Source organism: Paenibacillus vulneris (assembly GCF_039543185.1).
Lineage (GTDB): Bacteria > Bacillota > Bacilli > Paenibacillales > NBRC-103111 > Paenibacillus_S > Paenibacillus_S vulneris.
Window position 1 is genome coordinate 114,525 of the sequence record NZ_BAABJG010000004.1, and the last position, 57,671, is coordinate 172,195.

53 protein-coding genes and 1 riboswitch (1 of these 54 only partly in view) are annotated in these 57,671 nt (G+C 52.9%); of the genes, 27 read left to right on the forward strand and 26 right to left on the reverse strand.

Translation table 11 applies throughout. The features are described 5' to 3' along the window. Positions 1-68 precede the first annotated feature (68 nt). Positions 69-428 (forward strand): group I truncated hemoglobin, encoded by a 360-nt coding sequence (locus tag ABEA66_RS04730; RefSeq protein ID WP_345586523.1) that lies wholly within the window; start codon positions 69-71, stop codon positions 426-428. Between the two features lie 75 nt (positions 429-503). Here the strand turns inward: ABEA66_RS04730 and murI are convergent, their stop codons facing one another. Next, positions 504-1,271 (reverse strand): glutamate racemase, encoded by a 768-nt coding sequence (gene murI, locus ABEA66_RS04735; protein ID WP_192702994.1) that lies wholly within the window; start codon positions 1,269-1,271, stop codon positions 504-506. A gap of 201 nt (positions 1,272-1,472) precedes the next feature. On the opposite strand from murI, the gene ABEA66_RS04740 reads away from it, so the two are divergent. Beyond that, positions 1,473-2,600 (forward strand): FtsW/RodA/SpoVE family cell cycle protein, encoded by a 1,128-nt coding sequence (locus ABEA66_RS04740; RefSeq protein WP_225948233.1) that lies wholly within the window; start codon positions 1,473-1,475, stop codon positions 2,598-2,600. A gap of 377 nt (positions 2,601-2,977) precedes the next feature. On the opposite strand, the gene ABEA66_RS04745 is transcribed toward ABEA66_RS04740, so the two are convergent. Further along, the gene (locus ABEA66_RS04745; protein ID WP_079911178.1) at positions 2,978-4,600 is read right to left on the reverse strand and encodes a response regulator transcription factor; all 1,623 of its coding nucleotides are present in this window, start codon (positions 4,598-4,600) and stop codon (positions 2,978-2,980) included. Next, positions 4,563-6,365, reverse strand: coding sequence for a sensor histidine kinase (locus ABEA66_RS04750; protein ID WP_345586527.1), 1,803 nt, complete (start codon positions 6,363-6,365; stop codon positions 4,563-4,565). Before ABEA66_RS04750 ends, ABEA66_RS04745 begins: the two co-directional genes overlap by 38 nt. A gap of 197 nt (positions 6,366-6,562) precedes the next feature. Between ABEA66_RS04750 and ABEA66_RS04755 the strand changes: the two genes are divergently transcribed. Genes ABEA66_RS04755 through ABEA66_RS04775 form a run of 5 tightly spaced genes read left to right on the forward strand, consistent with a single transcriptional unit; the run spans position 6,563 to position 12,562 of the window. Beyond that, positions 6,563-8,104, forward strand: coding sequence for a spore germination protein (locus ABEA66_RS04755; protein WP_345586529.1), 1,542 nt, complete (start codon positions 6,563-6,565; stop codon positions 8,102-8,104). Beyond that, positions 8,101-9,201, forward strand: coding sequence for a GerAB/ArcD/ProY family transporter (locus ABEA66_RS04760; RefSeq protein ID WP_079911181.1), 1,101 nt, complete (start codon positions 8,101-8,103; stop codon positions 9,199-9,201). Before ABEA66_RS04755 ends, ABEA66_RS04760 begins: the two co-directional genes overlap by 4 nt. Continuing rightward, positions 9,198-10,316 (forward strand): Ger(x)C family spore germination protein, encoded by a 1,119-nt coding sequence (locus ABEA66_RS04765; RefSeq protein WP_079911182.1) that lies wholly within the window; start codon positions 9,198-9,200, stop codon positions 10,314-10,316. Before ABEA66_RS04760 ends, ABEA66_RS04765 begins: the two co-directional genes overlap by 4 nt. A 36-nt stretch (positions 10,317-10,352) precedes the next feature. Beyond that, complete coding sequence (locus ABEA66_RS04770; protein WP_079911183.1) at positions 10,353-11,453, forward strand: GerAB/ArcD/ProY family transporter; 1,101 nt, start codon at positions 10,353-10,355, stop codon at positions 11,451-11,453. Further along, positions 11,450-12,562 (forward strand): Ger(x)C family spore germination protein, encoded by a 1,113-nt coding sequence (locus ABEA66_RS04775; protein ID WP_345586533.1) that lies wholly within the window; start codon positions 11,450-11,452, stop codon positions 12,560-12,562. The genes ABEA66_RS04770 and ABEA66_RS04775 overlap by 4 nt, the downstream gene beginning before the upstream one ends. Positions 12,563-12,692: 130 nt before the next feature. Here ABEA66_RS04775 and ABEA66_RS04780 read toward each other — a convergent pair whose 3' ends face one another. The 5 genes from ABEA66_RS04780 to ABEA66_RS04800 all read right to left on the reverse strand — a co-directional run bounded on the left by ABEA66_RS04780 (position 12,693) and on the right by ABEA66_RS04800 (position 16,719). After that, positions 12,693-13,238 carry a glutathione peroxidase gene (locus ABEA66_RS04780; protein ID WP_079911185.1) on the reverse strand — a complete coding sequence of 182 codons (546 nt, stop codon included), beginning with the start codon at positions 13,236-13,238 and terminating at the stop codon, positions 12,693-12,695. Between the two features lie 3 nt (positions 13,239-13,241). Beyond that, positions 13,242-13,691: a MarR family winged helix-turn-helix transcriptional regulator gene (locus ABEA66_RS04785; RefSeq protein ID WP_345586535.1), complete on the reverse strand. Its 450-nt coding sequence runs from the start codon at positions 13,689-13,691 to the stop codon at positions 13,242-13,244. A gap of 455 nt (positions 13,692-14,146) precedes the next feature. Continuing rightward, entirely contained in the window at positions 14,147-15,121 is a 975-nt protein-coding gene (locus ABEA66_RS04790) for an aldo/keto reductase (RefSeq protein WP_345586537.1), read from the reverse strand. A 212-nt stretch (positions 15,122-15,333) separates the two neighbouring features. Next, the gene (locus tag ABEA66_RS04795) at positions 15,334-15,654 is read right to left on the reverse strand and encodes a hypothetical protein (protein WP_079911188.1); all 321 of its coding nucleotides are present in this window, start codon (positions 15,652-15,654) and stop codon (positions 15,334-15,336) included. 27 nt (positions 15,655-15,681) lie between these two features. Next, positions 15,682-16,719, reverse strand: a complete 1,038-nt coding sequence (locus ABEA66_RS04800; RefSeq protein ID WP_192703004.1) for an LLM class flavin-dependent oxidoreductase — start codon at positions 16,717-16,719, stop codon at positions 15,682-15,684. A gap of 163 nt (positions 16,720-16,882) precedes the next feature. Between ABEA66_RS04800 and ABEA66_RS04805 the strand changes: the two genes are divergently transcribed. Continuing rightward, positions 16,883-17,440, forward strand: a complete 558-nt coding sequence (locus tag ABEA66_RS04805; protein WP_345586542.1) for a GNAT family N-acetyltransferase — start codon at positions 16,883-16,885, stop codon at positions 17,438-17,440. 49 nt (positions 17,441-17,489) lie between these two features. On the opposite strand, the gene ABEA66_RS04810 is transcribed toward ABEA66_RS04805, so the two are convergent. Further along, positions 17,490-17,801 carry a hypothetical protein gene (locus ABEA66_RS04810; protein ID WP_345586544.1) on the reverse strand — a complete coding sequence of 104 codons (312 nt, stop codon included), beginning with the start codon at positions 17,799-17,801 and terminating at the stop codon, positions 17,490-17,492. Positions 17,802-17,877: 76 nt separating this feature from the next. Beyond that, complete coding sequence (locus tag ABEA66_RS04815) at positions 17,878-18,303, reverse strand: Rrf2 family transcriptional regulator (RefSeq protein ID WP_079911192.1); 426 nt, start codon at positions 18,301-18,303, stop codon at positions 17,878-17,880. A gap of 291 nt (positions 18,304-18,594) precedes the next feature. Here ABEA66_RS04815 and ABEA66_RS04820 point away from each other — a divergent pair, with 291 nt between their 5' ends. From ABEA66_RS04820 to ABEA66_RS04835, 4 genes are all read left to right on the forward strand, one after another. Continuing rightward, positions 18,595-19,044 carry a MarR family transcriptional regulator gene (locus ABEA66_RS04820; protein WP_144027887.1) on the forward strand — a complete coding sequence of 150 codons (450 nt, stop codon included), beginning with the start codon at positions 18,595-18,597 and terminating at the stop codon, positions 19,042-19,044. A gap of 29 nt (positions 19,045-19,073) precedes the next feature. After that, positions 19,074-20,840, forward strand: coding sequence for an ABC transporter ATP-binding protein (locus ABEA66_RS04825; RefSeq protein ID WP_345586548.1), 1,767 nt, complete (start codon positions 19,074-19,076; stop codon positions 20,838-20,840). Then, positions 20,833-22,701, forward strand: coding sequence for an ABC transporter ATP-binding protein (locus ABEA66_RS04830; protein WP_377740917.1), 1,869 nt, complete (start codon positions 20,833-20,835; stop codon positions 22,699-22,701). Before ABEA66_RS04825 ends, ABEA66_RS04830 begins: the two co-directional genes overlap by 8 nt. A gap of 248 nt (positions 22,702-22,949) precedes the next feature. Next, a complete protein-coding gene (locus ABEA66_RS04835; protein ID WP_345586550.1) occupies positions 22,950-23,423 on the forward strand; it encodes a hypothetical protein in 474 nt (157 codons plus the stop codon). Positions 23,424-23,637: 214 nt separating this feature from the next. On the opposite strand, the gene ABEA66_RS04840 is transcribed toward ABEA66_RS04835, so the two are convergent. Further along, the gene (locus tag ABEA66_RS04840; protein ID WP_345586552.1) at positions 23,638-25,080 is read right to left on the reverse strand and encodes an NAD(P)/FAD-dependent oxidoreductase; all 1,443 of its coding nucleotides are present in this window, start codon (positions 25,078-25,080) and stop codon (positions 23,638-23,640) included. Between the two features lie 173 nt (positions 25,081-25,253). Further along, positions 25,254-25,353, reverse strand: a riboswitch (purine riboswitch). Between the two features lie 318 nt (positions 25,354-25,671). Between ABEA66_RS04840 and ABEA66_RS04845 the strand changes: the two genes are divergently transcribed. The 4 genes from ABEA66_RS04845 to ABEA66_RS04860 are packed head-to-tail and all read left to right on the forward strand — an operon-like array spanning position 25,672 to position 27,145. Further along, the gene (locus ABEA66_RS04845; RefSeq protein ID WP_079911196.1) at positions 25,672-25,866 is read left to right on the forward strand and encodes a DUF6199 family natural product biosynthesis protein; all 195 of its coding nucleotides are present in this window, start codon (positions 25,672-25,674) and stop codon (positions 25,864-25,866) included. Between the two features lie 27 nt (positions 25,867-25,893). Beyond that, the gene (locus ABEA66_RS04850) at positions 25,894-26,343 is read left to right on the forward strand and encodes an aminoacyl-tRNA deacylase (protein ID WP_345586555.1); all 450 of its coding nucleotides are present in this window, start codon (positions 25,894-25,896) and stop codon (positions 26,341-26,343) included. Between the two features lie 41 nt (positions 26,344-26,384). Continuing rightward, positions 26,385-26,843 carry a GNAT family N-acetyltransferase gene (locus ABEA66_RS04855; RefSeq protein WP_345586557.1) on the forward strand — a complete coding sequence of 153 codons (459 nt, stop codon included), beginning with the start codon at positions 26,385-26,387 and terminating at the stop codon, positions 26,841-26,843. 32 nt (positions 26,844-26,875) lie between these two features. Further along, a complete protein-coding gene (locus ABEA66_RS04860) occupies positions 26,876-27,145 on the forward strand; it encodes a hypothetical protein (protein ID WP_345586559.1) in 270 nt (89 codons plus the stop codon). Positions 27,146-27,256: 111 nt separating this feature from the next. Here the strand turns inward: ABEA66_RS04860 and ABEA66_RS04865 are convergent, their stop codons facing one another. The 5 genes from ABEA66_RS04865 to ABEA66_RS04885 all read right to left on the reverse strand — a co-directional run bounded on the left by ABEA66_RS04865 (position 27,257) and on the right by ABEA66_RS04885 (position 32,110). After that, positions 27,257-27,553 (reverse strand): ferredoxin family protein, encoded by a 297-nt coding sequence (locus ABEA66_RS04865; RefSeq protein WP_179136039.1) that lies wholly within the window; start codon positions 27,551-27,553, stop codon positions 27,257-27,259. After that, positions 27,553-28,848: an FAD-dependent oxidoreductase gene (locus ABEA66_RS04870; RefSeq protein ID WP_345586562.1), complete on the reverse strand. Its 1,296-nt coding sequence runs from the start codon at positions 28,846-28,848 to the stop codon at positions 27,553-27,555. Before ABEA66_RS04870 ends, ABEA66_RS04865 begins: the two co-directional genes overlap by 1 nt. After that, entirely contained in the window at positions 28,832-29,866 is a 1,035-nt protein-coding gene (locus ABEA66_RS04875; protein WP_345586564.1) for an electron transfer flavoprotein subunit alpha/FixB family protein, read from the reverse strand. Before ABEA66_RS04875 ends, ABEA66_RS04870 begins: the two co-directional genes overlap by 17 nt. Then, positions 29,863-30,693 carry an electron transfer flavoprotein subunit beta/FixA family protein gene (locus ABEA66_RS04880; protein ID WP_079911202.1) on the reverse strand — a complete coding sequence of 277 codons (831 nt, stop codon included), beginning with the start codon at positions 30,691-30,693 and terminating at the stop codon, positions 29,863-29,865. The genes ABEA66_RS04875 and ABEA66_RS04880 overlap by 4 nt, the downstream gene beginning before the upstream one ends. A 154-nt stretch (positions 30,694-30,847) precedes the next feature. Then, positions 30,848-32,110, reverse strand: a complete 1,263-nt coding sequence (locus tag ABEA66_RS04885; protein WP_079911203.1) for a Glu/Leu/Phe/Val family dehydrogenase — start codon at positions 32,108-32,110, stop codon at positions 30,848-30,850. Positions 32,111-32,331: 221 nt separating this feature from the next. Between ABEA66_RS04885 and ABEA66_RS04890 the strand changes: the two genes are divergently transcribed. Next, the gene (locus ABEA66_RS04890) at positions 32,332-34,968 is read left to right on the forward strand and encodes a sensor histidine kinase (RefSeq protein WP_345586568.1); all 2,637 of its coding nucleotides are present in this window, start codon (positions 32,332-32,334) and stop codon (positions 34,966-34,968) included. Next, a complete protein-coding gene (locus ABEA66_RS04895) occupies positions 34,955-35,659 on the forward strand; it encodes a response regulator transcription factor (protein WP_079911466.1) in 705 nt (234 codons plus the stop codon). The genes ABEA66_RS04890 and ABEA66_RS04895 overlap by 14 nt, the downstream gene beginning before the upstream one ends. Positions 35,660-35,717: 58 nt before the next feature. Here ABEA66_RS04895 and ABEA66_RS04900 read toward each other — a convergent pair whose 3' ends face one another. Further along, the gene (locus ABEA66_RS04900; RefSeq protein ID WP_079911468.1) at positions 35,718-36,623 is read right to left on the reverse strand and encodes a LysR family transcriptional regulator; all 906 of its coding nucleotides are present in this window, start codon (positions 36,621-36,623) and stop codon (positions 35,718-35,720) included. A gap of 110 nt (positions 36,624-36,733) precedes the next feature. Between ABEA66_RS04900 and aroA the strand changes: the two genes are divergently transcribed. Next, positions 36,734-38,089 (forward strand): 3-phosphoshikimate 1-carboxyvinyltransferase, encoded by a 1,356-nt coding sequence (gene aroA / locus ABEA66_RS04905; protein ID WP_079911205.1) that lies wholly within the window; start codon positions 36,734-36,736, stop codon positions 38,087-38,089. Positions 38,090-38,319: 230 nt separating this feature from the next. Beyond that, positions 38,320-39,183, forward strand: coding sequence for a stalk domain-containing protein (locus ABEA66_RS04910; RefSeq protein ID WP_345586571.1), 864 nt, complete (start codon positions 38,320-38,322; stop codon positions 39,181-39,183). A gap of 294 nt (positions 39,184-39,477) precedes the next feature. Here the strand turns inward: ABEA66_RS04910 and ABEA66_RS04915 are convergent, their stop codons facing one another. From ABEA66_RS04915 to cidR, 8 genes are all read right to left on the reverse strand, one after another. Continuing rightward, positions 39,478-40,668, reverse strand: a complete 1,191-nt coding sequence (locus ABEA66_RS04915) for a YncE family protein (protein WP_345586573.1) — start codon at positions 40,666-40,668, stop codon at positions 39,478-39,480. A 101-nt stretch (positions 40,669-40,769) separates the two neighbouring features. Next, positions 40,770-42,239, reverse strand: coding sequence for an S-layer homology domain-containing protein (locus ABEA66_RS04920; RefSeq protein WP_345586575.1), 1,470 nt, complete (start codon positions 42,237-42,239; stop codon positions 40,770-40,772). 232 nt (positions 42,240-42,471) lie between these two features. After that, positions 42,472-43,269, reverse strand: coding sequence for a delta-lactam-biosynthetic de-N-acetylase (pdaA, locus tag ABEA66_RS04925; protein WP_345586577.1), 798 nt, complete (start codon positions 43,267-43,269; stop codon positions 42,472-42,474). A gap of 57 nt (positions 43,270-43,326) precedes the next feature. After that, a complete protein-coding gene (locus ABEA66_RS04930; protein WP_345586579.1) occupies positions 43,327-44,619 on the reverse strand; it encodes a polysaccharide deacetylase family protein in 1,293 nt (430 codons plus the stop codon). 14 nt (positions 44,620-44,633) lie between these two features. Continuing rightward, on the reverse strand, positions 44,634-45,821 hold the full coding sequence (locus ABEA66_RS04935) for an MFS transporter (RefSeq protein ID WP_345586581.1): 1,188 nt from the start codon (positions 45,819-45,821) through the stop codon (positions 44,634-44,636). Positions 45,822-45,883: 62 nt separating this feature from the next. Then, positions 45,884-47,020, reverse strand: coding sequence for an MGDG synthase family glycosyltransferase (locus ABEA66_RS04940; protein ID WP_179136040.1), 1,137 nt, complete (start codon positions 47,018-47,020; stop codon positions 45,884-45,886). A 456-nt stretch (positions 47,021-47,476) separates the two neighbouring features. Then, positions 47,477-49,009, reverse strand: a complete 1,533-nt coding sequence (locus ABEA66_RS04945; RefSeq protein ID WP_345586585.1) for a helix-turn-helix domain-containing protein — start codon at positions 49,007-49,009, stop codon at positions 47,477-47,479. A gap of 917 nt (positions 49,010-49,926) precedes the next feature. Next, on the reverse strand, positions 49,927-50,817 hold the full coding sequence (gene cidR / locus ABEA66_RS04950) for a cidABC operon transcriptional activator CidR (RefSeq protein WP_345586587.1): 891 nt from the start codon (positions 50,815-50,817) through the stop codon (positions 49,927-49,929). Between the two features lie 108 nt (positions 50,818-50,925). On the opposite strand from cidR, the gene ABEA66_RS04955 reads away from it, so the two are divergent. Together ABEA66_RS04955 and ABEA66_RS04960 are read left to right on the forward strand one after the other, a co-directional pair. After that, the gene (locus tag ABEA66_RS04955; RefSeq protein WP_345586589.1) at positions 50,926-51,297 is read left to right on the forward strand and encodes a CidA/LrgA family protein; all 372 of its coding nucleotides are present in this window, start codon (positions 50,926-50,928) and stop codon (positions 51,295-51,297) included. Beyond that, complete coding sequence (locus ABEA66_RS04960) at positions 51,294-51,971, forward strand: LrgB family protein (protein ID WP_345586591.1); 678 nt, start codon at positions 51,294-51,296, stop codon at positions 51,969-51,971. The genes ABEA66_RS04955 and ABEA66_RS04960 overlap by 4 nt, the downstream gene beginning before the upstream one ends. Positions 51,972-52,249: 278 nt before the next feature. Here the strand turns inward: ABEA66_RS04960 and ABEA66_RS04965 are convergent, their stop codons facing one another. Next, positions 52,250-53,089, reverse strand: coding sequence for a helix-turn-helix domain-containing protein (locus tag ABEA66_RS04965; protein WP_345586593.1), 840 nt, complete (start codon positions 53,087-53,089; stop codon positions 52,250-52,252). 110 nt (positions 53,090-53,199) lie between these two features. Here ABEA66_RS04965 and ABEA66_RS04970 point away from each other — a divergent pair, with 110 nt between their 5' ends. The 5 genes from ABEA66_RS04970 to ABEA66_RS04990 form a co-directional block, all read left to right on the forward strand. Further along, positions 53,200-54,744, forward strand: a complete 1,545-nt coding sequence (locus tag ABEA66_RS04970) for a GMC family oxidoreductase (RefSeq protein WP_345586595.1) — start codon at positions 53,200-53,202, stop codon at positions 54,742-54,744. Between the two features lie 17 nt (positions 54,745-54,761). Then, a complete protein-coding gene (locus ABEA66_RS04975; RefSeq protein ID WP_345586597.1) occupies positions 54,762-55,175 on the forward strand; it encodes a gluconate 2-dehydrogenase subunit 3 family protein in 414 nt (137 codons plus the stop codon). A 35-nt stretch (positions 55,176-55,210) separates the two neighbouring features. After that, positions 55,211-56,020 (forward strand): substrate-binding domain-containing protein, encoded by an 810-nt coding sequence (locus ABEA66_RS04980; protein ID WP_345586599.1) that lies wholly within the window; start codon positions 55,211-55,213, stop codon positions 56,018-56,020. Next, positions 56,014-56,289 (forward strand): type 1 periplasmic-binding domain-containing protein, encoded by a 276-nt coding sequence (locus tag ABEA66_RS04985; RefSeq protein WP_345586601.1) that lies wholly within the window; start codon positions 56,014-56,016, stop codon positions 56,287-56,289. Before ABEA66_RS04980 ends, ABEA66_RS04985 begins: the two co-directional genes overlap by 7 nt. Before the next feature lie 81 nt (positions 56,290-56,370). Then, positions 56,371-57,671 carry the 5' portion of a sugar ABC transporter ATP-binding protein gene (locus ABEA66_RS04990; protein WP_345586603.1) on the forward strand. The gene runs 241 nt beyond the window's last position, so 1,301 of the gene's 1,542 nt are visible here — the first part of the coding sequence; its start codon is at positions 56,371-56,373; the stop codon falls past the right edge of the window.

Sequence of the window (57,671 nt, forward strand, 5' to 3'; positions counted from 1 at the left end):
AGATAAGCCAGTCCTAATAATGCTAGAATTGGTAAGTACATAATGAATAACCGGGGAGGTACTGCCAGGTGACAACCACACTTTATGAACAATTAGGCGGAGAAGACGCGATTTCCAAGGTCGTAGACGAATTTTACAACCGAATTTTGGCCGATGACTCGATAAACTCCTTCTTCACCAAAACCGATATGGAAAAGCAGCGGAGGCACCAGGCGAAGTTTATCAGCTTTGCGTTGGGCGGTCCGAATCAATACTCCGGCAAGTCTATGGAAAAAGCCCATGAAGGAATGAACCTTCAGCCGGAGCACTTCAATGCCGTGGTCGGCCATCTTCATGATGCGCTTGCCCATTTTGGCGTCGGCGAGGAAAAAATCGATGAAGTATTGACCCATGTAGCCACGCTTAAGGACAGTATTCTTTATAAGTAGCCGCATGCCAAAAAGCAAAGCCCTTAGCCTTCCCCACACAGGGAAAAGACTAAGGGCTTCTCATTTGATTCCCGTTTACAGCATTTCCAGCAGCCGATGATATTGGGACAATAAGACCCCGTCCTCAACCTTTACACCGGAAGTATAAAAGGTGACCTGACCTGTTCCATCCCCGGTTTGGCCGCTTGCTTCCAGCACCCTTTTCAAATGCTTCACCGTACCGACGCTCCCGTCCATCAGCACCACATCATCAGGAAACAGCTTCCTGATGGCTGCTTTAAAGAAAGGGAAATGCGTACAGCCCAGAACGACCGTACCGTACTGCTTCAGGTCAAACGGAGTGAGCTGATCCTCCAGATAACGGATGACGTCATCCTCCTGAAATTGATATCTCTCGGCAAACTGGACCAGATTCGGCAGCGGCAGCTTGTCGACAATGGCATGGCTGTCAATCCGGTCCACCAGGTCATGGAACTTCTTCTCCTTGAGCGTTAGCGAGGTCGCCAGCACCAGTACCCTCTTGCCCATAGCTTCGCTAGCTTGCACAGCCGGCTTGACTGCAGGCTCGATGCCAAGCACAGGAAACGCATACTTCGCTCTTAAGTCCTCCACCGCTACGCTGGTTGCCGTATTGCAGGCGATCACAACCGCCTTCACTCCTTGCCGGGCAATAAAATCTACCGCTTCGAATATATATCGTTTGACTTCTTCCTTCGGCTTCTCGCCATATGGAACGTTCTGTGTATCCGCGTAATAAATATAATCTTCATTAGGCAGCTGCTTCAACGCCTGGTGAAGTACCGTGACTCCACCGATACCTGAGTCAAAAATGCCGATTTTCAAGACATTCACTCTTTTCTGTCACAAGTTCTTATTCTATGGTTTCGGCTTCGAACAGCCTTTTCCTTCAGCCCGCGGGCTACCCGCGTAAAAATGTATAATCGCTTCATAATATGTTACACTGAATAAACCGTCCTTACTAATTTATCCGTTTCAGGAGATCGCTGGTTACCAGCACGCAGCAAAAGGAGATTTGCAACAGCCATGATTCGTAATATCAAAAAACTGGACTATCACATACTCATTCTTCTTTTCTTGTTCATGATCATCAGCACCCTGCTCATTAAGAGCGCCACCACGTATGATGAACAGTATCATAATCTTTATATCAAAAATATGATCAATTACGCCATAGGCTTCGTGGTGCTCATCGTGACCGCGCTGTGGGATTACCGCTTGGTCGTCAAGATGTCGTACTACATCTATGGCATTGCCTTGCTCCTGCTGGTTGCCGTCTATAAGCTGGGCAGCAAAATTAACGGAGCTACAGGCTGGTTCGAGCTGCCGTTCGGGTTTAACTTTCAGCCGGCTGAGCTGATGAAAATCGTACTGATCCTATCTATTGTAAAGCTGCTTGAGAAAAAAAACTACGACCCTCTGCAAATCACCCGCGATGTCGTTCCTATGGCTTTGATGACTCTAATTCCCTTCATTCTGGTACTGAAGCAGCCGGATCTCGGAAATGCCGTCATTTATTTGGTTATTCTTTTCGCCATGCTGTGGATGGGGAATATGAAATACAGGCACATGCTTCTCCTGATTCTTCTCATCGCGGCTTCTCTGATTGCGTTTGTCTACAGCTATATTCATTATCATGATTCGATAGAGCGGTATTTGCTGGACAAGAAGCTCGGTCACTGGTCGGAAAGGATCGACACGTATTTAATGCCGGATCAAGCCTCGGACGATGCAGCCTATCATGTCAAAAAAACGATTACCGCCATCGGCTCGGGCCAACTGAGCGGAGAAGGCTTCATGCAGGGCAGCTCCAAGAACCGCGGACGCATCCCGTTCGCGTACTCCGATTCCATCTTCGCCGTCATCGGAGAGGAATTCGGCTTTATCGGCTGCTCGGCACTCATTGCCCTCTATCTGATCCTGATCAGCAGGCTGCTGTTCATGAACACCGGCTCTGCTTATATAGCGGGAATTATGGCGGTAGGCGTGTCCGCCGTCCTCCTGTTTCAAATCTTCGAGAACATCGGGATGCTCATGGGCCTGATGCCGTTGACGGGGATAACGCTGCCCTTCATCAGCTACGGAGGCACCTCGATAATTATCAATATGTTCTCTATCGGTCTTATCCTTAGTGCTCAGATTCATCGAGATTGAGGCGCAGCCCTCTAATTAATGTAGAAGGCTGCGACGGTTGGGAAGCCTGAAATCCAAAAAATCGCTCCGGTACCCAGCGGGGTATCCCCCTCCGGCCGCTGTTGTTCTCGGGAAATATTGATTACATTAGATTATAGCGGATATTTCCCGAGAACAAAGGCGGACGCTATCGCTCCTCCAGGGGACACCCCGCCTATCACCTTTCGCGATTTGTATGCGCAGGCATCACAACAATCCACGCCCTCTAAATCTTCTAGAGGGCTTTTTGGGAGATAGGAAAGCGCCAGCTTATCGGAGCACGGCGCGTACCTATCGATGTGCATCCTCCGATGAACGGGGGCTGCGCAATTCGCCCAAAGCATCGGCACACGTTTGCCTCAAGTTTCTGCAAGCCCTGCGCTCTGACGAAATTCCGAAGGCGTCATCCCCGTCACTTTCTTGAACACGTCGCTGAAGTAGCGACGCTCTTCGTATCCCAGCGCGGAAGCCACCTCCTGGATCTGCTTGTTCTGAAGCAGCATCTCCTTCGCCTTGTCCATCCGCGTAGCGGTGACGTATTGGCTGAAGCTCATCCCAGTCACCTTCTTGAACAGATTGGCGAAATAGCTCCCGCTCAAATGCACCTGCGAAGCGCAATGGGCCACGGTAAGCTCTGCAGACAGGTGCTGCTTGATATAGGCTATCGCCTGCTCAATGATCAAGTGTGCCTGCGAAGCGCTGCGCTCCTCCACGATGCTGCAGCCCCGCTCGCAAATTTGCTTCAGCAGCCCGTAAATATCGTGAACGGTACGGCCGCTGCTCGCCTCCATTTCCTGCAGCAGCTCCTCCAGAGGCTCGATATCCTCATAGGAGAGCTTCTCGAGCAGCACCCGCACCAGCATGTTGGCAAATCCATGGAGCAGCAAGGCCAGATACCGCGGCTGCGGCCGCGGTTGAAAGTGAACCAGCTCCTCGTACACCTCTTCGAGTATGACGAGAGTCCGCTCCCTGTTGCCCGACAGCAGCGCAAAGGCAATGTCCTGCACCCGGTCCGCCGGATATTTGGGGAGCCGCTGCTTGTCCTCTATCACGTCGCCATAGCATACGACGCCATTGCCGCCGGTGTAGAAATGGTACGACATAGCCGTAGTCGCCTGCTGATACGACAGCGGCAGCTCATGGATTCTGCTTACCCGGCTGCCGACCCCGATGGAGACCGTGTACTTGGCGTAACGGGCGATATGATCACAGCAGCGTTCCGCCAGTGCGGACGGACTTTCCGCTTCGTATTCGTTATGGATGACTACGAACCTTCCGTCCGAATCGCGAAAGACCACGCCTTTGGTATAGGCATGGATCGTTTCCTCCAATATATTTTGCATAGTGAACCGCAGCAGCTCGATTTCGCTGACTGGCCAATCCTTGCTCAGCTCCTGGAACCGGTCGATCTCGAGCACCATGACGACGAAGTTCTCCCGGTCCAGTCCGACCTGGAGAAAATCCCATCGTTCACGAATTTTGTTCTCATGAGCTTTGTGATGAATGAGCAAATTGAAAAACTCCTGCCGCAGCACCGGCAAGCTCTCCTTCACCCGCCGCTCCATTTCCTGAATATTGGATTGCTGCCGCTTCAGTTCCAAGACCGCCAGCCGTGCCTTCTGTACCGTCTCGACGATGTCCTCCAATGAAAACGGCTTGGTCACGAAATCAAAGGCGCCAAGCCGAACGGCCTCCTGAGCATATTCAAAATCGCTGTAGCCGCTGATCAGGATGATCTTGCATTGCGGCAGCGCTTCGACAATAGCGCGCGTCATCGTCAGCCCGTCCATCTTCGGCATCCGAATATCAGTCACGATGATATCCGGCTTTTCCTGCAAAGCCAGCTTCAAGCCGTCTTCGCCGTTGAGACAGGCTCCCGCAATGGCAATGCCGTATTGCTCCCACGAGATCCCGTTAACAAGTCCGTCTACAACGTCCTTGATATCATCTATAACGATCATTCTGATCATCGTCGAATCCATCGTCTGCCCCTCCTCTGTCCCAAGGTATCCTCAAGGTTACGATCGTTCCCAAGCCCGGCGTGCTGTGAATCGTCATGCTCGCTTCGTCCTCATAATACAGCTTGAGACGCTCGACAATGTTATGAAGCGCGTAGCTGTCCGACGATTCGGCGGCCTGTCGTATCGCGCGCAGCTGCTCCTCGTCCATGCCGTGGCCGTTATCTTCGATTGTGAATATCAGGTGATCTTCCACTGGCTCCAGCCTCACTATAATGAGGCCCCCGGTCTGCTTGTCCTTGAAGCCATGAAGGATCGAATTTTCGACCAGCGGCTGAAGCAGCACCTTCAATATCGAATGCTGTTGAATGTCCTCGTCCTGCGGAGCTTCGATCCGATATTCAAACAAATTCTCGTAGCATCTCTGCTGAAGCGACAAATATTGCTCCACGTGCAACAATTCTTTCTTGATTGTTGTCAGTTCTTTGCCGTTATTCAAACCCAGCTGGAACATCCGTGACAACGACATGACCATCCGGCCGACCTCATCCGATTTTTTCAGCTGTGTCTTCCAATAAATGGTGTTCAATGTGTTGTATAGAAAATGCGGGTCAATCTGCGCCTGCAGCGCCTTGATTTCCGCCTTGTGCTTGTCCTTTTCCACCCGGTGGTTCGCCTCAATTAATTGTGCGATCTGCTCCAGCATCCGGTTGAACTGCTTGCCTACCTGGGCCACCTCATCATTACCGCCGCTTTCGAAGCGTACGCCCAAGTCGTTATCCCCCGCGCGCCGCATCAGCTTTTGAAGCTTGGTCAGCGGATTCGCCAGCAGCGTACTTAAGGCGTTGGACACAAGAAAGCCTATGATAATGCAGACAATCATGACGAGCAAGGTTGCCCATTTGATGCCGTTCGCCTGGCTCATCAGCTCATCGGTCGGTTTGACGCTGATGTAGGTCCACTTGTTGTCGACGGTGGATTTGACGAAGTTCACCAAGTACGTCTCGCCTTGAAAGGCATAATTAAAAGCGCCCTGCGCCTTGGACCCGATTCGCTCCCGGAACTCCGGCTCTTTGAGCATATCCCCGTACAGATACGGCTTTTGCATGAATACCGGCGTACCATCTTCCTTCATGATCGTAACGCCTTCACGCCATTCGTTAATATTATCGGTTAAAAAATGAAGCAGTCCTTCCTCCCTCAAATTCACAATAATATAGGATTCAGGGACCACAAAGCTTGAAATCGCGTTAATGACCAGTGATAAAACCGGAACCTCCCCGGCGAAAAAGGGATCTTTATGCCCCTCAATCCATATCGCATGCCGTTCTTCCCGGATTCTGTCGTACATAGGCGTATCAACAAAATGGTTCTGGGCTTGTCTAGGCGCATCCGCAGGGTAAAAATCGCCTATCGGCGTCGTAAGCAGCACCGATTGCAGCAGCCGCTCATTCAGCTTCAGCTGCATAAACGGCGTTTGCAAAGCCGCATAATGAGCAAAATAGTTCGAGTTATTTCCCGTAACGACATCTTTCATCGCCTGCTCGTAGGAGCTGCTGATCACCAGCGTCATTAGGGACAGAGCAACATGGTTCAGCTTCTCATCGAACGCCTGGGAGGATTTATTCAATGCATCCTGACTCAGCTTCAGGGCGTTGTCCTGCACAACCTTCGCAGAAATTTGGTAAGTGGTCCATCCAACGGTCAGCACGGATAAAATAATCATCAAGGCAAAGGCGATACGAAGCCGGTGCTTGAACGGGTATTTGTGCAAATAATGACGAATCAAATCCAGTTCGTTCCCTTCCTGCAGTCACTCCGGCCTTCTTTCATCAGGCCTGGTTTATGCTATAAATCATACCACGCTCGTGTCGGATTGCAAAAACAAGCCTGACGCAGCCTGGCCGGACAAATGAGCCATTTCCGCATAAATTTTTCATCCCATGCCATATTAAACAATAAATGAAGGATCGGAATGGAGTCATCATGAGCTTTCTTCACTGGTTGAAATGGAAAAGTCCTCAGAATCCGTCGGCCCACCCAACGTACGAGAAGCTGACTGGTACCATAAGCCCCTCTCTGGCGGCAAATATAGCGGAGCTAAGCGCTCTTTTCAGCCTGGCTCCCGATCTTGTCATCCGCCATCTTGTCATCCAATCGACGGGTGACGAAGCTGCGCTCGTATACATGAATGGGCTTAGCGATAAAAACTCCATTAACAATAATGTGATCCGTTCGCTTCAGACGGGAACATCCGGCGGAAGCCCCGGTTCTGCCCCGGCCGTCACTATTGGATACATTATGAAGCTGACGCGTTGGGAGGACATTGAACAGGCTCTTTTCCAAGGCTACAGTATTCTGTTTACGGAAGGGCTGACGGAGGTTCAAACCTTCGACACCCAAGGCTGGCCGCAGCGGTCCATCGAAGATCCTCAGATAGAGGCTTCCCTGAAGGGGGCCCACCAGGGCTTTGTAGAAACGGGAACCCAGAATATCGCCATGATTCGCCGGTATATTCCGAACCGTGAGCTCAAAATAAGGGAAATTACGGTTGGCCGAAGAGGCAGAACAACCGTATCCATTCTCTATTTGGCCGATGTCGCCCATCCGGAGGTTCTGAAGGAACTGGAAGACCGCATCCGGAGGCTGGATGTAGACGCGATATTGAACACCGGGGAGCTGGAAGGGTTCATAGAAGACAACCCGTACTCTCCTTTCCCCCAGTTCTTATCGACGGAGCGTCCGGACGCCGCGGCTTCCCAAATATTGCAGGGCAGGTTCGCCGTTGTCGTCGATCGCTCCCCAAGCGTGCTGATCGGCCCTACGACCTTTACGTCCTTCTTTCAAAGCTTGGACGATTACAGTACGCGCTGGCTCCTTGCCACGTTTATCCGGCTGCTGCGTTTCGTCGGCTTCCTCGTCGCCGCCTTTCTGCCCGCTCTGTACATCGCGGCCATTTCATTTAATTACGAGGTCATACCGATAAAGCTGATCTTATCGATCGGGGAATCCCGGGAGCGTGTTCCTTTTCCCCCTATCGTCGAGGCGTTACTGATGGAAATTACGCTGGAGATGCTGCGGGAGGCCGGGATTCGGCTGCCTTCGCCGATCGGGCAAACCGTAGGCATCGTCGGGGGTATCGTCATAGGCCAGGCCGCCGTACAGGCCGGCATCGTAAGCAACGTAATGGTTATTGTTGTGGCGGCGACGGCGATCGCTTCATTCATTATCCCGAATTACGATATGGCTTCCGCCATTCGTTTGATCCGATTCCCCATGATGATCATTGCTTCCATGTTCGGCATTGTCGGAATCGTTATCGGGTTAATGACTCTCATCGCCCATCTCATTTCTCTTGAATCGCTCGGTACTCCCTATGGAAGCCCGCTCGCCCCGATGCGTTTCGCAGATTGGAAGGATACGTTTATCCGGGTACCGCTATGGAAAATGACCAAACGTCCGGTGAGCGCGCGGCCTGTGCAGGATAAACGGCTGGGCCCCAATCACCCTAGAGGTGACGGCAAATGAAGAAATACCAGTATAACGAAATCACGCTGATGCAGTATATCTTTTTCATTCATGGTACTCAGCTGGGGAGCGGCCAGCTAGCTCTCCCCCGCTTGTTGGCCGAAAAGGCCGGCGTCAGCGGATGGATATCGCTCCTGATGGGCTGGGCAGGGTCCGTAGCCGCCAGTCTATTCATCGTCTCTATCATGAAAAGATATCCGGATGGAGCCTTTCCCGATTTGCTGGTTCATTATTTCGGCAAACCTATCGGCAAAATAGCGGTATTGTTGATGACGATGTTTTACGCCTTTTCCAGCCTGACCAGCATCTTCGCAACGGGTTTGATGATTCAGCAGTGGATTCTCCCCCATACGCCGCTGTACATTTTAATCATTTTGTTCTCGATACCGACGTATCTGATCACCCGCAACGGTCTTCGGGTTATAGGCCGGTATACAGAGCTGATTTTTTTTCTGACGATAGGGATGATCTTCTTCATGCTGGTCCCGTTAAAGAACGGGCATCCGTTGCATCTGCTTCCGATCCTTGGAGAAGGATGGGGCCCTTTGCTTCAGGGGACTCTGGTTACGGTATTTTCGTTCCTTGGCTTCGATTCCGCCCTGATCGCGTATCCGTTTCTGCAAAAAAAACAAGCTGCCGCCACAGGGATCATCATAGCCAACACCTTGACGTTGCTCATTTTTCTGATTAACGTGCTATCGTGCTTTGTTTTCTTCAGTCCGGATGAAATCACGCAGTATCAACAGCCAACCCTCGATTTGCTGAAGGTGGTCGAATTCAAATTTGTTGAGCGGCTGGAAATAGTATTTTTATCCGGATTTTTGACCGTCATTTCCGCGACATGGATCACTCTGATGTATAATACCGTCTTTTGCACAAGCTGGCTTCTAGGCAAACAAGATCATCAAAGCCACGTGCTCGTCCTGCTGGTCCTTACCATCCTGTCTGCTTATTTCCTAGATCCTTCAACGGATCAAATGGAGGATTGGTACAGCTGGCTGACCAAAACGGGCTTTCTGTACGCCTTTGTCATGCCGGTAGGCTTATGGCTGTACCTAAGGGGAAAAGAGCTGTCCCAAGGAAGGAGACGCACATGAGGAAACCCATCCAATTGGCGGTAATCATCGCCCTGCTCGCTGCCCTTCTTACCGGCTGCAGAGACCGGCACAATCTGGAGGATCTTACCGTCATCCTTATGCTAGGGATCGATGTAGACGGCAATAACAACCTGGTGTTCTATGAATCGAGCCCTGTCTTTAATAAAGAAGCGAAGGACAAGGAAGAGGAGTATGGAGTCAAGGCTGCCACGTTTCATGAAGCCAGGGAAGTGTTCGATGCCATGGTTACGGCCCTGACGGTGGAAGGGAAGGTCCAAATTATTTTGCTCAGCCATCGGCTTCTGAAAAGAGGGGACTGGTTCCCGCTTTTCGATACGTTTTACCGTGATACCAAGAACAGCCTGTCGCCCAAGGTAGTTGCTGTCGACGGATCCGTCTCGGACATCATCCACTTCACTCCGAAAGATAAGCCGCTGCTTCCCATGTTTATTACAAGCCTTATCGAGCAAAACCACCGGAGCAACATTACGGTAAAAACAAACTTGCTGGATTTGCACCGGCAAATGACCGATAGGGGGATGACCCCCTTTATTTCGGAAATCAAGAAGGATAAGGAGGTTGAGCTTACAGGGACGACCTTGCTGCAAGAGGATGGAAAGTACGCCGACTCGCTTAACCTGCAGCAAACCACGCTCCTGCGCATTCTTCAACAGCATCGGCACGGGGAGCAGAACGTTACTCTTTCCTTTCCTGCCGGTGAAAAAAAGGGGCCCATTGAACAAAACAGGCTGAGCTTTCTCATACAGCGACTCTCTAATAAAACGAAAACGGCTTACGAACAGGGACGCTTTCGTTTCGATACGCAGGTCAATATGACAGTTACACTGACAGAACGGCTCTTTCCCTATAACATGAGAACCGAAAGCCGCAAGCTGGAGCAAATGATGGAGAAGGAGCTGCAAAAGCAGCTGCAAACTCTCATTAAAAAGATGCAAAAGCATAAAGCCGACCCTGTAGGCTACGGCGACTTGGCCAGAGCTTATCAGTATAAAGCTTGGTCCAAGGTCGGGCAGCAGTGGGGTGAAGCCTGGTCCAAGGCTGAAGTGAATGTATCGGTCAAGGTCAAAATCAAAAGCAGCGGCCCCATCATTTGAGGCCAAGGACATATAGTGGAAGGAGGCAGCTAGGGAGTGAACAAATATGCCTATAACGATATCACGTTTATGCAGTACACCCTTTTCATTCACAGCTCACAGGTCGGTATAGGCATCCTTCAGCTGCCTCGCCAAATTGCCGCGTCTGCCGGGACTGCCGGATGGATGTCCATCCTTATCGGATGGGCTTTATCCGTAGCGGCCAGCCTTGTCCTGATCCAGGTGATGAAGAAGCATCCCGGGGATACGATCATCGATTTGCTGCCGCGATATTTCGGTGTATGGATCGGCAGGCTATTCACCCTGGCTTTTGCAATTTATTTTGGAATTTTGGCTTATACCGTTATGAGCCGTGCCAGCCTGTTCATCACTTCATGGATTCTGCCTCAAACGGCGGACTATGTCTTGATGCTTCTCTTCTGCATCCCTACTTACATGGTGGTTAGAAACGGCTTACGCGTGCAGGGCCGATACTCGGAGCTGGTGTTCTTCCTCTCCTTGTGGATGCCGTTGTTTTATCTGCTCCCTTTGAAGGATGCCCATTGGAACTACCTACTCCCGCTGGTCAAGGACGGATGGAGTCCCATTGTGCAGACGACTTCCCTGACGGTCAACTCCTTTCTCGGATTTGAAACCGCCTTGTTTCTGTATCCTTTTTTGAAGAACAAGGAGACCGCCGTTCCGGGAATCGTGATCGCCAACACATTGTCCATGCTGGTGTTTCTTTTTGTGACCCTTGCCTGCTTTGTCTATTTCAGTCCTGAAGGCATCCTGCAATTTAACGAGCCTACCCTCAATATATTAAAGGCCATTCAGCTAAGCTTCCTGGAACGTCCGGAGATCGTGTTTCTCGCCTTTTACTTGGTGATCATTTCCACCACCTGGATGCCTAACGTGTACTGGTCTATCTTCTGTACCAGCCAGCTGCTGGGCAAGCAGAATCATCACCGTCATCTGGTCATCTTTCTGCTTCTATCTATTGCTATAACATTCTTCTACAAGCTCTCATTCGATAAAAACGACCAGTTACAGCGTATTATCGGTATGGTGGGCGTTGTGATAGCCTTCGTTCTCCCCGTCATCTTATGGCTGTATATGGCGGGGCACAGGCTCATCCGAAGGAGGAGAACTCCTTGAAGCGGCTTCACTGCTTGTGTATTGTCATACTGCTATTGCTTCCGGGATGTAACGATCGTCTGGATCTCGAGAATATGGCGATAGGACTTTTGATGGGGATTGATTTGGAGGGGGATGACCGCCTCGTCTATTATTTATCGAGCCCCGTATTCAATAAGCAAGCCAGAAAAAGAGAGGAAGAAGCCCAGGCCTTCACATCGACGGTCGTTCAATCCGAGAGGAAATTGGACAGCCTGACAAATGCTCTGACGGTACGCGGGAAAGTACAGGTGCTCCTCCTCGGCAAACGGCTGCTGCAGCATGAGGACTGGTTCCCCTTGCTGGATGTGGCGTTCCGGGATGCCAAATTCACGGTCAACGCGAGAGTCGTTGCGGTGGATGGCCCCCTCATAGAGATTTTTCAATTTCAGCCCAAAGACAAGCCGAGACTGCCGGTATTTTTGTCCAAGCTTATAGATACGGCTTACGAAAGAAACATTACGGTGAAAACAACACTGCAAGAGCTGCACCGTCAAATGTTCGAGAAAGGAACCACGCCTGTTATATCGGAAATTAAAAAAGAGAAAAGCATCGAGGTTCAGGGCACCGCCCTGCTGAATAAGCAGGGAAAATATGTCGCATCGCTATCCAAAGAGGAAAATGCCCTGCTGCAAATTCTGCAGCGCAAGACCGGTGAAGATCTCTCTCTGACGATACATGTTCCACAAAAGCAGCCTGATGGAAGTATCCTTAAAAAGAAGCTGGGCATTCTGCCCGAGAAGCTGAAGCTGCGTATCCGCAGCGCATACAATAAGGACCGGTTCGAGTTTCATATTCTCGGAAGAATCAGCTTCAGCCTGCTCGAGAAGCAGCTACCCAGGTTTGCTGCATCGATTCCTTCCCCCAAACTCGAGTCCATTGTGAACGAAGATTTACAAAAGAGGTGCGCCGATTTGATCGGGAAATTCCAGAAGGCCCGGATTGACCCCATCGGACTCGGATTGTATGCCCGAGCCTATCATAATGCCCAGTGGAAAGAGGTGCAGGACCAGTGGGAAGAGGCATTGTCCCGCGCTGATGTCCATATCTCCTTCCAAACGGAAATCACGAAGCTGGGTCCTATGCGCTAATCCCCCCACAAGCAGGGCGAATCCGTTGAAAGTCCTGTTGGGGTTGAACTATGGCCATGATATGAAAAAACTGCAGGACGTATAGCCTAATCGTCCATGCAGTCTTTTCCTGATTTGGATAAAGGATTCATTACAGCAGCGATTCGATTGCGGGCTCCATGTCCATCGGCTCCACTGCCGGCTCAAACCGTTCTACGATATGGCCGTCGCGGTCCACAAGGAATTTCGTAAAGTTCCATTTCACTTCGTCCCCGACCAGCAGCTCAGGCTGCTTCTCCTGCAGAAAAGCGTGGAGCAGCCGTCCGCTGGCATTGCTCAGATCGAAGCCCTCGAAAGGAGCCTGCTCCGTCAAATAGCGGAACAATGGGTGAGCGTCCCTGCCGCGCACATCTGTTTTTTCAAACATCGGGAATTGGACGCCATAGTTCACTTGGCAAAACGACTGAACTTCCTCGTTGCTCCCCGGCTCTTGTTCGTTGAACTGGTTGCACGGAAAGCCTAGAATTTCCAGTCCTTGCGAATTATAGCGCTCGTACAGCTTTTGCAGATCGGTGTACTGCGGCGTAAACCCGCATTTGCTTGCCGTATTGACAATGACCAGTACTTTCCCCTTGTACTGCTCAAGAGATACTTCTTTCCCTTGAAGCGTTACTGCCGAAATATCATAAATAGACATGGTTCATTCCTCCGTTTGCATGTGATGGATTGTATGCAGGAGCGCCGTTAGTCTTTCACGCCACTCCGCTGCTTCTTCCTGCTCTATCCCCATCCGGCAAAATAAGCGGCCAGGGATGTCATAAGCCTGTTGCTTCAGCCTGGTTCCCTGCTCTGTCAGGCGGATTCTGACCTGACGTTCGTCCTTGCTGTCCCGCACGCGCTTTATTAGCTCCATCTGCTCCAGACGCTTCAATAGCGGCGTCAGGGTGCCGGAATCCAAATACAGTCGGCTGCCGAGCTCCTTCACCGTGACCCCGTCCTCTTCCCACAGGGCCAGCAGCGTGACATACTGCGTGTACGTTAGACCCAGCTCATCCAACAGCGGCCTGTACAGCCGCGTAATTTCTTTGGAGCAGGCATATACGGCAAAGCACAGCTGGTTCTCCAGCTTCAGCCAGTCATCCTTGTTCATCCGCACCTCCACTATGTATTTCGCAAAATTAAATTGTGTACAATTTATTTGTTTCAAAGATATCATGGTCTGCTGTTCTTGTCAATCCGGATTTTGGGCATCTGTCGTTCCAGGTAAGAACAAGACTGGAGCCGGCGCCGCAAAGCAGCTCCTTGGTTTCGAAGCCGAATTATGGGAAAAAGCCGATGCCATAAGGCATCGGAGAGTCTGTCGAGAAACCTAGTTTTGCGAGAACTTTGCTAAATATGGAGGTGGGGTATTCCTCGGAAGAGTTTACGTCCGCCTTTGAAACCCGTGAAAATACCACTAAATCTGATCCCTTTCACGGGTTTCAACAGCGGCTGGAGGGGCATACCCCACCGTAGTATATTAGCAATAGTTCAAGCCTTATAGGTTTCTCGACAATCTGGCCGATGCCATAAGGCATCGGACTTTTTTTCATTAGCCGAAAAGTTCTATGGAAGCCGGTATAAAGCGAACGGAGCCCCATAACGAAACGGCTCGCTGATAGAGCTCAATTCCTGCTGATGCTCCGCTGTAAGATCGACGGATAAGCTTCGCAAGTTTTCCGTTACTTGTTCTATACGCGTCGCACCTACAATCACAGTGGATACGGCAGGCTGCTGCATCAGCCAAGCAATCGAAAGCGCACTCGGGGAGCAGCCCGCTTCAGCTGCAAGCTGACTTACTTTCGTGCCCAACGCGATTCTGTCCTCGCTAAGAAACCGGCTGAAATTCGGATCCGTTTGCGCGCGTGACCCTTCGGGAGCGGCGTCCAGAGCATTGTATTTGCCGGTAAGAATGCCCCCGGCCAGCGGAAAATAAGGAATAATCCCTACCCCTTGATCCAGACAAAGCGGGACCAGCTCCTGCTCCGGCGTCCGGTCGGCTAAGGAATAGCTGATTTGTGTAGAAACAAACCGGTTCAGGCCCAGACGCTCGCTGATGCCAAGAGCCTTCATGAGCTCCCAGGCCGCATAGTTGGAAGCCCCGATATACCGCACCTTCCCGGACCGCACCATATCGTCCAGCGCCCGAAGCGTTTCTTCAAGGGGCGTATCGGGATCAAACGTATGAATTTGATACAAATCCACATAGTCCGTCTTCAACCGGCGCAAGCTGTCCTCCAGCTCCCGCTGGAGATGATATCTTGACGAGCCTCTTTCATTCGGCCCCGGTCCGCGGACCAGGCCGGCTTTGGTCGCCAGAACCACCTCGTGCCTTCTGCCCTCCAGAGCCAGACCAATGATTCGTTCCGATTCGGACTGGGCGTAAATATTGGCGGTATCAATGAAATTGATTCCGTTGTCCATTGCATGATAAATGATCTGCGTGGAAGTCTGCTGATCGGCCCGTTTGCCGAACGCATTGGTCCCCAGACCCAGAACGGACACCTTCAACCCGCTATTTCCTAAACGTCGAAATTGCATAGCATGTACTCCCTTCCTTTTCCAACATAAGATTTGGTGTCTCTTGACCTCCACCGACAGGCCCGAGCCGTACCGGGTACTGCTTAAGTAGCTTGAAAGGCGTTTCTCGCAGAACTGCGGTTTCCAAGGGGACGGGAGAAATCGATCACAGAGACGAATACACCGGAGAAAGTAAAGGCAGAGCATCCGCTCCGCCTTCCGATGTTCCCGGTTTATTTAGGATGAAACAACCCCTGCTTCACGATAGCGTCCGCCAGCTCCGCATCTTTCAAGGTAATGTCCATATCAGGAATTTTAACGACAAACCGGCGTTTATCTGCATCATACAGCACCCCTCCCACCGGATGAAGCTCGTAGAGCGGCATGTAGTCCGAAGGGATTTTTTTCATTTGTTGAATGATCGAGAATACCTCGCCCCAAAAAGGCAAATCGGTACGCCGCCTGCATTCGGCGATCGTTCGCTTCAGCTGCTCGCTGAGTGTGTCCCGGCTGACTGACCATAGCATCTCTTCTCTCTCGCTGTGTGAATTCATGGAACCCTCCCTGGTTAGTAACGGGACTTAAAGGTCGAAAGCATCCGCAAGCAGCCGGTAGGACCGCAGCTTGGCTTCAAAGTCGTATGTGATCGTCACCAGCATAAGCTCCTCCGTCCGGTACTGCTCCGCCAGGCGTAACAGCCTTGCCTTGACCTGCTCCGGTGTCCCTACGATCATCCGTTTCCGGTTATCCTCTATCCGGTTTCGATCATAGGGCGTATACGGATAACGCTTCGCTTTTTCAATGGAAGGCGTGCCTGTTACGGAGCTGCGCCCTTTTTCAAACAGCAGCAGCCTCAAATCCAGGCTGGAGGCTATCTCATTAGCCGCCTCCTCCGTCTCCGCGCAAATGACGAAAACTGCGAGCAGCGACTTCGGCTTGTCTCCAAGAACGGACGGTTGAAACCTCCGCTGATATCCCCGCATCTCGTCGTCTCCGCCAAAGCCGTTAATAAACTGTGCGAACGCAAACCCCGCACCGAATTGTGCGGCCAACCGGGCGCTCTCACCGCTAGAGCCGAGCAGCCACAGCTCCGGAGCCGTGTCCACGATCGGGGTGGCACGCAATCCCGCATAAGCGTGATCATCCGGAAGCGAATCATGCAAATAATCGATCAAATCCTCGATTTGCTTCGGGTACAGATCCAGCGCGGACGTCTTGCCTTCCTGCAGCGCCCTGGTGGACAGCGGCATTCCTCCCGGCGCCCGTCCTATCCCGAGATCGATTCTCCCGGGGTACAGCGCCTCCAATAACCGGAAATTCTCCGCTACTTTAAATGCGCTGTAATGCGGCAGCATAACGCCTCCCGAGCCAATACGTATGCTGGAGGTCCGGGCTGCCAAATGACTGATAAGCACCTCAGGGCTCGAGCCGGCCAGGCTCATCGTAAAATGGTGCTCCGCTACCCAAAACCGGGAATATCCCAGCTGCTCGGTCTCCTGAGCCAGCCTTGCCGTCAGGGCCAATGCCTCTGACGCACTGCTGCCTTCCGCAATGGGAGACTGGTCCAACACGCTTAACCTCACAGCAATTCCCTCCTTCCTGTTCGTTATTCGGAGCATGCCCGAATACGGGCATTCCTTTGCAATCCACGTGGAGCTTCGCCTTCATTTCCGATTTTTTCTTTTATAGTATACAATAAAAGCAGCTTTTGAATGGTGGAATCATCATTCTATTCCGATGGGAGCTTGCTACAACAACTTCATTATTACCGGAGGCATGAATATGATTAGACTCGCTCAACCGGCGGATGCTCCTGCAGCCGCAGCTTTAATCTACCAAGCGATTAAGGATATTGGCTTTCAATTGACGGGAGCCGACACAGAACAAGAGGTGCTGGAGCGGTTAACGCGATTTTTCCAGACCGAGGGGAACCGGTTCAGCTACCCTAACCTTCTCGTTAAAGAACTAGACGGTGTAGTGGCCGGCATGATTTTGTGCTACCACGGCTCAGATGCCGAAACGATAGATCGACCGATCCTGGAGCAGCTTCGTTCGTTAAAGAACGACCCGAACCTGTCATTGGATAAGGAGGCCGATGAGGATGAATATTACATCGATGCTCTGGCCGTATTCCCCGAATGGGGAGGCCGCGGCATCGGTACCGAGCTGATCCGCGCGGCAGAAGAGCACGGGCGGCAGCTCGGCTACGACAAAATTGCCCTGAACGTCGAGCAATATAACGAAAAGGCCTGTACTTTATATAAAAAGCTGGGGTATGAAGCGGACAAAAACACGGTGATTAACGGGCACACTTATTTTCATATGGTCAAACGGCTCTAAGGTTTCCCAGCAGGCGCAGCTGATTCCGGAAACAATCGAACCCGTTTCTTCATCTCGAGGGAACGGGTTTCTTGCGCGGAAGATGGAGCATCACGGCACTTAACAGAAGGCATGCCGGTACGGCTGCAAGGAACCAGAACTCCATGCTGATTACAAACAATAGCAGAGGTGCAGCCAGAAGGAACGAAATATACAGCAAAAGCGGTACCCTGGCCAAAGCGCCAATGAACCCAACTATGACAGACGGAACCAGAAAAGGAGTCAGGAACCCGCTCCCTTCTTTCTCCAATGACAGTACGCTGATGACAGCACAAATAACCGCAACAGCAAAACATAACAGACTGTATGGACGAAGCCTCATCCCACGACCTCCTGATCGTTCTGTTTGTACACTGCACTGCGTACGCAATAATTTCATACGCCGCCCTCTCACAGCTTTAAGACTCTTCTATCATCTGAGACACGATATGCTTCAGTGTGACTTTGCTTAATTCATCTTCCATCGCCTTTTGCGCCTGCAGGAACGTCGATTCCAATGCACCTTGAATATTTCGGCCTACCGCACATTGCGGGTTCGGGTTCTCATGTACGGAGAACAGCTCCTCCTTATGATCGGCTTGAACGGCGCGGTACACCTCCAGCAGGGTAATTTGCTCCATCGGCCGCGCCAGAACGGCTCCCGCCACCCCAGGATTCGTGATGACGAGTCCTGCTTTATTCAGCATGCTCATGATTCGCCTTATAACTACTGGATTCGTGTTGACGCTGCTGGCTATAAAGTCGGAGGTGTTCCGGCCTTCCTTGTTGACTTCAAGAAGCGATAATATGTGGATGGCAACAGCAAAACGGCTGCTTATCGTCATGCGACTCCCCTCTTCCTTGATCGCAGCTCAACCGAGCTTCGACTCTTTTGCTATTATGTATTTTAACATAGGTTTCATTTTTCTTTAACCTGTAATTGATACAGTTACATGGTTGGACCGCCTTTTCTCTAGTTTGGCTTTTCCCGCATGGTTTCTTACGCATGGAAATCTGCCAAAGCACCCGGTTCCCTTCCTCCCGCTTTAAGCATATTTTCAGTTGACTGGCTTCTTCCACTGTTTTACAATTTAGATTAGTCGCCTAAATAATTTAACAAGGAGGATACGACTGACTTGCATCCCCATCCGTCCGAATCTCTCACCCATTTGATGTCCCATGTGATGAGGCTTCACCGCCACACCTTGCATTTGCTGCTGCAGGAGCAGGGAATTGAAGTTTATCCGGGACAGCCTCCCCTTCTATTCCGGCTATCGGAAGAGGACGGACAGAGCCAGAAGGAGCTGGCCAAGAAGCTGCGCATCCAGCCTGCAACCCTGACCGTGATGCTGACCCGCATGGAGAAGACCGGACTTGTAAAGCGCAGGCCGGATGAACGGGACCAGCGGATCTCGAGGGTGTATTTGACCGAGCAAGGACGGCAAGCGATCCAAGCGGTGAAGGATACGATGCAGTCTTTGGAGGTCAGCTCATTCGAGGACTTCACGACCGAAGAGAAGCTGCTGCTTCGCCGCTTTCTGCTGCATCTGCAGGATAACCTGAAAAAATTGGAGAAAAACGTTTAGTCGACAAAATAATAGCGAGGTGCAACTTTGTGTGGAAATTGTTTCGGTATTTAAAACCTTACTGGAAATCCGCCTTGCTGGCTCCCCTCTTGATGCTCGTTGAGGTATACATGGATTTGCTTCAGCCGAAGCTTATGGCCAGCATCGTGAACGAAGGGGTCCTGCAAAGGGATTTGCTGCACATTCAAAAGGTTGGCGCCATGATGATCGGCTTCTCCCTTATCGGTCTGATTGGCGGACTGGGGTGTACCGTCTTCTCCAGCCTGGCCTCCCAGAATTTCGGGGCCGATGTGCGCAAGGACCTGTTTCAAAAAGTGCAATCGTTTTCTTTTCGCAATCTGGACCAGTTTAAGGCCGGATCGCTTGTCACTCGCCTGACGAATGATGTGGTTCAAATGCAAAACCTGGTGCAAATGACGCTGCGCATTTTGGTCAGAGCCCCTTTCCTTGCTATCGGCAGCCTGATTATGGCGGTTACGATCAGCTACCGGCTGGCCATCATTTTGGCGGTCGTCATTCCGATTCTATTCCTGGTATTGTATCTGCTGATCCGCTTCGCCTTTCCTCTGTTCTCCATTGTGCAGAGCAAGCTGGACTCGGTGAACAACGTTCTTCAGGAAAATCTGGCAGGCATCCGGGTTGTCAAGGCATTCGTACGTTCCGACTACGAGAACAAGCGGTTCCGCAAGGCCAATAACGACTACACCGAGATTGCCATGAAGGCCACGCGGATCGTCGCCTTGAATATGCCGGTCATGACCTTGATCTTGAATGCCAGCATTGTAGCGGTCCTGTGGTACGGAGGCAATCTGACCTGGGAAGGGTCCCTTCCTGTCGGTGATTTGATCGCTTTTGTTAACTATGTGACGCAAGTGCTGTTCTCCCTCTTGATGGTAGGCATGATGCTGATGTTCGTCTCGCGCGCCAAAGCATCTGCCGACCGCATTAACGAAGTGATGGAGGTGCAATCCGAAATTACGGATGACGGTCACACCGTAGACCGTGCGGTTAGAGCGGGCGAGGTTACGTTCGAGCACGTATCGTTCGCTTATAGCACCGATGCGTCCGTTCCCAAGGACTCCCTCTCCGAGCAGAAGGAATTAGTGCTGAAGGACATTCATTTTACAGCCAGTCCGGGTCAGACGGTCGCGATTCTGGGTGCGACAGGCTCCGGTAAATCCACGCTCGTGAGCCTGATTCCCAGGCTGTATGATACTACGAAAGGGACCGTGCTGATCGACGGTATCGATGTGCGGCAAATGTCGCTTGATCAGCTTCGCCATCAGGTCGGTATGGTGCTTCAGCAGGCCATCCTGTTTACCGGAACCATTCGTGACAACATTCGCTTCGGCAAGCCGGATGCTTCACAGGAAGAGGTGGAAGCGGCAGCCAAGGCGGCCCAGGCTCATGATTTCATTATGAGCATGCCGGAAGGCTATGATACCGAGCTTGGCCAGAGAGGCGTCAATCTGTCCGGGGGACAAAAGCAGCGGATCTCCATCGCCCGCGCGCTGCTCGTCCGGCCTTCCATCCTCATTCTGGACGACAGCACGAGTGCCGTCGATCTGGGGACCGAGTCCCGCATCCAGGCGGCCATCAAAGAGCTGATGCGCGAGAGCACCTGCTTCCTCATCGCTCAGAGGATCTCCTCTGTCCTTGATGCGGATAAAATTCTGGTGCTGGAGGAAGGTCGCATCGTCGCAGAAGGTACTCATCAAGAATTAATCCGGACCAGTCCGGAATATCAGGACATCTATAACTCCCAAATCGGAAAGGGGGCCGTCGCACATGGCTGAGCTGAACCGCAGCGACCGGGAGCGTAATGGCGGAGCAACGAGACCGATGGGTCATCCTATGGGCATGGGAGGCCCTATGGGAGGCGGCCCTGGCGCTCGAGGCATGATGGCCAAGGTGCGCCCCAAAAACACGAAAGCCACTCTGAAAAGAATGTGGCAGTACTTAAGCCGTCAACGCGCCGGACTGATTTCCGTATTTATTCTGACCGCGCTAAGCTCCGGCTTGGCCCTGATAGGTCCTTATTTAATCGGCGTATCCATCGACGAATATATTATTCCGCGCAATTACAGCGGCCTGATCGGACTGTGCACCGCTCTGTTAGGCGTGTACGTATTCAGCGCCGTCATGTCCTGGATTCAGGCTTATGTCATGACAGGCGTATCGCAGCGGACGGTGCGGGAGCTCCGCGAGGATATGTTCGGCCGCATACAGAAGCTGCCGCTACAGTTCTTCGACAGCAAGACGCACGGCGAGCTGATGAGCCGGACAACGAACGATATCGAGAACGTATCCAATACGTTAAACCAAAGCGTGACACAGCTCATCTCCAGCGTAATCACCGTGGTCGGCGCCTTGATCTTTATGCTGAAGCTGAATGTTTGGCTTACGCTGCTCAGCCTGATTACGATCCCGCTGGTGATGATCATAACCGGGAAAATCTCCGGCTATACCCGCAACTATTTCTCCGGTCAGCAGAAGCATCTCGGGGAAATCAACGGCTTCATCGAGGAGACGATCTCCGGACAGAGGGTCGTCAAGGCTTTCCGCCGTGAAGAGAAGGCGATCCAGGATTTTAACGTGATCAACGGGAAGCTTCGCAGCGCAGGCTCCAAAGCGCAAATCTTCAGCGGCATGATCGGCCCTATTATGAACGTACTGAATAATATGAGCTTCGCCCTATTAGCTGCGGTCGGCGGCTGGATGGCGTTGAACGATATGACGACGATAGGGATCATCGTCAGCTTCCTGAACTATTCCAAGCAGTTCGGCAGACCGATTAACGAGCTCGCCAATCAATTCAATATGATTCAATCCGGCGTTGCCGGTGCGGAACGCGTATTTGAAATTATGGATACGAAGACCGAATATGAGGAGCAGGCAGGCCATAAAGAGCTTCGCCAAGTAAAGGGCGAGGTCATACTGGATCATGTATCCTTCCGCTACAAGGAAGACGTGCCTATCCTCAAGCACGTATCGCTGACCGCCAAGCCGGGAGATACCGTAGCTTTGGTAGGCCCGACGGGCGCGGGGAAAACCACCATTATTAATCTCTTGACCCGCTTCTATGATATTCAAGAGGGTACGATCACCATCGACGGCGAAGCGATCCACCATCTTGATAAAGACCAGCTTCGCCAACAGCTCGGCATCGTGCTGCAGGACGCCTACCTGTTCTCCGACACGATACGGGAGAACATCCGCTACGGCAGGCTGGACGCAACCGACGAGGAGATTGAAGCGGCAGCCAAGCTGGCTAACGCCGATTCCTTCATACGGAAGCTGCCGCAAGGCTACGATACCATCCTGTCGGCTGAGGGCAGCAATCTGAGTCAAGGCCAGCGGCAGCTGATTACGATTGCGAGAGCCATTCTGGCCGATCCCGCGATTCTGATTCTCGATGAAGCGACCAGCAGCGTCGATACCCGTACCGAGATGCATATTCAAGAAGCGATGAACTCGTTGATGAAAGGGCGGACCAGCTTCGTCATCGCGCATAGGCTGAGTACCATTCGGGAGGCGGATCAAATTCTCGTCATCAACGGAGGGGAAATTATCGAACGGGGTACCCACCAGGAGCTGTTGGATCAGAAAGGCTTCTATCACGACCTGTATAACAGCCAGTTCAAACGGGTGGGTTAAAGCTTAACCTGCCCCGAGAGCGGAAGCGAAAGTCGAAGATAATGGCCTTTGATTCCGTTTTCACAAGCCTAGCCCAGCCCAAATCGGCTTCAAAACCGTTTAGCCCTATTTTACATTCAGGATGCTTCATCGTAGAATACGGTTCAACAACCTCATAGGAAGCCCGCGAGTAGAATTCTCTATTCGGGGCTTCTTTTCATAAAGCGACCGCCGCTGATACAACGATTTGAACTAAAAAGGAGTGTATTTTGTCTATGCCCCATCCCGTCGATACCGAACTGGATTTGAACCATTCCAGGATCAGGGACTCCTCTATCCGATCCATCGAACTGTTCCAGCTTGACCGGCTGGCATACCAGACGATCCAGGGAGCAGCTGCTGCACAGGATCGTACCGCCTGCCTATTGAAAATCTCCAGCTCCGGGGTCAACGGTTGGGGACTCTGCGCTCTGCCCGTGAGAGAGCCGCAATTTGATTTTATTAAATGGACATCCGTATTCGGAAAATTAAAGGGTACTTCTGTAGCCGAGGCCATTCATTTCGTTCACGAGCACCATTCGGATTGGGGGCTGGAACGATATACGGCAGGCAAAGCATCGCTTATGGACCTGGCCTCACAATACCAGGGCGGCCGTTTCTTCTCCCGTCAAAGTGAAGTATGTAACGGACTCGAACGCTCTTATCTGATCGATCATTCCGACCGTTATTTCTCCTTTCTATGAAAGCCCGCAGCACCCTGACACAGGCGGAAAAAAATAGAGACGCTGTTAAGACATCAGGCAGGATCCCGATGTCTTATTCGGCATAGGAGAATCAAACCTCCCACCAGATACAACGGTTAATCCTACTCGGGGCATGGACCTAGCCTCTCTTTACCTTCCCCAACCAGCAAAAAGAGCCGGATTCCCAGGCACCCTGGACTCCGACTCTCAATTCTTACTTGCTTCCTGTCCGTTCCACAATCGAACGGGCAATCCATACACCGGCCGCACCCGCTTGAGCGAGGCCCCTTGTTACCCCAGCCCCGTCGCCGCCGCAGTACAGGCCGCCAATTTCACTCTCCAAATGCATGCTCAGCTTCGGCCGGGCCGAATAAAATTTAGCCTCCACGCCATAAAACAACGTATGCTCCGAGGCAATTCCCGGCGTCACTTTATCTAATGCTTCTACCATCTCGATCAAGCTCTTCATCGTGTTGTACGGAAGCACCAGCCCCAAATCTCCGGGAACCGCCTCCTTGAGCGTCGGCTCGAGGAAGCCTTCCTTGATACGCCCTTCGGTAGACCGCCGTCCGCGAATAATATCTCCATACTTCTGGACGATAACGCCGCCATTCGACAAATCGTTAGCCCGTTTGCATATTTCTCTAGCGTATTCGTTAGGCTTATCGAACGGCTCCGTGAACCGGTGCGAAACAAGCAGCGCAAAGTTCGTATTGGTGGAGCCAAGCGCCGGGTCCTTGTAAGCATGACCGTTAGCCGCCATAACACCGCTGTGATTCTCAACCACGACATGGCCGGAAGGATTGCTGCAGAACGTACGGACGCGCGTTCCGACCGAAGTGTTATAAATAAATTTGCCTTCATACAAATGCTCGTTTATTTCGCGCATGACGACATCGGACGTCTCTACGCGGACACCGACATCGACTTGGTTGTTGAACATGGGAATCCGGCGTTTTTTCAAAATATCCGTCAGCCAGGCCGATCCGTCACGGCCCGGGGCGATGATGACATAATCGGCTTCGATCTCCTCGCCGTTCTTCAGGACGACGCCGGCGGCCCGGTGGCTGCCGTTTTCTTTTACGGTCAATATATCGGCTGCTTCCGTCTTATACAGCATATCGATATGCTGCTTCAGGTATTGATTGATCGATTGGAGAATTTCCAGGTTTTTCTCTGTGCCCAGATGGCGCACCTGCGCGCGCAGCAGCTTCAAGCCCGCCGCGTAGCCGCGCTGCTCAATTGAACGGACGACCTCCGTCATGGGATCGGTAATCGTTTCCGGCGCCCCGTGCTTCAGGTTAATCCGGTCGACGTATTGGATCAAGTCCAGCACCTGCGACGGCGCCAAATAATCCGTGAGCCAGCCGCCGAACTCCGTCGTGATGTTAAATTTGCCGTCACTGTAGGCTCCCGCGCCGCCAAACCCGGCTGTAATGGAACAGGCAGGCAGACAGCCTGCAAACTCCTTTTTCCCCGCAGCCGGCGGGCACAGCTTGATCTTCTCCTCCAGGATCGGACAGCGGCGGCTGTCGATATCATGGCCTTTATCAATTAACAGCACCTTCAAGTGCGGCGCTTTCAACAGCAATTCATATGCGGCAAAAATCCCTGCCGGTCCGGCTCCAACAATAATGACGTCGTAACGCTTGCTCATGTTCTTGTCCCTCCACAGTTAAGAAAGTTTATGCCAGCCTTTATCGGGCATACCCGTTCCCCAGCACAAGAAAAGCAGACTGTTCGGCTGCTCCATGCATTTGGAAAACTCCGCCATCCTTTTGGAATCAGTTTGCTCCACTGCGCATAAAAAAATCCCAACCCCGAATGGATGCGGAAAGCCCGCCCACTCGTAGTCAGGAATTATCGGTTCCTTGTAGAGACCTTCAGCCCATATCGCCGAAGATATACGAACAGTGATTAATGTAAGCCCTATTTCATTGCCACTACGAATGGTAAAGCAAATCACTACCGTTGTCAAGGACTATTCATCCCTTCATTCGTATTTTTTGCAAAAATCGGTCATCCGATCCAATCAAAGTTCGGTTTATGGGTGAAAAGACGAACGTTTGTCAGTCCTATCCGCATATAAAGGCAAACCTGTACAATCCCTCTTTTTCCAATAAAAAGGAAACCGGCTTCTTTTCACGAATACATTAATTCATACCACCTATAACATGAGATGCACCTGCTGAACGCAATCGCATCCGTCTCTACACTACGGTTATCCCTGACGAAAGGAGACAACTGAATGGTACTTTCAGTGCTGCTTATTCTGCTGGGCGTTTTCATGATCTGCAAACCTTCTATCATCTGGACCCTAACCGAAAGCTGGAAATCGAATGATGCAACAGAACCATCGAAGGTGTATATCGTTTCGACCCGTTTCGGAGGAGCCATGCTCTCTCTTGCAGGTATTGCGGGAATCGTTGCATTAAACCTATAAAATAAAGAATTGACAGGAGCGGCCCTTATGGAGAAACTATCCCGCATGTTAACGGAGCAGCAAGCGGATTTTGAAATCATTCACCATCCCGAGCCTATACGATCCGCTCAAGACGGAGCCGATTATTTCGGTATCGAGCTTGGTCAGACGGCGCCGACCCTGATCCTGCAATCGGGGACAACCCTGTACGCTTTGATCCTGTCCGGGGATTACGGAAAAGTCGACTTCGAGGAAGTCAAGGCTGTTGTCCCAGGCGGGGAGGAGCTTAAGCTGGTCAAGCCCAAAGAGGTACAGGAAAGGATCGGATATGCGGTGGGAAGCGTTCCCTTAATAGGGCACGGCTTGCCGACTATTATCGATAGAGGCATCCAGCGTTATCCATATGTTTACGGGGGAACAGGGATAGCGACCGCCACTTTAAAAATAGCCCCCAAAGACATAGAGAGCTTGAACCATGTCACCGCTTATGTTCGCTGAAGCCATCATAATTTGAATCAAAAGTGAGAGGGATAAGCTATATGAAACCATCCGCATTACTGGAAATAGAACCCTTTACCCCGGCTTATCAAGCGGAAGTGAAAGCTTTCGTACTCGAAGGATTGGCCGAGCACTTCGGATTTCTGGATACGACGCTGAACCCTGATCTGGATGACATTATGGACCATTATACGAATCAGGGGCATGTCTTTTTGGTTGGCATTATGAACCGTGAAGCCGTATGCTGCGGCGCTCTTGTCCCCTATGATGAGACTACCGGAAGAATTGTCCGCATGTCGGTCAAGAAGGATCATCGAAGAAACGGCTATGCTAGCCGGATGATTGAAGCGCTGGAGGAAGAGGCCCGGCATAAAGGGTACTCCGCCATCATACTCAAAACTCTTGGACATTGGGCGGATGCGGTCGGATTTTACACTCATAAGGGTTATGCTGCAGCCCGGCACGAAGGGGAAAGTGTTGTGATGACCAAAGCTTTATAAGTCCGTGAAACGAGAGGGAGGTGCATCTGTTGGTGCGTATGCGAAAGGCCATTCCGTCCGATCTCGATTATTTGGTCCGCATCGACTTAAAGGACGAAGTCAGCTTCTTTAACACGAGTTCTCTGTCCGCAGAAGAAATGAGGCTGCATCAGGAGAAAATATCCAAATTCGTGTCCAGCTCCGATCGCGGCGCTAAAAAGGGCCACCTGGCAGCGACAGCTGCTCCGGAATGGCCCTTTGATCGCACGGTAAACCTTAATCCCTCACTCTCTCGAGCGCCTCTTCCTTCTCCCAGCTGCTGAAATGATCCTCCCATATGATGTGATATATGCCCTGCTCCGCTTCCACAATAATGCCCCGAGCTCCATCGAGCTTAAACACAACCCGGTCTCCAACCTCAAACAGCATAAGGATCACCCCAGTCTAAAGACGATTCCGTGACCACCTTTCGGGTATTCCCATTTGATATTCTGGTGGGGACAGCCGATACGGCAGCTGCCGCACTCATGACAGCCCTCATAGCCGACATGCATCCGGATCTCCTCCCATTTGTACACCTCTGCCGGGCAGAAGATCGTGCATATTTTATCCGGGCACTTCGTCAAACAGGTATCCGCATCCAAGACGGTAAGATGAGACTTCGTATCCGCGTTAAAGCGCAGAAGATACTGCTTTTCTTCGATGGACTGGCCTTTCGCCTGATCGCTCATTACTTGATCACCTTCCATGCCCGGTACATATCCCGCGCTATTTTCAGCTTTTGCTTGACGGTGCCGATGTCACGCCATATTTTCTTTTGCTTCTCCCGCTTCGAGGTACCGTCCACCGTGAACATTTGGCTGGCCGCACGGTTCATCATCGGGATGTATTCCTCGAAATATTGCGGGAACTTATCAAAATGATGCGTAGAATCCTTGTATTTCTTCAAATCCTCTCCGACGAAGCTTTCCATCAGCCGCTGCCGGTAATGATCGAGCATCTCTTCGGAGAAATTGCCCGCTTGCTTCGCCATCACTATCGTCTCTGCCGCCAAGCGTCCCGATGTCATCGCCATATTCGAGCCTTCACGGTGAATCGCATTCACGAGCTGTGCGGCGTCCCCGACGACAAGGACCCCGTTGCCGACCACCTTCGGCATCGAGTAATAGCCTCCCTCCGGGATAAGATGGGCCAAATATTCCTGCGGTTCCCCTCCTTGCAAATACGGTCGTATCATCGGATGCTGCTTGACGTATTCGAGCAGCTCATATGGTTTTATTTTATGCTTGATGAGCCCGGACAGTAGTGTGCCGACGCCTATGCTTAGCGTATCTTTATTCGTGTACAGGAAGCCGGTGCCCAGAATCCCCTTCGTCGCGTCGCCGAACAGCTCGATCGTGCAGCCCTGGCCTTCCTCCAGGTTGAAGCGGTCTTCGATGACTTTGCGGTCCAGCTTGATGATCTCCATCGTCGCCAACGCCACTTCATCGGGCCTGAACTCCTTGTGAAATCCTAGCGACTTGGCCAGCAGCGAGTTGACACCATCGGCCAGTACGACCACATCAGCGTAAATATCTCCATCCGGTCGGTCCGTGCGGACCCCGATGACCCGCCCATCCTCTACGATACATTCCAGCGCTACCGTCTCGTTAATCAGCAGAGCGCCATGATCAACGGCTTTTTGAGCGAACCATTGGTCGAACTTGGCGCGCAGTACAGTAAAATTGTTGTAGGGCTCCCGCCCCCATTCCATCCCCTTATAGCCGAAGGTGACGGCCGATTCCTTGTCGAGCATCATGAACCGCTGCTCCACAATAGGCCGTTCGAGCGGCGCTTCTTTATAAAATCCCGGGATGACATCCTCCATCATTTTGCGGTACAGGACGCCGCCCATGACGTTCTTGGAGCCGGGATATTCGCCCCGCTCCAACAGCAGCACGTTAACCCCCGCTTTGGCAAGCTCATAGGCACAGGCGATTCCCGCAGGCCCGGCCCCGACGACGATACAATCAAACTTTTCGGACATAGCCGTCCTCCTTTCTGCCCAGTGCCTTGGTGAACTGCTCGATCAACAACGGTACGATCTCGAAGGCATCGCCAACGATTCCATAGTGGCAGGACTGGAATATCGGAGCGGACGGATCCTTGTTGATCGCTATGATGAGGCCAGAATTCTGCATCCCGACAATATGCTGAATCGCTCCCGAGATCCCGATAGCAAAATAAATTTTGGGCGTGACAGTAACCCCCGTCTGCCCCACCTGATGGTGATGCTCGATCCAGCCCGCCTCGACGACATCCCGGCTGGCACCGACGGCTGCGCCTAAGGCATCGGCAAGCTGATGAACGAGCTGGAAGCCGCTCGGGCTGCCGAGCCCTTTGCCTCCGGCTACGATAATATCCGCTTCATCAATGCGCACCTTATGAGTCGTCTCGCGGACAATCTCCAGCACCTTGGTCCTTACGTCCTCTTCCTTAAGAGCGATCGTTTCCTCGATCAGCTTGCCGGTACGGCCAGCCTCCCTGGGGAGCGCTTTCATGACTTTCGGGCGTACAGTGGCCATTTGCGGACGGTACTTTTTGCAAAGAATCGTCGCCATAATGTTGCCTCCGAACGCCGGCCGGCTGGCAAGCAGCAAGCCCGTATCCTCCTCAACATCGAGAATGGTCGTATCGGCCGTAAGCCCGGTCGGCAGGTCGGTCGCAACCGCACTCGCCAGGTCCTTCCCCGTGGAAGTAGCCCCGTACAGAATGATTTCCGGCTTATATTTTTGCGTGCAATCGAGTAATGCCCGCATAAAGGTCTCGGTCCGGTAATGCTTGAAAACAGGAGCATCATATACATACATCGTGTCTGCCCCGTACTCAAAGGCCGTTGCGGCAAGCGATTTCACCTGATCCCCGATCAAAACTCCCGCAAGCTCTGTTCCGCGTTTATCGGCCAATCGTCTTCCTGCACCCAGCAGCTCCAGCGATACCGGAGCTATAACCCCGTCCTTCTCCTCTATAAACACCCAGACGCCACGGTAATCTTCAAAGCTCACGAAGCTCCACCCCCAAGCTGGAACAATTCCTTGCGCTCTAGCAAAATACCGAGCAGCCTCTCGACCTGCTCGTTTGCTGTTCCCTCCAGCAGCTCCCCGCCTTGAGGCTTCTGGGGCGCCCATACGGAGGAAACGATGGTCGGCGACCCCTTCAGCCCCAGTTGGGAGCGGTCTACATCCTCCAAGTCGTTAACCGACCATATGTGAGGCTGGTACCGGGCCGCCTTGATGACGTTGGGAAGAGGGGAATACGGGACCTCGTTGATATCCTTTTCTACGGAGAGCAGGCAGGGCAGTGTCGATTGGATCACCTCATAGCCGTCCTCCAGCTTGCGGTGAATGATGATATGGCCTCCATCTTTATTGATTTCCACCACCTTGTTCACCGAGGTCAGAGGCGGGATGTCCAGCCTGCGGGCAATACCTGGCCCTACCTGTCCGGTGTCCCCGTCAATCGTCATCTTGCCGCAGATGACCAGATCGATCGGCTCGGTCTTCCCGATTTTCTCCAATGCTTTGGTGAGCGAGTAGCTGGTTGCCAGCGTGTCCGCTCCGGCGAACGCGCGGTCGGTAATCAGATACCCCTCGTCCGCTCCTATTTCTATGCAGCGTTTGATGGCCTTCACCGCCGGGGGAGGGCCCATCGTCAATACGGAAACCTTGCCTCCATACCTTCTCTTCAGGCGGACCGCCTCTTCTACCGCGTGCGCATCATACGGGTTCAAAATCGCCGGTGCACTGGCCCGATCCATCGTGTTCGTCTTCGGGTTCATCTTGATGATCTTCGTATCCGGTACCTGTTTGATACAAGCGACAATGTGAAGCATGTTCGCAGCACCTCTTTACTCATGATCCGTGATGGTCTGAATACTTTAGTATATAAGGCAGCTGCGGATAACATGCCTAGACTGGCTCCCGGGACGGAAAAAGGCACCCCTGGTACGGGATGCCTTGAAATAATATATAATAAGTGCAGAACGATTATACCCAGCCGCGAGCTTCCATCGCTTTGGAGATACGCTCCAGGGAGATCATGTAAGCTGCAGTACGCAGGTCGGTTTTGTAACGGGTAGCCAAGGATTGTACGGCGCGATAAGCATCGGACATAGCCACTTTCAGCTTGCCGTTTACTTCTTCTTCGCTCCAGTAGTAGTTCATCAGGTTTTGTACCCATTCGAAGTAAGAAACGGTTACACCGCCGGCATTAGCCAGGATGTCAGGAATAACCTTCACGCCTTTTTCGAACAGGATAGCGTCCGCTTCCGGTGTAGTAGGTCCGTTTGCCGCTTCTGCAATGATGCTTGCTTTAATTTGAGATGCATTGTGGGAAGTAATAACGTTCTCCAATGCTGCTGGAACCAGGATATCTACATCCAGCTCAAGCAATTGATTTGCAGGAATGATGTGGGAATCGCCATATTCCAAAATGTTGGAATGGTCTTTCAAGCGCTCCACTTTTGCCAAATCCAAGCCTTCCGGATCGTAAATCGCACCGCGGGAATCGCTGACAGCTACAATGTTGCAGCCAAGCTCAGCCAGCAAGCGGGCAGCGATACGGCCAGCATTACCGAAGCCTTGAATAGCTACCGTAGCGCCTTCTGTCGCTTTACCCATATCGTGCAGAGCGTCTTGAATAGCAAATACGCAGCCGCGGGCCGTAGCTTCGTTTCTGCCTTTGGAGCCGCCGATAATAAGCGGTTTACCTGTAATAACGCCTGGAGAGTTATGACCTCTCAAGCGGCTGTAAGTATCCATCATCCAGCCCATGATTTGCGGAGTGGTGTAAACGTCTGGCGCTGGAATGTCTTTTTCCGGACCAACGATCTCATGAATAGCTTCCATGAAAGCGCGGCTGACACGTTCCAGCTCGCCTTTGCTCATCTCGCGAGGGTCGCAGATGACTCCGCCTTTACCGCCGCCGTACGGCAAGCCGACAACGCCGCACTTGAAGCTCATCCACATGGACAAAGCTTTAACCTCATCCAAAGTAACGTCCGGATGAAAACGGATGCCGCCTTTGGTAGGTCCTACTGCATCGTTATGCTGGGAACGGTAGCCTTCGAATACTTTTACTTTGCCGTTATCCATTTTGACAGGGAAAGTAACAGACAGCACGCGTTTCGGCTGTTTCAAAATCTCTACGACTTCTTCAGGCAGCTGCAGCAGGGAAGCGGCCTTCTCAATTTGGCGTTGGGCGATCTTAAACGGGTTAAGATTCTCTTCAGTCACAGTTGTCTCAAGCATTGAATGATGTACCTCCTGGATATCGTTTTATAATTCCTTTTTTTCCTAACTAACATAAGTTTATATTTTTTTTGTTAATTTGACAATTGATGCGAGAATATTTCCTTCATTCGTATTTAATTTGTCACTTTAAGTAACACGAGCTCGACGCTTGAAAATACTGCATTTATGCTACAATAAAGGGGTAAAGCGGTACTTGAAAAAAATTTTTGGAGGAACCTGTGAAAAGACTCTCAATGCGGCTTCATCTGACGATTACGTTTGCCATAGTCGCCCTTATTCCCATCCTTGTCCTTGGCACCATCCAGGTCCAGCAAATCAAAAACATTACGAATGATTATAATAAAACGCAAATGCAGACCACCTATCGGCTGGCAGACGCCGTGCAGACCTACACCTACTACCATCGCAATGCCGTAGAGACGGTAGCGGCTACCATCAGCGCGTCCAGCCCGCCGTTTCGGACCCGCGAGAGCATGACGCTGAAGCTGCAATCCGTCAAAACGAATCTGCCCAGCTTCTCAAGGCTGTTCGTTGTGAATCGCAATGGTGCCGTTACTTCGATATACCCCGACCCGGGATCCGGCCAGCAGCCGGCGCTGTTCGGAATCGATGTTAGGAATCGGGATTATTTTAATCAAGTGAAAGCATCCGAGTCAACGACTATCACACCGCTGTTTCGCGGTATCGAAGGTGCGAACAAACCTGCCATAGCCATAGCAGCTCCTGTCTATAACGAGCAAAAGCAGTGGGACGGGCTCATCGTCGGCGTGCTGGATATGCAGGCTGTAGCACAGCTGGTCACCAAATATGACTACGGCACCGATGCCTATCCTGTCGTGCTGGATGCCAGCGGGAAAGCCATTTACCACCCTGACGGGGAACTGACCGATTCCTTGACCGATCTATCCAATGAACCGTCTGTCCAAGAGGCCAGGGCAAAGAAGCAAGGACAGGGAATCTACCGCTCCGGCGTCAACCGCGCAGACGAGCTTGTAAGCTATACGACGATCCCCGATCTGGATTGGACCGTGCTGGTAGCAAGGTCCTACAAGGCCGTGAATGCCGCTTTTACCGATTCGCTCCGAACGACCTTTCTGCTGCTGGTCATCACGCTCTTGCTGACCGTCATTGTAGGCACGCTATTGGCCAAACGGTTGACCCATACCATACATGCCTTGGTAGGCTATACCCGAAGGCTAACCGATGAGGTCTTTCCCGAGCCTGACCGCTCCATCACCTCTCGCGGAGTGCCTTACGAGCTTCATATGCTGGCTGATCATTTCACCCGGATGGCGGGTCAAATCAAGGAGAACCAGCGTGCGCTCATCGAGCTGAACGCCGACCTGGAGCGCCGCGTCGCCGAGCGGACCCAGAGCCTTCTTCGCAAAAACCAGGAGCTGGAGATCGTCAATACGCTCCTTACCCCCGTCCCTGCCCGGAAGAACGCAAACGAGGTCATCGAAGATAGCATGGTTCAACTGCGCAGGCTGATTCATCAAGAAATCCGGCTGAGGCTGTTCCCTCACACGGGCTCTTCCGGCTTGGGGCGGTTTAAGGGCTGGGAGGACGAAACGCAAGCCTCGGCAGATGTCCCCGACGCGGACCGGAGCGTCAGCGTCATCCCGATTCAAACGGGCAGCCTGGCTCTCGGCGAATTGGTCGTACACAGCGATACGGACACCTTAAGCGACAGCGACCGCAAGTTTCTGCATACGCTGTCCGGAACCATCGCCATTCTAGTCCAAAATGACATGCTGCTCGACAGCATACGTCATGAGCACGCGACGTTAAACGCCGTGCTCGAGAGCATGTCGGACGCGATAGTGCTTATTGATACAAACCGGCGGGTCGTCTACTTTAACCGCCGTATGACGGACATGTTCGGACTGAAGCCCACGGAGCTGCTCGAAATGCCAGAAGAGGAATTGTTCCACGTCATGACGGGTTTGCTGCCTGAGCCGGACGAGGATTGGACCTCTTTTACACAGAAGCAACGGCCCCACGCCAAATTCAAGGCGATAGGGACCGGCGGCAAGGAGCGCTTTATCTCGGTTGCCGCCTTTCAGGTGTCCAGCGGGGAGAACAGCTTCGGCCGGGGCTACGTATGGCGCGATATTACGAAGGAGCATGAGGTCGATGCGCTCAAGAACGATCTGATTTCTCTCGCTTCGCACGAATTCAAGACACCTATCACGAGCATTCGGGGCAGCGTCGAAACGCTCCTGCGGCCGGACGCATCCTGGGATGAAGACTTTAAGCAGGAGCTTCTGGAAGGAATCCGCGAGGATATCGGGCGCATTCAGGATCTGATCGACGAGTGGCTTGATATCTCCAAGATCGAGGCCGGGGCACTGCGGGTCCATCTGCAGCCTGTACGCGTCCAGTCCATCGTACAGAGCGCCATTGAGCGGATGCCTCAGCATACCGGAGCCTTGCATGCCGCGTTCGAGCTGGAGCTCGGCGACGATTTGCCGCTGCTTTTTGCCGATAGACTGCGGCTGGAGCAGGTACTCGTCAATCTGTTCACCAATGCGATCCGTTATAATCAGCGCCAGCCGGTCATACGTCTATCCGCGACCACTGATGACAGATTCGTTCACATCCGGGTCCAGGATAACGGCATCGGGATAGAGCCTGAGCATCTGGAGCATATTTTCGACCGATTCTACAGGGTCGACGTATCCTCCAGCCGGCATACGGGGGGAACCGGTCTGGGCCTCGCCATAAGCAAGGGCATCATCGAGGCCCATGGAGGAGCTATTCACGTCGAAAGCACGCCGGGTGCGGGAAGCGTCTTTACCCTTTCCGTACCCAAATACGAATGGAAGAATGGAGATGGGCATGAAGAAGCATAAAATTCTCATCGTGGATGACGAGCCGAAGATAATTCGGTTCATCTCCGCCAATCTGAAATCATTAGGCCATGAGACCGCTGCCTGCGCCAGCGGGCCGGAGGCTCTGAACATGATAGACAGCTTTGACCCGGACCTGCTCCTGCTTGACATCATGATGCCGGGGATGGACGGTTTCGAGGCGCTTGAGCGGCTGCGCAGCTTCTCCAATGTACCTGTCATCATCCTGACAGCGCGCAGCGATTCCAGCGATAAGGTGCGGGGGCTAAACCTAGGTGCGGACGATTACTTGACCAAGCCGTTCTCTCTCGACGAGCTGTTCGCGCGTGTCAATGCGGTGCTTCGAAGGATCGATGGACGCACGGCCCTGCCCGCGACGGCAGGCTCCAGCGAGATTCGTCTTGGTCCCGTGACGCTGAACCTGGCTCAAAGGAGGACCTGGCTTGCCGGAAGCGAAATCAAGTTCACCGAAACCGAATACAACCTGTTCGTTCTGCTGCTTCAAAACGCCGGCAAGGTCATGACCCACGAGCAGCTGCTAAGCGATATCTGGGGAAGCGAATACCGCGACGATGTGGAATATTTGCGCGTCGCGATAGCGCGTATTCGCCAGAAGCTGAAGCAGGCCGACGAGAAGCTCAGCCTGATCGTCACTTACCCGGGGGTAGGCTACATGGCTAAGGCGGGGGAATAAATCATAAGGGCCCGATGCGGATATCACCTGCAGCGGGCCTTTAATGTACAAGGACGACTTACCGGGCAGCGTTCCATGCCGGAAACCCGCTCCGCAGCGTCATAAGAAATTGCGAAGCCGCTAACGACAGAGGCATGTCCTTACGAATGGCTATGCCGACCGAGCGGGAAGGAACGGGCTCGGTCGTCCGGAGCTCGGTCAGGCTGCCCGCCGCCAATTCATCCTGAACGAAGGAACGCGTTACGAAGGCGACACCAAAGCCTCGGCGGGCAAACTCTACCAGCAAATCAATGCTGCCGAGCTCAATATCCGCTTCAACAGCAACCCCCTGGCCGGCAAACCACTGCTCAACGAACCGGCGCGTGCTGCTTCCCTGCGACAGAAGCAGAAGCGGCAGTGTTCCGAGCTTCTCCGCCGTCAACGGCTGCTCCCCCAGCTCCTTGTAGGCTTTGCCGGCTACGAAGCAGTCCTGAATGACGGAGAGCGCCGTCACTTCTAGCATCGGGTCGACGATCGGCATATGAACAATGCCGAAATCGATGTGCCCTTCTTTGAGTCTGTGCACAATATCCGGCGTTTTGCCGTGTGAGAGCCGAATGTGTATATCCGGGTAATCCGCGTGGAACGAATCCAGATGCGGAAGCAGCATATGCTTAAGCAGCGAATCGCTCGCGCCGACGCGAAGCTCCCCTCCGGTGAGCCGCTTGAGATTGTTTATTTTGGCCTCTCCGGCATCCAAGAGAGAAAAGGAGGGTTCCACATATTCCAGCAGCGCCTGGCCCTCTACCGTCAATTTTACGCCCTTGGACTGCCGATGAAACAGCTTGACCCCTAAGGTCTCCTCCATCTGCTTGATCGCATAGCTGACGGACGGCTGTGTGATGTACAGCTCCTGCGCCGCTTTGGTCAGGTTCCCCGCCTTCGCCGTATGATAAAAAATGCGGTACCATTCCAGATTGATCATGATATAAGTCCTCTCTATGTCATTATAAAGAAATTGAAATTTCATCTATTTCATTTCCCCTATTATAATCAGATTACATCAAGCATTCAATGTAGAGGGGATGTTGAAATATGGAACATACGATCGGTCAGCCGCACGGGCGGGAGTCTCGCTCTCCTTGGTCCCGCTGCAAGGGGAAGCAAGAGGTTCGCATCGTTCCGCCTCAATCGGCGATAACGGCGAATATTACCATCCCGGGAAGCAAGAGCCTGACCAACCGCGCACTTATTATTGCGGCGCTGGCGGAAGGAAGCTCCCGTCTTGAAGGGATTCTGAAAAGCGATGATTCGTACTGGTGCATCGAAAGCTTGCGTCAGCTTGGGGTTCACATCGAGGTTGAGGAAGAGACGGCCGTCATTCATGGCACGGGCGGAGACTGGCCGAACCGCGAAGGCGAGCTGTACTTCGGGGCGGCAGGTACCATCGCGCGCTTCTTGCCCGGTGCGCTGGCGGCAGGCCGCGGTACGTGGAAGCTGCAGGGCAATCCGCGGCTGAGCGAAAGACCGCTCGCCCCGCTGCTGGATGCGTTGTCCGCGCTCGGCGCCGATATCCGCTATGAAGCGGAGCAGGGAAGGCTGCCGCTAACCCTTCATGCGAACGGTCTTCGGGGGAGCGGCGTCAGCATAGCCGGCAATGTCTCGAGCCAGTTCATCAGCGGGCTGCTTCTGGCGGCGCCCTATGCCCGCGAGCCGTTGACCGTGCAAATCGAGGGCACCGTCGTACAGCGTGACTATGTCGAAATGACGCTCGATATGATGAGGGCCTTCGGCATCGAAGCAGAGCCGTCGGCGGACGGCCAATCCGTCCTCGTCCAGCCCGGCAAGTATCAAGCCCAGTCCCTGGCTCTGGAGCCGGATGTCTCTACGTGCTGCTACTTCTGGTCGTTAGCGGCACAGACGAACGGACGCGTCCGCATCGAGGGCATTTCCGACCGGACCCGCCAGCCGGATATAGAGATCCTGGACGTGCTTGAACGGATGGGCTGCACCGTTGTCCGCGGAGACGGGTTCATCGAAGTGGCCGGGACCCCCCGGCTTAAGGGAGGGTTCACGGCCAGCATGAAGCGGTGGTCCGACCAGACCTTGACGATCGCCGCGCTGGCTCCTTTCGCCGATGCCCCTATTACGCTCACAGACGCAGCTCATATCCGGCATCACGAATGCGACCGGATTGCCGCTATCTGCACCGAGCTCGGCAAGCTCGGCATCCGGGTGGAGGAGCACCCGGACGGCTTGACGGTGTACCCGGGCAAGCCGCAGCCTACCCTGCTTGATACGTACGACGATCATCGCGTCGCTATGGCTCTGTCGCTGATCGCCGTCAAAGCGGACGGCATCCGAATTGCCGATCCGGGCTGCGTATCCAAAACCTGCCCGGATTATTGGGACCGGCTGAGCGCTTTGGGTGTGGAGGTTACCCTCTCCTAAAGGGCCCTCGAAGCCTTGCAGCTCATCCTATGGGTTTATACAAAGGGAGACCGTGCTTTTAGCCGGTCCCCTTTTTTTGATATTATGCGGATCTCCAACAAGGCATCTGAATCAGCTTCGAGGATAAAGCCTCATTTTTATTTTATAAAAAACCTGTAATATATGTAACTTTATCCCATTTGCCTTCGTCCACATTATGGAAACCCATATAGAACAGGAGCTGTTAAGCAATGAAAAAACTAATCGCCGGTCTAACTGCCGGAATGCTGATCGGATCAGCAGCAACTGCTTTCGCGTCGTCGGAAGATATCGGAAAACAGGTCCAGGCGGTATTCGCCAAATTCGTGTTCAAGGTGAATGGCGCGGAAAAACCGCTGGAGACGACTCCTCTCGTATACGAAGGAACCGCCTATTTGCCGGTTAGAGAAGTGGCCAAGCTAACAGGCTATGAACTTGTCTATCAAGAAGAGACACGCACCATAGAACTCACGGCCCCTGTCAGCACGCCTGTCACTCCGCCTGCTCCTCCTGCGGCGAAGCCGGAGCCCGAGAAGAAAAGCACACCGGACACTGCACAAACGCACCCGGTCTATTTAAGCGATTTATTGAACACCTTCGCCAACAAAGGTATCAAAAACAGAGGAGGCGGCTCGGGGGATACGGCGAGCTTCGAAATCGATGGGAAGGTATACACGTTGAAGACGATGGGCAGCGATTCGAACGGCCTTATTCTGGACGTCACTCCTTTGCTTGAGGCAAAAATTATAACGCTGGCTGATATAAAAATCGTGAATTCCTCATCGGTGAAGAGCACCCAGGAGAACAAACAAGAGCCGGAGAAGAGCAGCAATAGCGAGACAAAAACAACGAATGGCGTCACTCGCGTGTATTTGTTCGACCTGCTGGATGTGCTTAGCAAGAAGGGAATTAAAAGCAGCAGCGGGGGATCGGGAAATAACGCCTATTTTGAAATTAATGGAAAAAACTATGTGATGAAAATCGTCGAAATCGACTCTAAAGGCCGCATTCTGGACGTTACGCCTTTGATCGATGCGAATATCATTTCCATTACCGATGTGCCGGTTGTCAAATAACCTTCGGCATCCCCTCGTTTAGCCTCATCACAAAGGAAAAAGGAGCTCTCTGCAGCTCCTGAGTCTGTCGAGAAACCTATAGAGCTTGAACTATTTCCAATATAGTCCAGTGGGATATGCCCCTCCGGCCGCTGTTGAAACCCGTGAAATGTCATTATATTTAGCGGTATTTTCACGGGCTTCAAAGGCGGACGTAAACTCCTCCAGGGCATACCCCACCTCCGCTATAGCATATTTCGCGCAAAACAGGGTTTATCGACAGCCTGAGGAGCCCTCTGCAGCTCCTTTTTCCGGTCAATTTTGCGATTCCTTTACAACGGCAATATCCAGCGGATAATCCGGCAGAACCAGCTCCCTCGAAGTCCCATCGGACAAGTCTACCACCGTAAGCCCGTCCCAGCCGGTGCCGGTAAGGGTAACTCCTCCCGTCAAATAAGCCAGACGTCCGTCCGGACTGCTCGCCACCATCTGGTGGGGACGGTCCAAAGGAAGGATCCGTTCCTCCATCGTCCCTATGTCCAGCAAGGTCAAGTTCGGCTTTCCGGTCGCGCTTCCGGCGGCCCCGTTCCCCACAATAAGCATCTTCTTGCCGTCCGGCGTCAGGCTTACTCCCTCCTGATGCGTATTCCCGGTCAAAGGCTTCGTCTCCGACGTTCCCGCAGCTGGGTCCAGAACGACGAGGCCTCTTCCTTGGTAAGGAAGCAGCAGCCGTCCATCCTCCCTTACGATAGCGTAGTGCGGCTTTTCGAAGCCCCCTCCTCCCGTGCCGAAAGGCGCTGCTTTCACCTGCCGCGCCGTAAGTTTTTGCGGATTCACTATCGTAACGGTGTAGGAATCATGGTCGATGCTGTACACTTCACTTCCGTCATGGCTCACAGCCACATCGAACGGTCTGATCCCTACCGGAACGCTTCCGGTCATCGCAAGCTTCTCCGTATCCATGATTTCCAGCCGGCTGGGCTGGCCCGGCAAGTAGACACCGACATACACATAACGGCCATCCGAAGATACGGCGATGCCCATTCCGCCGGGACGATATTCCCCGAATTTTATTTCCTTAATATGGGACTCATATGGAACCAAAGCCAAGCGTTTGTGCAGCTTGGTATCCATAACCGCAACCCCCTCCGCCGTCGACACATAAGCACGACGGCGCGTCTCATCCAAGGCGATCCCGAATGGAAACGCACCGGCCGTGACCTTGTCTGTTATTCCTTTCTCCCCATCCGTAAAGGAGATGTAGTCGCTTTTGGAATGCGTGATCATCAGGGTGTACCGCAGCTCGGGCTCCACCTTCTCCGGCGCCTTTACTGCAGGATCCGCAGGCATCGGGGATGGTTCCGCTGCGGGAGCGGACGTCCCTTCCATTCCCCGCTGCGGGGAACATCCCATGATCGCAAGCATGACCCCGATAACCGCAATGACGGTCATGATTCTTTTTTTCATCCGATGATTAAGCACAAGCTTCACCTCTTCTTTTTTCATCCTGCACAACCTATTCTCTGTTGGCCGCCATAGGAAAAAAGAGCGGCCCATTCCCGACAGGCCGCTCCGTATTTTCACCTATTTAATTAACCTATGGTTATTTATTTCGTGCTCAGGCTCACTCCCGCAGCGGTTGCCCAGTCTCCTGCAGGGGCTACTGTGTAAGTCGTTCCAGCGGCCAGCTTCGCTCCGTTTTGCAAATCAAACGTGCCTGTCGCCCCTTTGCGGCTGGTCAGCTTGTATTGAGCCGTAATTGGCGTTCCTCCGCCTGCCGGAGTCAGCGTCACGCTGCGCAGTGCAAACAGCTCATCCTTAGGATCCTGTGTCAATGTCACCTCAATGGAGGTCTCATTCACCTGTGCCGCCGATTGGATGGTCAGCGGAGCGACTTCCTTGGCCGTGAACGTGCCGCTGGCAATAGTAGCCCAATCGGAGGTCACCGTATATTTTACGCCCGCCTGGAGCTTCTGACCGTTCGGCAGACGGAACTTAGGCGCCTGTCTGCCGTCCGTAGCCTGGGTGAACGGCACATAGTTCGCAACGATCGTCTCTCCGCCCTCCGGAGTGATGTATACCTGCTTATCTCTCATGGAAGAAAGAATTTTGTACTGTTTGCCGTTGTACATGTTGTTCTCGTCCACAATGAACGCGCCTTTGCGGCTGGAGCTGTAAGAAGCGACCACGTAACCGTAGTCGGCTACCCCATCCTCCAGGCTGGATTCTACCTCGAAGGTATCCGCTGTCACTTGCTGTGCGGAACGAAGCGGAAGCTTTTCCGTATTCGCGTTAAACGTCATCGAAGTGCTGCCCTTGTAGCTCATCGTGTAGGTCGTGCCTTCTTTTTGCGGTGTCACGGGAACGATGTAGGTCTGGGTAGCTCCGGACTTCAATTGAGGGATGTTCAGTATCTTCAAGCCGTTGTCGAACGTAATGTTCGCTTTGGCTTTATCCACATCCGTGTTCTCTTTGGGAAGCGGCGCAGAGAACGTAACCTGCAGCGTGATAGCATTCAGCGGTGTAATGCTTGTAATTTGAATCGGAGCGATTTGCTGCGCTGCATAAACAAGCAGGGCGGCTTCTCCGCGGGTTGCGAACTTGCCGCTCGCGAATGCGCTGCCGAACTGGCCCTTCACTTGCTCGGCGTCGACCTTCAATACCGCTGCCGTGATCTCAACTAATTGCTCATGAGTGACAGGCTTGTTAGGCTGAAATTTGCCGTCCTCGCTTTTCATGGCACCGATGCTGACAAGGGCTGCGGCATAGGATTGGTACCAATCGCTGGAGGCTACATCGGACAAGTCAGGCTTGCCGGTCGTATTCAATTCTACGTGAAGCGCAAGGGCCACCATCTTGGCAAGCTCGGCGCGCGTTACATTTTGATTCGGTTTGAACTCCTGGTCTCCATAGCCGGAGATGACATCCTGCTTCGCCAATTCTTCTACAGCCGTTTTGTAGGCTGCTGCAGCTCCATTATCGGTAAATTGGACTGCGGCGGAGACTGCAGGTACGATGGCGGACAAGCCGACAGCCGTTGTAATGACCCATGCTGCGAATTTTTTGCGGTTTATCATCAACTATCTCTCCTTTGGATTTCATTATTTTGCTTGCTGAAAGACTCTAGAGATAGATTACTCCGCAGACCGTTACAATCGAATAAAAAAAACGGGCAAAACATTAAAAAAACATAACAGGCCCAAAGGAGAGAACTCATCCGATGCTTTTAGAAATGAAAAAAAGCTCCTTCTGCAGGAGCTTCATAAATATGGACTATTGCCGTAAGGACTCTCAGCCTGCCGGGCTGTTTTAATACGTCTTCTTCTGCATTTGATCCAGGCTCTTGAACTCATACCCCTGCTCCTTGGCGGCAGCAATAATACGGCCAAGCGCCTCTGCGTTGTCGCTGGAGACGGAATGCAGAAGGATGACGGCGCCCGGATGCAGCTGGCTCATGACGTTATCGTAAGCGTACTTCCAGCCTTTTTGCGTCTTAGGGTCCCAATCGCGGTAGGCAACGGACCAGAATACGCTCGTGTAGCCGAGGCTCTTGCTCTCCGCAAGAATCCGGTTGTTGAATATGCCGCGCGGCGGACGCAGGTAATGCATTTCCTTCTGGCTGGTCAGCTTGCCGACCTCCGCCTGCACCTTCTCGAGCTCTTCTTTCAAGCGCTCGTTGGATATTTGGCTCATATCGGGATGACTCCACGAATGATTGCCAATCAAATGTCCTTCCTCCACCATCCGCTTCACCAGCTCCGGCTGATCCTTGACAAAATGCCCTGTCACAAAAAAGATGGCCGGAACCTTATGCTCCTTCAGAACGTCCAGGATTCGCCCCGTATAGCCGTTCTCGTAGCCGTTATCGAACGTCAAGTACAGCTCTTTTTGGGTCACATCCCCCAGGAAGATCGCTTCATTCTTCTGGATAATATCCTTGAAGCCCTCCTCGTTAATGGACGCCAGCTGCTGATTTCTGCTTTTCTTGAAACCGAAATGGTAAGGGTCTCCCCCATAGATAGCATCGGCAGCGTGTACGGCGAACGGAGCCATCACAGCACACAGCAGCAGCGAAACGGTCAGCATGGCCAATCGTTTCACAAGCATGTCACCCCTTCATCCTAGAATGTAAGATCAGGGATAATATGCCCTAACAGGGCGCGGTTATGTACCAGGGGAAACGGAATATCTTTTTTGCAGCTCCTTGGTCGATATGGCCAAAATTTTGGGTGTCAGAAGCTCCTTCTTGATCTCCAGCCGCTTCTTGCCCTGAGGATGGACGACCACCAGCAGCGTGCGCAAATAAAGCTTAGTCAGTACGAAAAAAATTCCGCGGGGCAAATCGGTTACCGTAAAGCCTAATTGCTTAGGTCCCCGGTTGATCATCGTGATGCCGTATATTCCTTTGACATCCTTCGTCGTCTCATCATTCATGAATCGCTCGGTCATCTTGGGCATAATCTGCTGCACCGCGCGTACCAGCTGGACGGCCAGCTGCATCATCGAACGGGTGTCCATGGCGATGCGGAACATCATTTCATTATTGAAATGAAGCTCAATCACCCGATCCCCTTTGCGGATCTCCTCTCCGTCCGGAAGCGCGATACGTTTGCCGTGATAGGTGCACACCCGGTAATAGAGCAGCCGGTTGTCCGGATCGACAGGCTCCAGCTCAAACCAGGAATGGTAGAGCCCTTCCCATTTCAGCCACAGCGATAACGGGAGCCGCTTGTACCAGCTAAGGCTATCCATTTGCTCGTTAGACCAGCCAATCTCATCTACGGTATGGAACGTAACCTGCTTCCGCTGCATTTCCTCAATAAAGGCATGCAGGGCTTGCAGCATATATTCCGGCGCGTCCGAATTCGCTCCTATCGTCTGGCCGCTGTCATGAAGCACGATCACTGCGCCATCCTTGAAGCGCGACAGAAGCCGGTGCTTGATCTTCACGGTGCCTCCGCGGCTCCGCCAATCCCCTACAATCATAGACCACAGCACCAGGCGAAAATCTTTTAACAGCATGAAATCGAACAGATTGATAATTCCCCAGGGCGGCCGGTAATAGACCGGTTTTTCGCCGGTAATGCTCTCAATGGCCTCGACGGCATGGTTCAGCTGCCTGCGCACTCTTCTTGGCGTCATGAAGGCATTGGTCCAATGGGAATAGTTATGGATCCCGACCAGATGGCCTTCCTCCTTCATTCGCATGATCAGCCCCGGGTACTGGACTGCCTTCGAACCGAGAACGAAGAACGTCGCCCGAATCTGATACCGCTTTAACAAATCCAGCAGCCGGGGGGTATAATCCGGGTCCGGGCCATCGTCGAAGGTGAGGAATACCGTTCGGTCCGCGTTTCCTTTCCGGTAGGCCCCCCAGCCGAACAACCGAACCAGGAGCGTCGGAATAATCGTGTACAAAGCCAGCACAAGGACAACCATCCAGACGAAGTAACCCATTTGAACTCACCCTCCTACTTCTTAAGTGCAGCCATCTTTCCCGCTCCCTCCGGAGGAGCCACGAAATAGTAAACCGCAATGAAGCCTAACAGCACGGCGCTGGTCATGATGGTGAAGCTTTCGCTGAAGGTGTCGGCAATCCAGCCTCCAAGCACCGGCCCGATAATGACCCCGATCCCTTCCACGCTGGAGAAGAGTCCCCATCCCATGCCCTGATTGTTTTTGGGAACATATTGGGCGAGAAGCGCATTCCAGGCCGGGAGTACCGCCGCATAGGATATGCCTAATAAAGCCGCAAGCAGCAGCGAGAGCCACAAATATTTGGCAAAGGTGAGCAAAAATAAGATGACCGCAAAGGCGGTGAAGCCTGCTATGAGAAACCACTTTTTCCCGAACCGGTCCGACAGCTTGCCCATAGGAATCAGAGCCATAACCGTGAACGCGCCTCCGGCAATGAGCAAATAAGAATATTGGGAATAATTGAAGCCAAGAACCTTGGACGCAAAGCCGGGCAATACAGGGACTAACATCCCTGCTGCCGTTGTTTGTAGAGTCATGCCGGGGAGTAAGGACTTCATCGTGCGAAGCCGCTCCCATAGCATGGAGATTTGATCGCGAAGAGGAATTTGCTCAGGAGTCGATGCTTTTTTGTTCGAAATAAAAAAGGACAAGAGCAGGCTGATTCCCCATAATATCATCATGCACCAATAGGAAATGGAGTAGCTGATGTCCATAATGAAGTTGAGTACGACAGGACCCGCCCCTAGCCCGGCAAGCCAGCAGGTGTACAGCAGTCCCATATGCTCCGCGCGATGCTCAGGTCTAACCTTGCTCAGGCAGACAAGCCAGATCGGCGACATGCCGATACCGAACAAAGCGGAGGCCCCGATAAGGAGCCACAAGGACTTTACACTATACAGCAGCCACAGCCCGCCCAAGGAAACAACGAGTCCGGCCGGCACGATCAATCGGAGCGGAAACCGGTCCAGCAAATACCCGGCATAGCATTTGATGAATGTATCGGTGACATAATGGACCGAGACGGCCCAGCCCACCGTCGTAACGGTAAAGCCCAGCGCATGTACCGCGTACGTCGGCAGGAAGGAGACGAGAAAGGCCCCCCGGACGAACTCAACAAGAAATAAAATAATTCCGTACAATAGCATATGCGCGGCAAAGGATCGTTTAGAAGAGGCTGTCATCGGTGTTCCACCTTCTTCCCTATAACCTATAAGTTAGTTATCCCCTGTTCCATGCGAAATATTTATGAGCCTACAATCACCTTATGGTCTATCGTGCTGAGCACATCGTCAGCGATAAAGTCTGCCGCGCATTTGGGATGCAGCAGCTTCATGCGACGCTTGATATCGACAGATCGGTATTCCTCTGACAAAAATTGTCTTACCTGCTCCGTCAGCTCTTCCAGATTGCCTGAGATGGACGCCACCTTCTTGCTCTCCAGGAAAACGGCATTTTCCTTTTCTTGACCGGCAAAAGGCTTGAATATAAAAATAGGAATTTGCAGAGCCAGCGATTCCGACAGCGTAAGACCGCCCGCTTTGGACACAATACAGGAAGAAATGGCCATTAACTGATGTATATTATCCAAAAATCCAAAAATGTGTACATCATCACGGCCCGCATACTGCATAAGCAGCTTTTGCTCCAGCTTATGATTTCTGCCGCAAACGACCGCTACCTGGCACTCCTCGATAGAGAGAATGGAGCGGATCATCTCCTCCACGTTGCCGAGCACCCCGTAGGAGCCTGCCAGAATAAGGATCGTAGGCTTCCCCGGGTCCAGCCTCGATTCGAAAGGATTCGGACTGGATCGGTCATACTGGATAAAGTCTCTCCGGATCGGAATGCCGCTTACCTCCACCTGACGTTCGGCAAGCCCCAGCGAGATCATCTGCTTCTTCAGCTCTTCCGCGGCAACATAATATTTGTCCATCTCCGGATGAATCCAGCGGGAATGGAGGGCGAAATCGGTAATGACCGTAAAGCATGGAATGCCCATGCTTCGGCACAACTCCGGTGTCGCACCGAAAGGAAACGTATTGATGACCGCATCCGGGCGCTCTTCCTCGATAATTTCCTTCAGTTTTTTTCTGCCTATAATATTGAAATACCGGTTCCATGCCAGGTCCGGCTTGGTTTCCCGGGTCATATAATAGCTCCAGCCGTAATAATCAAGACCGAATTTGGAGGTCTGGGTGCTTTTTAAATATAAGGTGGTTGTAATTGTATTCAAAAGCGGGTGCGCTTCTTTCATGAGATCGACAATAAGAATCTGGTCCGTACCTCGGGCAAGAAAGGACTGCTTCAGTGCCCGGGCAGCCTGTATATGTCCGTCACCGTAACTCGCTGTAAGGATCAGGATCCGTGGTCTGTGATTCATGGTAGCCTCCTCCCTGGAACCAATCGCACTACCGTTTTTCCTACTTCCATCATAGTTATTTCCCATATAAAAATAAACCACTCTGCCAACAACTATTCATCTCTGTATCCCCCAGTTATATCTACGTGGATCAAGGGCTCCGCATGCTCCCGGGCAGCCCGAAAGCATAAATTCCCTCCCCATAAACGCAGCCCAGCTTCACCCATTCCGTTGAGCCGCTCACGCAATTGAACTTAACACCAAGCTCCAACAGGAAGCAGCGAGCTCCCCCCGAAAAATACACGGTGTATTATTTTCTATACAATAAAAAAAGCTTGCTGTCCATAGACCCTGAAACCGGATGTATGATGACAGCAAACTTATTGTATCACGCTTTGGGCGGGCATTCACCCGATTTGCATATTAGACGGCGGGAAAGGAGGCTTCCCCTTCAAAAACCGGTGGATTCGGGAAGACTCAAGTCCCGGAGCGCAGCAGGTACTGCACGGTCTGATCGACCAGGCCTTCGTGCGCCGAGGCGTTGTACAGCAGCGGATCGTCATGCCGGATGAAGAAGCAGCGCTTGCTTCTGCGGGTCTGCTTGAGCTCCTTCCAATGCTCAGCCAAGTGGTCGCAAAAGGCCTCCGGCTTGGCGGCGCCTACCAGGAAAAGGACATTATCGCAATCCAGCGCGGCCACATCGCTTAGCGAAGTGACATCCATCGCGCCTATATGGTGCGCAGGATCAGGAGGGGTCACCTGAAGGTCATCATAAAATAAATCCTTCATTTTCTTCATTTGCATGCCGAATACGCGAAAGCGCCTTTCATTGGAGGCGTGAACCAGCAAAACCGGTTCTTGCCCGAGATGCTGGCGTATGTGAAACCGCGCATTTTCCACCTTCATATCGAAATACGATAACCATCGCTCGGCGATGCTGGACAGATCGAACAGCTGGCTTATGTCCATCAGCCGTTCCTTCCACGGGTATTTCTTCCATTCGATCTTAACTACCGGTGCTATCTCGCCCAGCGCCCGAAAGATCTCTTCTGTTACCGGCGGGGTCAAAATAAGCTCCGGCTCACTCGAAGCAACGGACTTCAAAGCCTGCGCCGGTTCATCCATCCAGCCTCTTTCCAGGCATAGATGCGGCGTGATCCCGAGGACGGCCAAATCGCCGCGGAGGACCGGAGAAAGACAGGCGATTTTCTTCTTGGTGCGGGCCGCATAATCCGTCGGGGTCATCCCCATGTGCTTTTTAAACAAGCGGCTGAAGTAATATTCATCCGGATAGCCCACCGAATGGGCGACCTCGATCACCGGCGACATAGTGTTCGCCAACAGGGACAGCGAAGCGTCCAGCCGGATCTTCGTAATGAATTTGTGGGGACTGAGTCCGGTTTGCCGGCGGAACGCTTGATAGAACCGGCTCGGGCTGGCCCCGGATAACCGGGCGATATCCTCCATGTCCATCGCGTCCTGATAGCTCCGGAGCATATATTGCCGTGTCTGCTCCACGTAATCGACCAAATCCTGCTCCATTTCGCGCGGCTTCTGAACATACATCATGAGCGCCGCCACCATGGCATACAGATGGGACTGCAGCTGGTAGTACAACGCCGGCTCCATGCTTCCGCCATCGCTGAGAAAATCCTGGATCCAGCTGCGAATTTGCGGCATCCGGAAGCAGTAGAGCTGGACATCGTCCAGCAGCTGCCTGGGAGTGCACTGGAAACGGATAATCAAGAGGTGCGCAGGGGCCGTATTCCTGTTCTCCAACGCACAGCGGGAATGGGGGGGAAGCATAAAGAGCTCTCCGCACAAGGCGGTGCCTGTTCGCTGCTGTTCGTTCACCTGCAGATGGATTTTAACTTTTTCTTGCAGCACAAAACCAAAGGCATGCTCCTCCAAGGTGAATAGTTCCTTGTGCCGCTGAGAAGGAAGCTTAAATTCCTCCGCAGCGATATAGTCCAGACGAAGATGACGCATGGACTCGTGCCTTTGCAGCATGATAATCACGTCCTAGAATGTTATGCAATCTTTCCTTTCATATTAGATGAAAATGATTCTCATTGTCAAATGAATGAGTCCAGATATGGCCGCGAAGCCTTAGTCAGGATGCTTTTTCGACCTGGACGGTATTCCTTTTATTCCCATGCAACCTTTCTCAACCTCCTCCCGTCTATGGAGATGTCGACACGTTTTACCTTATGACGGATTGATCATTCCAGACCATACAAGCAGCTTTAGAAGCGGCACAAAGAAAGAAGTACAACTAGAGAGAAAAACAGATATGAAAAAGGTTATGATTTACAGCTTCCGCTGCGCCGAGTGTGTCCCTGTCGGGGACCTCCGCGTTTGCGGCGGCAGAAGGGTGTGAATGATTCTCCCACTCCTGTCAACGCTGAACAACGAGACACCTTTGTCCCCCCACGTTCTTCAGCGGCATTTTAGGGCAAGACGAGCATCGACGAGATCGGCGACATTACCAAGCGCATAATGGACGGCAAGGGGCTGCAGCAGAAGCAACATTCTGCGGCAGCCTCTTCTTCATGGAGAGCAATAGGGCGGATCGGCAAGCCGATAGCCGTCTCAGCTCGGCTCTCCTCCGCATACCGTATTAAGAAGACTGGATTAGGGGGATGAACCATGCTCCGGACACATGTCAAAACATACCGGCAGCGAATTGGAAAAAACCATTACATCATTATTAATATTTTCCAATCGGCTGAGGCAAAGGCAGAGTCTGGCAACGTGCTTGCCAGCAATGCCGTGAACGTGCAAATATGCAAGAGCCGCAAAAAAGGCGTTAAAATCCTCCCGGGTAATTTGCGCAGAGCCCTAAAATCTAACCTATTTATAATGAAAAGGACCGTTCCTTTCGGCAATACCGAAAAGGAGCGGTCTTCGTTGTTTCGCAGCAGGTCTCACACCGGCTGCCGGAGCATGCTCTGCGTGAAAGCGATCCATTCCCGGGCCGCGAATGACAGGTAGCTGTCCTTACGCCATATCATGGCCAAATGCCAAGGAATCGCCGGCTTTGTCAATGGAATCGTCCGCAGGCGTCTTGTGTCCAGCTCCCGGCAAATGGCCTCCGGCAATAAAGCAATTCCCAGATTAGCGGCCGCCATCTCGGTAATAAAATCCCATTGGGAGCTTTTATAAACGACATTAGGAAAGAAGCCCAGCCTTTCACACTCGGCTATGATCCGGTCGTGCAGGGCAAAATCCTCATGGAACAGGAGGAACGATTCATCCTTCAGGTCCATTAACGAAGCCTCTTCCTTCTCAGCCAATGGGTGAGATGAATGAACGACCAGCATAAGCCGCTGCTTTACAAAGGAATAGAAGTTGAACAGCTCCTCGTTGGTGGGCAGCAAGATGACTCCGATATCGAGCTCCCCTGCTCCGACCTCCGCCTCTACCTTCTTAGAACCGTACTCGAACAGCTGCAGCGTAATGCCCGGATACTGCTCGCGAAACTTGCCGATCACCTGCGGGAAAAAGTTAGACCCTACCATCGGAGGAAGCCCGATGCGTATTCTTCCCCGTTGTACCTTCATCAGCTCGTCCAAATGCGAGGTCATCTCCTCGAAGGACTTGACCATATGCTGTGCCTGAGTCAGCAGCACGGCCCCCGCATCCGTCAGCTCGATACGCCTGCCGATCCGGTCGAAAAGAACAACACCGAGCTCCTCCTCCAGATTTTTGATCATTTTGCTGATAGTGGGCTGGGTAATATAAAGCGACTGAGCGGCCTTCGTAAAGCTCTTCCAATGGGCGACCTCGAGAAAATACTGCAGGTGCCGCATGTCCAATAGGCTCCCCTCCATCCATAGACAAATGGAATGAAAAACATTCTGTATATGTATTTTACCTATGAAAGAAGCTGCTGTACACTTTTCAAAGGAAAGGGGCTGTCAGCCATGAAAACCATGCTTCAAATTATCGTTCAAGTGCTTCTATTGATTGTCATCTCGTTTATTATGAACAAGCTCGTCGCGTGGCTACATATCCCTGTTCCGGGCAGCATTCTCGGCATGATTGTCGTGTTCCTGCTGCTGCAGACCAAGGTGCTGCGCCGTGAATGGCTGGAGGCAGGCGCAAGCTGGCTGATTGCCGAGCTTCTGCTGTTCTTTATTTCCCCGGCCGTCGGCATTGTTGCCTATCCCCAATTACTGGTGAGCGACGGATTCCAGATCGTGCTGGTCGTTGCGTTAGGCACCATCGTCGTTATGGTGTCCAGCGGACTCGTCGCCCAGCATATCGCCAAACGTAAGGAGCGTGCGCAATCATGATCGGAGCCGTCAGCTTGATCGGCACCGTCTTGCTATATATTGTAGCCAAGCGGCTGTACAGGTATAAACCCATGTTCATCTTTTCGCCCATCATCATTACGCCATTGGCGCTAATCATCCTGTTAGTATCGACGGGAACCTCCTTCGAATCCTACAATACCGGGGCCCACTGGCTGTCGGATATGCTTCAGCCGGCAACGATCGCCTTTGCGATCCCGTTGTCCAAGCATTTTCCGTTAATAAAAAAACACGCGACCGAAATCCTGGTCAGCGTGCTGGCCGGCTCTTGCGCAGCCGTAGCCTCGTCCATTTGGCTTGCTGAGGGGCTGCGGCTTAACGATCAGCTCGTCTTCAGCCTGCTCCCGCATTCCGTAACGACCCCGATTGCCATGAATGTCTCGCAAACGATCGGCGGCATTCCAACGATTACGGCAGTTGCCGTGATGATGACAGGAATATTCGGATCCGTGGTCGGACCTTATATTATACGCATGTGCCGCATCCGTAACGACATTGCCCGCGGCGTGCTTCTCGGTACCAGCTCACATGGCGCCGGTACGTCGAAGGCCTTTGAATTCAGCAGCGTCTCCGGAACGGTATCCAGCATTTCCATGATTTTGGCCGCCGTCATCACGTTGTTCGTCACGCCCTGGATTATGGCAGCGGTGCTGTAATAATAGTTCCGATATTAAGAAACCATTTCCTTGATTGCTAAGACGAACCGCTTCCATGTGAATTATGATGGCCTTGTAATCCTCGATTGCGGGCCCCTATTTCGCAGGATGTCAGACAGATGGCCTCGAGCCGTTCTTCCTGAAAAAAGAACAGCCGGTATGTTTCGAGCACCGGTACGTTCTACACCTTCAAATGTAGGCGTTTACATCGTAGCAGATCAGCGGCATTTTATCGTGAGGAAGCTCTGCTCTCCGAGCAGCAGATCGTCTTTTCTGTTTTAGACATCCTCCTCCCGGCTCACTTCTTGCATGCGATGCAGCGTCCTATATTTGTTCGGAGGCATTTGAACGGCGTCCTTAAACATGCGATAAAACGTGGAAACGGTTTCAAATCCAAGTTCAAAGCAGATGGAGGCGATGTCCTTGTCTGTCTCGGCAAGCATTTGCTTCGCCAATCCGATTCGGATGTCAGCCAAATACTGCATCGGCGTCATGTTGTACTGCTCTTTAAAAATATTGTTGATGTACCGCAGGCTGATCCCCTGCTTGGCGGCAATATCCGCAGCGCTGACGATTTCAAAGTAATGGGTGTCGATATAATGCCGGATCTTCTCGGCCCTTAAGCTATTCGCATCCGAAACCTGCAGCAAGTGCTGGGAACGGGCGAGCAGGATCATCAGCTCCGATAAGATGATCTTCATCGCAAGCAGCCCAAGTCTGCTCCCGCTTGATTGCTCGAACAGCAGCTTGCGCAGCAAGAGCCTTAATTCGCTTCCGGTAAAAGGATTCGGCTTACATAGCTGGGATTGGTTGAAGAAAGCATGCAGCAGCTCTTCCCGTACCACGGCATCAAAGATCGCCTCGTCAAAAGCCAGCACGAGCACCGTCAGCTTCGAATCGGAAACGATGGAATGCTCCGAGTTCGGAACGATTACCGCCACGCGGTCTTGGCCGTAGGACTCCACCCTTTGGTTCAACATAATTTTGCCCTCACCTTCCAACGCGTACAAAATCTGATGAACTTGATGATGGTGCGGCTTCATCACCTCACCGTCTACATGCTGAAACTCATACATCAGGATTCCCTCAGCCGGTAACTCAATTTTTTGCAAGCTCATATGGAATAGGCTCCCAGAATTGAAATGCACTGCTTGTTTTTATTATATGCTCTCCGTTAAATCGTTCACAAGTGCCAAGAAGATGCGAGTCAAGAAAGGGGTATTTCAAGATGTCGAAACTGCCCGTTGATGTCATCGTTGTCGGTTCCGGGGCCACCGGCGGTCTGGTCGCCAAGGAGCTAACCGATCATGGCTTCTCCGTAACCGTCATCGAAGCCGGCAAACGGTATAACCCGAACGCGGATTTCGCCAACGCCGAGGCCAACCACGCCAAAATCCAATGGACGGAGCCGCGCGTCTATGCGGGCAAGCATCAGGTCGCTCCCAAAACCGGCATCGGTGTAGGAGGAGGAACGTTAACCTGGCTGGGGGTCATGCCCCGGTTCCATCCGGAGGACTTCCGCACCTACAGTCTGGAAGGCGTAGGGGCCGATTGGCCCTTAAGCTATGAGGACCTTGCGCCTTACTACGCCAAGGTGGAAAGAGACTTCGGCGTCGCCGGAGACTGCGGGCCGTTCGCGCCCGAGCCGTATTCCCTCCCCATGCCGGCCCATCGCTTCAGCTGGCATGCCCAGGTGCTCGCGCGCGGGGCGCATAAGTCCGGGGCGCATCCGTTCGCCCCGCCCATCGCCATCAACTCCGTCGAGTACGACGGGCGGCCGGCCTGTACGTACTGCGGCTGGTGTGCCGCGGGCTGTCCGACGGACGCGAAGGCGACCAGCCAGGGCACGTACCTGGCCAAGGCGGAGGCCGCCGGCGTGAAGGTCATCAGCGAGGCGTTCGTGCATCGTGTTCTATACGACGAAGCCGCCGGCCGCGTCACCGGCGTCCTCTACCTGGACGCCGAAGGGCGGGAGCACGAGCTGAGCGCGCAGCTCGTCATTCTTGCGGCTCATGCGGTGGAAACGCCCCGCCTGCTGCTCGTGTCGGCGTGTCCCGCCTTCCCGGACGGACTCGCCAACTCCAGCGGAGCCGTCGGCAAATACTTGCTCAGCCATCCGACATGGCAGGTGTTCGGAACGTTCGACGAGCCCGTCAACGCTTATAAGGGCATACAGATGGGGCAGGTCATGGTGCAGGATTATTACAAGCCGGATTCCCGCAACCATTATGCGCGCGGCTATGTTCTCCTGTCCTACATGATGACCCCGGTCACCTACGCCACATTGAGCGGCGATTTCGTAGGCCCGGAATTCAAGCAATTCCTGAAGGATTATCCGTACACCGCCGCCTGGTGGGCTCATGCCGAGGGACTTCCGAGCGAGCATAACACGGTGACGCTCGATCCCGAGGTCAAGGACCATCGCGGACTTCCTGCGGCCAGAGTTTCGATCGAATGGCTTGATAACGACATTCGATTGGCGGGTGCCGCCCGGGATAAAGCCGCGGAGCTGATGGAAGCATCCGGCGCCCGCAAGGTGCGGGTCGGCCTGAATTATGGGGCTCACGCCATGGGAACCTGCCGCATGGGAGACGATCCCGATTCCTCCGTCGTCAATGAGTTCGGCCAGACGCACGACATTCCCAATCTGTTTATCTGCGATACGAGCGTATTCGTCACCGGCAGCGGTCTTAATCCGACGCTGACCGCGATGGCCATCGCCAGCCGGGCCGTGGACTATATCGCCGACCAGGCACGGCAGGGACAACTGTAACGAAGGAGCTGATACCTATGAGAAGGAGTGCTGCCGAACAGGCGGAATGGCTTGCGGTGCTCGCCAACGGTGTGATTCCCGCCGATGAGACCGACCAAGGAGCCGCCGAGGCGAATGCGGGTCCGGTCCTCGCCGAAAGAATCGAGCGCGGCATTCACGCCAGGCTGTATGAGCTTGGCATCGAAGCCGCCGTGACGGCGGCGAAGGAGCAGTTCGGGCAGCCGCCGGCCCGGCTTGGGCCCGAGCAGGTACACGCCGTGCTGATGGCCTTGAAAGCCTCGGTGCCCGGGTTTTACAAGCAGCTCCGAACCGATGTCACCGGGCTGTATCTTAACACGCCGGGCGTCTCCGAACGAATCGGATTTCCCGGTGCATCGGCGCATACGGGGGGCTACCCCGATTTCGATCAACCGCAAGAGCGCAGCAAATAAGGAACCGATCCCAGGCCCAGGAGGGAAGTGCGTCCATGAAGAAAAAACGGTCAATCCGATGGACAACGTTATTCGTCATTCTTTTGTTGGTTGGTGCAAGCCTGACAGGCTGCGCAGGCGGGAAAGATCCGGCGGGCGCCGGGGATAAAGAGGCCGGCGGCAAGACCAAGAAAGCCTATAAAATTGCTTTGAGCAATGCATTCGCCGGAAACTCCTGGCGCTCGGAAATGCTGAAAATTTTTGAAGCCTATGCCCAGCAGAAGAAGAACGCAGGCGAGATCAGCGAGTTTTATTCCTCAAGCGCAGGCAACGATCCGCAAGCCCAGATCAATGAAATCCGCAATATGATGTCCAAGGGCTACGACGCCATCCTCGTCGACGCTTCCTCTCCAACGGCACTGGTGCCCGTACTCCATGAGGCCGTACAGCGGGGTATTGTCGTCGTCGCCTTCGACAATACCGTGGAATCCGACAAGGTATATAATGTCAACACCGACCAGGTGCAGTTCGGCCGGGTTCAGGCGCAGTGGCTGATGGATCAGATCGGCGGCAAAGGCAACATTCTCCTGATCAAAGGCATCGACGGGATTTCGATCAACAGCGACCGGGACCAGGGCCATCGGGAGGTCCTCAAAAAATACCCCGACGTCAAAATTCTTCAGGAAGGCTTCGGAAATTACGATGATGCAACGACCTCTGTCGTGATTAACAACATGCTGGCGGCCCACAAGTCCAAAGGCATTCAGGGGATCCTCACGCAAGGGGGCGGCGAGAATGCCATCGTAGAGGCGCTGAAGCAGAACAAGCTCGATCCGGCTGCCATTCCTATGACCGGGAGATGCTGAACGGCCTGTTCCGCCATATGAAGGAAAGCAAGGTCAAGGCGATTGCCGCAGGCCAGCCCCCTTACCTTAGCGCCGCTGCTCTCGATATTGCGCTGAAGGTGCTCAAGGGTGAGAAGACCGATAAAAAGACCATCATCCCGCTGCCTTACGATGACTACAAAAATGTAGACAAATGGTATGCGCCGGGTCAGCCGGACAATTTCTACGTCGACTGGACGGACCCATCCAACAGCTACGGATTGAAAATCGAGCAAATCTTGCAAAAGTAAGCTTCCATTAAGGGAAAGGGCCGGCCGCAAAACGATGATATCGGTCGGTCCCCTCACCCACACCAAAGCGAGGTGCCAAGGATGCCTACCGAGAATCATCCGTTGACCCCGGCAAACCAACCCGTGTCACCGGAGGAAGTCCTGCTTGAAGTATCGCAGGTGAGCAAAAGCTACGGCGGCGTGCAGGCTTTGATCGATTGCGATTTTTCCTGCCGCAGAGGCGAAGTGCACGCACTGCTCGGCGAGAACGGCGCCGGCAAGAGCACGCTGGTCAAACTATTGTGCGGCGTTGTTTCCCCCGATACAGGCTCTATCCGATTCAAAGGCGAGGAAATGCGGTTTCGCTCCCCCATCGATGCCGCCCGCCAGGGGATTGTCGCGGTGTTTCAGGAGCTTTCCCTCGTTCCCGATCTTACCGTGTCGGAGAACGTGTATTTGGGACATGAGCCGAAGACTCGATGGGGGCTGATCGATTTTGCCCGGATGAATGTCATGGCCGGAGAGCTGTTCCGGGATCTGGGCCTGACCCTTCAACCCGAAGCGCTTGTCAGCGATCTGACGCTCGCGGAACGGCAGCTGGTCGAGATCGCCAAGGCGTTATCCCGCGACCCGGAGGTCATTCTGCTGGACGAAGCCACCTCGGCGCTGGGCCAGCAGGAGGTCGACCTGCTGTTCTCCCTGATCCGGAGACTCACCGATCGGGGCAAAACGGCTATCTTCATCTCCCATCGCATGGATGAGCTGGAACGGATCGCCCATCGCGCCACCGTGTTCCGGGACGCCCGCTATGTGACTACCTTCGACTGGGGAACCGTCTCAGGAGAACAGATAGTAAGCTGGATTGCCGGTCGGACCGTGAACGAGACGTATCCGGCCAAAAGTGCCCGGCGCCGGGACGAAATCGCTCTAGATGTCCGTAATCTGACCAGCACAGGGCAGTTTTACGACATAAATCTGCAGCTGCGAAAGGGAGAAATCGTCGGCATCGCAGGACTTCAGGGGCATGGGCAAGGCCCCTTTCTTGAGGCGCTGTTCGGCTTATGTCCCATCGCCGGCGGAGAGGTTCAAGTATACGGGCGAAGGGCCGCATTGACCGGGCCGGCGGCCGCCATCGAGGCCGGCATTGCGCTTGTTCCCGAGGACCGCAAGCACGAGGGTCTGCTGCTGTCCCGCTCCGTTCGCGAGAATATCTCCCTGATGACGCTGCAGCATCGGCAGCAGCTGGGATTCATTCAAGCCGGCAAGGAACGGACCGCCGTTCATGAGATGATCCGGTTTTTGAATATCAAGACATCCCACCCCGATCTCGAGGTTGGCGGCTTGAGCGGAGGCAATCAGCAAAAGGTCGTCATTGCCAAGGCGATTCTGACGCAAGCGGACAT

Bases quoted from the DNA above. Each gene is read 5' to 3' on its own strand.
- ABEA66_RS04740 (WP_225948233.1), top strand. From the start codon at position 1,473: ATGATTCGTAATATCAAAAAACTGGACTATCACATACTCATTCTTCTT.
- ABEA66_RS04845 (WP_079911196.1), top strand. From the start codon at position 25,672: ATGGTACTTTCAGTGCTGCTTATTCTGCTGGGCGTTTTCATGATCTGC.
- ABEA66_RS04940 (WP_179136040.1), bottom strand. From the start codon at position 47,020: ATGAATCACAGACCACGGATCCTGATCCTTACAGCGAGTTACGGTGAC.
- ABEA66_RS04780 (WP_079911185.1), bottom strand. From the start codon at position 13,238: ATGTCTATTTATGATATTTCGGCAGTAACGCTTCAAGGGAAAGAAGTA.
- ABEA66_RS04960 (WP_345586591.1), top strand. From the start codon at position 51,294: ATGATCGGAGCCGTCAGCTTGATCGGCACCGTCTTGCTATATATTGTA.
- aroA (WP_079911205.1), top strand. From the start codon at position 36,734: ATGGAACATACGATCGGTCAGCCGCACGGGCGGGAGTCTCGCTCTCCT.
- ABEA66_RS04790 (WP_345586537.1), bottom strand. From the start codon at position 15,121: ATGCAATTTCGACGTTTAGGAAATAGCGGGTTGAAGGTGTCCGTTCTG.
- ABEA66_RS04830 (WP_377740917.1), top strand. From the start codon at position 20,833: ATGGCTGAGCTGAACCGCAGCGACCGGGAGCGTAATGGCGGAGCAACG.
- ABEA66_RS04745 (WP_079911178.1), bottom strand. From the start codon at position 4,600: ATGGATTCGACGATGATCAGAATGATCGTTATAGATGATATCAAGGAC.
- ABEA66_RS04930 (WP_345586579.1), bottom strand. From the start codon at position 44,619: ATGGGTTACTTCGTCTGGATGGTTGTCCTTGTGCTGGCTTTGTACACG.
- pdaA (WP_345586577.1), bottom strand. From the start codon at position 43,269: ATGCTTGTGAAACGATTGGCCATGCTGACCGTTTCGCTGCTGCTGTGT.
- ABEA66_RS04840 (WP_345586552.1), bottom strand. From the start codon at position 25,080: ATGAGCAAGCGTTACGACGTCATTATTGTTGGAGCCGGACCGGCAGGG.
- ABEA66_RS04755 (WP_345586529.1), top strand. From the start codon at position 6,563: ATGAGCTTTCTTCACTGGTTGAAATGGAAAAGTCCTCAGAATCCGTCG.
- ABEA66_RS04900 (WP_079911468.1), bottom strand. From the start codon at position 36,623: ATGATCAATCTGGAATGGTACCGCATTTTTTATCATACGGCGAAGGCG.
- ABEA66_RS04945 (WP_345586585.1), bottom strand. From the start codon at position 49,009: ATGCTGCAAAGGCACGAGTCCATGCGTCATCTTCGTCTGGACTATATC.
- ABEA66_RS04880 (WP_079911202.1), bottom strand. From the start codon at position 30,693: ATGCTTCACATTGTCGCTTGTATCAAACAGGTACCGGATACGAAGATC.
- ABEA66_RS04920 (WP_345586575.1), bottom strand. From the start codon at position 42,239: ATGATAAACCGCAAAAAATTCGCAGCATGGGTCATTACAACGGCTGTC.
- ABEA66_RS04850 (WP_345586555.1), top strand. From the start codon at position 25,894: ATGGAGAAACTATCCCGCATGTTAACGGAGCAGCAAGCGGATTTTGAA.
- ABEA66_RS04895 (WP_079911466.1), top strand. From the start codon at position 34,955: ATGAAGAAGCATAAAATTCTCATCGTGGATGACGAGCCGAAGATAATT.
- ABEA66_RS04885 (WP_079911203.1), bottom strand. From the start codon at position 32,110: ATGCTTGAGACAACTGTGACTGAAGAGAATCTTAACCCGTTTAAGATC.
- ABEA66_RS04760 (WP_079911181.1), top strand. From the start codon at position 8,101: ATGAAGAAATACCAGTATAACGAAATCACGCTGATGCAGTATATCTTT.
- ABEA66_RS04815 (WP_079911192.1), bottom strand. From the start codon at position 18,303: ATGACGATAAGCAGCCGTTTTGCTGTTGCCATCCACATATTATCGCTT.
- ABEA66_RS04975 (WP_345586597.1), top strand. From the start codon at position 54,762: ATGAGAAGGAGTGCTGCCGAACAGGCGGAATGGCTTGCGGTGCTCGCC.
- ABEA66_RS04810 (WP_345586544.1), bottom strand. From the start codon at position 17,801: ATGAGGCTTCGTCCATACAGTCTGTTATGTTTTGCTGTTGCGGTTATT.
- ABEA66_RS04870 (WP_345586562.1), bottom strand. From the start codon at position 28,848: ATGTCCGAAAAGTTTGATTGTATCGTCGTCGGGGCCGGGCCTGCGGGA.
- ABEA66_RS04865 (WP_179136039.1), bottom strand. From the start codon at position 27,553: ATGAGCGATCAGGCGAAAGGCCAGTCCATCGAAGAAAAGCAGTATCTT.
- ABEA66_RS04805 (WP_345586542.1), top strand. From the start codon at position 16,883: ATGATTAGACTCGCTCAACCGGCGGATGCTCCTGCAGCCGCAGCTTTA.
- ABEA66_RS04785 (WP_345586535.1), bottom strand. From the start codon at position 13,691: ATGAACAAGGATGACTGGCTGAAGCTGGAGAACCAGCTGTGCTTTGCC.
- ABEA66_RS04970 (WP_345586595.1), top strand. From the start codon at position 53,200: ATGTCGAAACTGCCCGTTGATGTCATCGTTGTCGGTTCCGGGGCCACC.
- ABEA66_RS04985 (WP_345586601.1), top strand. From the start codon at position 56,014: ATGCTGAACGGCCTGTTCCGCCATATGAAGGAAAGCAAGGTCAAGGCG.
- ABEA66_RS04935 (WP_345586581.1), bottom strand. From the start codon at position 45,821: ATGACAGCCTCTTCTAAACGATCCTTTGCCGCGCATATGCTATTGTAC.
- ABEA66_RS04855 (WP_345586557.1), top strand. From the start codon at position 26,385: ATGAAACCATCCGCATTACTGGAAATAGAACCCTTTACCCCGGCTTAT.
- ABEA66_RS04965 (WP_345586593.1), bottom strand. From the start codon at position 53,089: ATGAGCTTGCAAAAAATTGAGTTACCGGCTGAGGGAATCCTGATGTAT.
- ABEA66_RS04980 (WP_345586599.1), top strand. From the start codon at position 55,211: ATGAAGAAAAAACGGTCAATCCGATGGACAACGTTATTCGTCATTCTT.
- ABEA66_RS04800 (WP_192703004.1), bottom strand. From the start codon at position 16,719: ATGCTCCGAATAACGAACAGGAAGGAGGGAATTGCTGTGAGGTTAAGC.
- ABEA66_RS04915 (WP_345586573.1), bottom strand. From the start codon at position 40,668: ATGAAAAAAGAAGAGGTGAAGCTTGTGCTTAATCATCGGATGAAAAAA.
- ABEA66_RS04765 (WP_079911182.1), top strand. From the start codon at position 9,198: ATGAGGAAACCCATCCAATTGGCGGTAATCATCGCCCTGCTCGCTGCC.
- ABEA66_RS04955 (WP_345586589.1), top strand. From the start codon at position 50,926: ATGAAAACCATGCTTCAAATTATCGTTCAAGTGCTTCTATTGATTGTC.
- ABEA66_RS04910 (WP_345586571.1), top strand. From the start codon at position 38,320: ATGAAAAAACTAATCGCCGGTCTAACTGCCGGAATGCTGATCGGATCA.
- ABEA66_RS04795 (WP_079911188.1), bottom strand. From the start codon at position 15,654: ATGAATTCACACAGCGAGAGAGAAGAGATGCTATGGTCAGTCAGCCGG.